Origin of the sequence: Gracilibacillus halotolerans (assembly GCF_014206945.1) — a bacterium.
In the GTDB taxonomy this organism is placed as follows: domain Bacteria; phylum Bacillota; class Bacilli; order Bacillales; family Amphibacillaceae; genus Gracilibacillus; species Gracilibacillus halotolerans.
Window position 1 is genome coordinate 1 of the sequence record NZ_JACHON010000011.1, and the last position, 57671, is coordinate 57671.

Here is a 57671-nt window from a genome sequence, read left to right on the forward strand (position 1 = left end):
ATTACCATTATACAAGATTTGGGGAGGTGCTTCTTTTTTTAACTCTCAGAACCGTTGGGAGACGTGTTATAAGAATTATGAAATTCATTCACATAGATGGATAATTAGATTTCTCATCTAATTATTATCCTTCATAATCTTATATATAAATATATAGAGCAAAAATAGATCCAGATCCATAAATTTTATTGTCTATTTTCTAGTATTATTTTCCTCCTATGTGATAATACCAAAAATGTTTTTTAAAAAAAGCGTAGATACCGAACGTATTCTAACAAATCGTTCGATATCTACTATGATAAAATACTTATATCCCGGTCTCATCGCTACAGCATACCATTATCTATTGTAAATTTATTATTAAAATAGCCTTATCTTGTTACCCATTTTGGGTCGTGTGCTGACTTTTTACAATTTCTATATAAAATGCATGTCCCCCCAAAAAACTATCCGATCTGTTTTGCATGCAATCTTGAAGCAGATACAACACACAACTTTTTTTAACAGCTTACTTCAATACTTTCACAGTGAAATTGACATTAGCTTCCCCTGAATATTGAACGTTATATTCGCCATTGTCACGTACTACTGTTACAGTATCTTCTTTAGATTGTGTTGGAAGTTTTACGTTACCTTCATATTTTTCTTCTTCTCCAACTACCCATAATTCTAATTGGCTCCAGTCCATTTCTTTCGTAGATAAAGCTGGCGCTATTGTTGGAATAACTGCCCCTTTTCTAACGAGCATGATGACTGGCATTTCTTTATATTCGATATATTGATACTTACCACCTGTATACATTTGTTTTGTTTGGAGGTCGTACCATTCTCCTTTAGGCAAGTACACTTCACGGCCAGCTTCTTCTTCTAATATTGGTGCAATTAACATGTCAGAACCAAAGAAGTACTGATCTTCTAAATACCAGTTAATCGTATCTTCAGGATTTTCTAAGAACATTGCTCTTAATAATGGCCACCCTTGTTGTGCTGACTGATACGATTGCGTATACAAATATGGCATTAACTGATAACGTAATGTCATCATATCACGATATAATTCTGTGAAAGATTCACTGTATTCCCATGGCTCTTTTGGTGGTTCTCCATGTGCACGAGCATGAGAGGTGAATGTTCCTAATCCTAACCAACGACGATATAAGTCTTCTGGACTTTCTCTCGTAAATCCACCAATATCGTGGCTCCAGAACGAGAATCCAGATAATCCTAGTGATAAGCCTGAACGTAAGGATGCTGCCATCGCATTATCCGTAATCTCTGCATCTCCACCCCAGTGAATTGGATAACGCTGAGATCCAGCCCATGCACTTCTCGCCCAAATAATCGAATCTCCGGTTACTTCTTCTGTAATCTCTGCAACGGCTTTATTGTAGCGTAGTGGATACAAGTTATGTTCCTTCAAGCCGCCTTCACCACTTGCATAAATTCCTTCTAATGGTGCACCTTCACCGAAGTCTACCTTAATCGCTGCTACACCTTGCTTTAATAGATCGGCAATCTTCTCTTGATACCATACAACCGCATCTGGATTAGAAAAGTCGAGAACTGCGTCTTCCGTTGGTACTCCACCACCTAGCTTTTTCACCGCTAAGCCTTTTTCTATGATTTCATCGTAAAATTCATTCTGTGGAGTGAAGTAAGGTATTTGCCAGAGACTTACTTTGAATCCATCATCGTCTAAGTCCTTGATCATTTTCGTTGCATCCTGGAAGCGACTTTCTGAGAATTTATAATTACAACGCCAATCCTCTTCAAACCATCCTGTATCTATATGGATAACATCTGTTGGGATTTTATGATCTCTAATTTTCTTCGCTACATCACGCACTTCTTCTTCACTAAAGTAAGAGATTCTACTCATCCAAAGTCCAAAGCTCCATAGTGGTGGTATCGATGCCTTACCAGTTAGGTTCGTGTACTCGGTTAAAACTTCTTTCGGGTTACCTAGGAAGAAGAATAAATCCATTGATTCGTCCGCTGAATAGATTGTTTGTGTGTCGTCCATTCGATGACCGAAATCATACGTGATTGGTGCAGTAGTATGGGTGAATACACCATAACCATTACTACTCAAATAAAATGGAACCGGCTTATACATATCTTGACTTAACGTACCCATCGCGTCTCTCGTATATAGAACGACCTTCTGTCCACGCTTATTTAAACGAGTAAAGGATTCTCCTGTACCAAAAATCTTCTCATTTGGAGATAGTGTAAAGCTCGCTGCTACTGCATGGCTCTTATTGGATGGCTTGTCCACAAATGAGAATGGATGAGGGTCATCATTTTTAAGACTTACACTATCATGAATTGTCTGTGTTTTTATTATTCGTTTCCCTTTATGATCTACTACCTCAATCGACCAAGGAGAACGCGTAATTTTTATTACTGCTCGTTCACCAGTGTATGTCACGACATCACCGTTATCTTCAACTTTCCAGTTATAGCTTTCAGGTGATTTTTCTTCTAACGTATCAATCATCAAGCTTTCATCTTTTGTTTGATCTTTACTTCTCGTATTGATTTTGAGACGGAAAGAATAAGGACTAATAAAGCTTATTTCAAAAGGAGTAGCCGGATCTGTTGGATACGCCTTCGGAAATTGCCAATGCTTTTCTAAGCGAGCAAATGGTGTCTCCACTTGGTTAAAGGAAAAACGCGTTTTACGCAAATAACTGTGCCATTTAAGCTGGCCTTTTCCTTCATTTGCATCGAAATTCTCTAATGATTCTGTTAAAAAATACGTGTTTTCGAAATTCTGAAACTCTTCCTCGATACGAATCTCATTATTTAAGAATTTAACCATTCTATTCAACCCTCTCTCTTTATTTATCAATCTAGCAAATGATTATTTTACTGAACCTGCTGTTAATCCCTTTACTAAATGTTGTTGTAAAGATAAGAATATAACGACAACTGGAATAACAGAGATGGTTGCGAAAGCCATTAAGAAATTATATTGCACTCCGTATTGACCAATAGCATTGTACATTCCTGCTGTTAATGGCCAGAGACTCTGGTCACGGATGAATGTTAAACTAAAGATCAAATCACCCCATGCGAACAGGAAGGATATTGCTCCCGCCACAAAAATACCAGGTCGAACGATTGGCAAGATTATTGTAAAGAACGCACGGAATTTTGAGGCTCCGTCAATTAATGCTGCTTCCTCGAGCGCAACAGGTGCACTTAAAAAGTAAGGTCTTAAAATCAATACCGAGAACGGTATACCTAACGTTGTTGTCGCAAGTATTGGTGCAATATACGTATTTAAGACATTCAACTGTTCAAATGAAATAAATAGCGGTGCAAGAACAACCGTTGCTGGAAGCATCTGTGTTACTAAGAAAAATAACATAATAATCCCAGTTAATTTCATACGATAGCGTGCTAATGCATAAGCCGCTGGTACAGCTGTCAGTAATACAATCACCATGGCAGAGAATGCAATAATAAAGCTGTTTCCTACCATGCCAAACAATTGAGCACCTAATTGTCCTGTATAACTTGCTAAACTAAAGTCTTTTGGAAATAGTGTAGGTGGTACTTGAAATATTTCAGACTGTGTCTTAAACGAGGTAATAACCATCCAATAGATTGGAAATAAATAGACAAGTGCGATGATTACACCAATAACGTTAAGCCAAAATGATTTTTTCGTGATGAATGTATGTTTCATGATGCCACCTCATCTTCGTCTGTCATCTTAATATAGATAATGGAGATGATTAATAGGATAACGAATAATATGTTAGCTACACTCGCACCTAGTCCAAAATCAAAGTTTTGGAAAGAGAATTGATATGATAGTGTAGAAAGCACTTGCGTAGAGTTTGCCGGTCCTCCACCAGTCATTACGTATACTAAATCAAACACTTTAAAGGTATAGATAAAGCCGAGCATCATAACGATCATTATTACCGGTTTTAACAATGGTAACGTAATATGGCGAAAACGTTGAATCCATGTTGCCCCATCAATGGCTGCTGCTTCATATACATCTTTCGGTAAATTATTAAGTCCCGTTGCAAGTAGAAGCATATTAAACGGAACACCTATCCAAATATTCGTAATAATAATTCCCCACATTGCGTACTCTGGAAGGCTTAACCAAGCAATTGGTTCTTCTATCCACCCAAAATAAATAGGAATATGATTGAGTAAGCCGACACTTGGGCTTAATAAGAATTGAAAGAGCATTGCTGTAACTGTTAATGGTACGAGCCAGCTGACCATCATTAAGCCTCGTAAGAAGTTTGCTAACTTGAAGTTCATGCTAAAGAATAAAGCTAAGGCAAAACCGATAATAAACTGAAAAGCAATACTTCCAATTGTAAATAAAAACGTATTCTTTAATGCTACTGGAAATAATTCATGATTAAATAATTCGATATAATTTTGAAATCCAACAAACGGCTGATCATTTCCCGCTAGGTTTGCTAATGTTACGTCTTTAAAACTAAGACTAATATTGTAAATAAGTGGATAACCAATTAGCAAAACCATAATTAAAACGGCAGGGAAAATATAAATATAACCGGGATTTAATTTTCGTTTCATGTTAAGTCCCCCTTATGTGTAAACAAGGCTCTTCTCTAAGAATGAGAAGAGCGCTTAGATTACTCAATAATTTCTATCACATCTTGGTGTGCTTGCTCAGTTGCCTCTTCTGGTGTAGAAATTCCTGTTATAGAATTATGGACTTGGTTTTGGATTGCTTCTGCAATTTCATTCCATGCTGGGTGTGGACCACGTGGCTGTGCATTATCAATAGCTTCTAAGAATACACTTAGATGTGGGTCACCTTCCCAACCTAGTTCATCAGATACGTCAACACGTGGCGAGAACTGGCCAGAACCTTCAGAGAATCTCATTGCTTGTTCTTTTGATGATAACCAGCTTAAGAATGTCCAAGCTTCTTCCACATGATCTCCCTTAGGAAGTGCTAGGTTTTCTCCACCTAATACGGACGCATATTCGCTATCCTTCGGTATAAGTGCAATACTAAAGTCCATATCTGGTGCATCATTACGCACTTGTGGTAACATCCACGGACCATTCACCATCATTGCTGCGTTTCCAGCTGTAAACTGACTTGCTACTTCACCTTGTCCCCAATTTAATGTTTCACGGCTCATATAGCCTTCGTCTACCATGTTTGTCACAAATTCCATTGCACGGTATGCGTTCGGATCATCTAACTGATCATAATTAGCTCCCGTAGAAAGTAAGAACGGTAGGAATTGGAACATACCTTCTGGACCACTAATCGCTGACATAGAAAATCCTAAAGTGTTTCCTTCTGTTAATTGCTGAGATGCTGTTGTAAGCTCGTCCCATGTAGTTGGCACTTCGATTCCTTTTTCGTTTAACATGTCGTTATTAACAAAAAGTGCTAAAGCATTTGTTGTGAACGGTACTCCATAGTTTTTTCCTTCATAAATTGTAGAAGCCCATGGACCTTCGAAGTATTGAGCTTCCTCGCCCCACTCTTGTACTTTATCTGTGATGTCTTCCAATACATTCATTGACGCATAACGCGCATGGTCAGGATTATCAATCATCAAAATATCTGGTAATCCTCCACCCGCTACAGCAACAGATACTTGTTGATCGATCTCGCCGTGCGGAATGTATTCATACGTAATTTCGATGTTTTCATTTGCTTCATTAAATTCGTCCACCATATCCATCAACAACTGTCCATCATGTTGATTTGGGTTTACATATGACCAGAAAGTTAATTCTGCTACCCCTTCTGCTGCTGATTCGTTATCCTCCGTTGAATCGTTTTCATTTGACCCATCGCCTGGATTACATGCTGCTAGTATAAGAATGCTAAATAGCGCTAATAATGACCAATGCCATTTTTTCATGCTGTATCTCTCCTTTAAATTAAGTTTGAGTAGATTGTTAAGGCTTACAATTAAATTATAAATGTAAGGGTTTACTTTATCGATGTGCATTTCTTTGTTTAAGATGTGTAATTTTACACTCATTTATGAAAATAGAAAGAAAGCACATCTTTTAAGCTTTTCGTACGAAAGAGAAAATAGTTCAAACCGTTATTGGTCTGAACTACTATTTGATGATTTGTGCTTCTTTTTCATTTCTTGTAAGCTTTGTCCATAATACTTTTTAAACACTTTACTAAAATGTTCTGGTGTCTCATAACCTACATAGTCTGCGATTTCATATGCTTTCTTATCCGTGTGTAGCCACAAATATTTACCTTCTTCCATTCGTAGCTTCACTACATAGTCCCAAATATTGTTTCCTGTTTCTTGCTTGAATAGATGACTTAAATAATTAGAACTTACGTGATTGGCTTCAGCGATTTCTCCTAGTGTTAAGCCATGCTTCTTAAAGTTCTCTTGAATATAGGCACGTACTTGCTTAATTAAATGATTCTGTGCATTTTCATAATCTTGTTTTGTTAGATTCTGTTGATAGATACTCCAATTATAATCACCGTAATAATATATACCGTTAATCTCATCTACCTCAAATAGTTCAATAGCTTGGTCCGTTTGTTGTTTTAGCTCTTCGATGTAATTGATACCCTTCAATATTTGACTATAACTAATATAAATATCTAAATCGAGAGCTTCTTTGACTTTATATTGCCACGTTCTCGCTATCATTCCTAAATAATCAAGCTTGGAGTAACTCTGATTGCGAAAAGCCTCATTGGACCATTCTACAAGTAGATAAATTCGTTCCCCAATAAAAAATGTGATGCTATCCTCTTCCGCCATTACAGAAATTCCGATACGGGTTATTTCGTCCATCCGCTGCTCACTTTGAGTGCTGCTAGTTGCAACTTGAAGAAACGCAAAATAGGGACCATAAAATTCGATTATTTCATCACCGTATGGAATGTGGCAGCTATCTTGAGTATTGTTTTGCGACTTTTTTATTAAAGTATCGAGTACGGCAATTGGATAAACCTGCATGTCACTCCCTGCCGCTAGTTTAGATGTATCAAAGACATCGTTTGCTTTTTCTTTATGATTCATTAAACAATTTCGTATCGTATTAATAATATGTTCCGGTTGTATCGGTTTGATGAGATAATCTTTTGCTCCTAATTGTATCGCCGTTTGGGCATATTTAAAGTCTTGATAGGCAGATATTACGATTGTTTCCATCCAGGGATATAATATTTTTGCTTGATGCATTAATTCTAGTCCCGTCATTCCGTCCATTTGAATATCTGTGATCAATAAATCGATTTCCTCTTCTTGTAAAACGTCTAATGCTTCTTGTCCACTATGCACTGCAAATGTTTTACTTACATCCATTCCTGCATAATTAATTAAATGCTTAATTCCTTTTGCTATATTCGGCTCATCATCTACGATTAGAATCTGATACATCTGTCTCCTCCACCCTCTCTACTTTTGGTAAGCGAATCGTAACTTCTGTCCACTTTTCCTCTGTTCGTCGATAGGTTAAGCCATACTCGTTACCAAAATGATGTTTTATTCGGCGGTTTACATTTAGTATACCGACACCTTGTCCTTCCGTCGCACGATCCATTCGTAAGGAGTCGTTAAGCTTGTCGACATCTATATCCTTAAAACCATTGTCTAACACTTTAAGAACGATTCGATCATTTTCTATTTCACCCGTAATTTTAATTATTCCTTCTTCCCCCATTTTCTTCACGCCATATTTGATGGAGTTCTCTACTAATGGTTGTAAACTAATCTTGGGAATAAGAAATTCGTATAGCTCTTCATCCAGTTGAATAGTTGTTGTAAATGGACTCTCAAATCTTTTCTGTTGAAGATTCATATAGGCGACTAAATGATCGCGCTCTTCTTTTATCGTAATGAGGTCTCGTCCTTGACTTAAACCTAACTTCATAAGTGCAGAAAGATCGTTCACCATTGAAGCTGTTTCAAAGTCCTCGTTCATAATGCTATTCCATTGAATACTTTCTAATGTGTTGTAAAGTAAATGTGGATTAATTTGCTCTTGAAGTCGATTTAATTCCATTTCTTTATATTTTATCTCAGATTGATAATTATCAATTATTAGCTTTTTCATTCTTTGTGTCATATCGCGGACCGAAGCCATTAGTTTAAATATTTCTCCTTTACCTTCTAGGCTACTATCATTCAATACATGACCAGGAAGATAGGAGCGGAAAAATATTGTAAGTTTCTGTAATGGTAATACATAGGTTTTGGCTAAATAAACAGCAATAAGAGCTGCAAAAATGAAATATAAAACAGTAATAAAAATTAAATTCGTTGTTAACTGACTCTGTCTCTCTGTTAATGTATCAATCGGAACCTGAAATAATAACGTATAATCGTATTTCTCATTATTTGCAGAAATATAGATATGATTGTCTACAACCGTTGAAACATTTGTATCTTTAAATAGAGCTGATTCAATAACGTCAGCTGTTAAATTCTCTTTATCACCATAAAGTATTTGATTTTCTTCATTAAGTAGATAAGGGCGTATATCAAAAGAATTTATTGTACCTTGATTCTCCATAATAATATTCTGAATATCTGATACGACAATCATCCCAAGTGTATTACCGTAGTAGAATATGTCATTAATAGAGCGAACAAATGCTAAAGATTCCTCATTATTATTTTCAATTAGTGTAAGAGTAGGTCTACCAAAATCCGCGGTAATTTTTTCATACCATTGTTGTATTTCTTCCCCATTTAAAAACTGTATTTGCTTTTCGCCAATCGTGTAGAAATCCATATTGCTTTCACTCGCATTTTTTTCTGGATAAATCATATGGTAGGTTAAATCAGAGGGATCAATAAAAGACTCATTTCTTAATAATGTGTTCAGCGTTCTATATTCGTTATGCATGAATACCTCATCCATATCAGATTCTTTCCCTATCGTTTGTGCGGATTCTTCTAATATTAACGATGTCGTCACTTGCATGATTCTATCTAATTCCGTTTCAATTAATTTATTGTTTTGTTTGATTAATTCTTCTAAAGTATCCGATACTTGGTGAGCTAAATTCTGTTCACTTTGTTTATTAAAATAACTCATCATTCCGATTATAGGTAGCAGTAATAAAATGAAAATGATACCTAAGCGAACTGGCATAGAAAGACGCTTCATTCCCTGTCCCTCCTCCATCTGTATTGTCACACAATGAATACGTACGTTTATATATTGAGGAATTATTATCATAACATAGCTTGTTTATTAATATATTTTTAATTCTGATTTGAAATTATTTTTTATTATAGCATCATTGTAGGAGATCAGCGTAATTCATCAAAAAAAGCAACTACCTATAAAGGTCGTTGCCCTAAAAGTATTATTTGCCCCCAACTTTATCCTGCTAATCCTGCATTGCATTAGGTTTGTCATATAGCTATTCTCTTTCTTTTAAAATTAACTCGGGTTGCCCACCATCAATAGGTACTCGATACCAATTTTGATCGCTACTTCTCTCACTTTTCATATAATAAATATGATCATGGAGGAGATATGGAAAAATTACTCTCCCTTCATCTACCTTTTCCGTCTCCTGCAAGCTTACATCCAACTTATAAAGGGAAGCATTGTCGGTAGCATTTATATAGAATATAAAATCATCGTTTCCATTAAATCCATTAAATCCATTTACCTCATCAACGGTTAGTTCCTCCATCTGATCGGTTTTCATATTTTTTCGATACAATTTATAGTTTGCATTTAGGTTCTCATAATATATCCAGTCATTTATAACGAGAAAGCCTCCAGCATATACTCCTTCTATAAGATTTTCAGGTTCTTGTGTAAACACATTTACATTAATATCTGTATAATATAGTTGATTATCTTGAGACTTCTTATAGAAAATCTTATCTTCATTAATAGTAAACTGACTAATGTTTTCTAATATCCGCTCACCGAATCCTAATTCAGACTCTACATTATATTTTTCGAGATGAGTCGAATAATCTGTTTCATCCTCACTACTAGTTATATAGTATAACCAATTGTCTCTCGCCATTAGGTTAGTAGCATACACATCTTGTATTAACTGACGATTTGTCCCATCTTTATTCATTTGATACATTCGTTCATCATCTAATAAATCTATATAGTAAATTTTATCATCTATAAGATTAAAATTTCTCCCGCTAGTATTATAAAGAAATTCACTATCACTACCATCTAGGCTCATACGATTTATACCATGTATAGAATTAGAATAGTATAACCACTCACTATCTGCAGCCCATAAACCGCCATTTAAATGGTTGCCCTGTAAATTTCCTAACTGGGCATCTTCCTTTTCATTTTTCTCTTCCGTTTCCTCTTCTGTCTCCTTTTTATCTACTAATTCATCTAAAGGACCTAAAAAATGTTCAATAAATGTAGTAGCTTCTTCTAACTGATTGTATGGGAGAGAAATCTCTTCTATTTTATTATGGTTGTTTAGGTCCATTGTTAATATATTTGAATATTGTGGAGGATTTTCTTTCATTACATTACTTTCTCCAGTATATTCTATATGAAGTTTAACTATATTTAGATTTTGCTGGCTAATTTCTATTTTGACATCTAGAATTATCGGATCATAGAAACTATTGGTTAAAATAAAGCCTAACCCTTGTTCTGGTGAGGAGGCATGAATAAACTCTGGATATATATCTTCAAGAAGGCTAATATTTTTGTCTTTTTTGTCACTTGTATATTCAAAAATATAAACCTCTTCTTCTGATTTAAATTCCAATTCTTGCTCTTCTTGAAATAAGGTATTAACAGCTTTCCTAATGTCTGTTTGTGCTACAACCTCTGTTTTTATTAGTTGTTCCATGCCTGGATATTCGTAATAAAGCATATTATCTCTATAGAAAGGAGTAGAATCTTCTTCAAGCCCTCCTAAAGGACTCTTTTTAACTTTAATACTAGCAACAAAAGGTTCATTCATTACTACTCCAGTAAGTTCTGCCTCTGCTTCATTACCCATGTCATCAACATTATATGCATTTAGTGCAAAAGCATAGCTCTCAAGCTCATTCAATTTCTCCAATGTTTGCTCAATAGCCTCTTCCTTTGTTAACTCCTTTTCACTACACCCTATTAAAAATATAATGATAATAATGCAAAAGAAACCATACCGTCTCTTGTGTACTTTCTTTCTATTTTCTAACGACATTCTTTGTTAAACCTCCCTTATTCTCCCTTCTAAAGCTTAACAGACTATGAAATAATTGTATAATGGTTTTAGTAGCTTAATTGGAGGCGATAAAATGAAACGTATAGCGGTTTTTTGTGGCTCAAGTAAAGGAGCTTCAGATGTGTATATTAAAGAGGGTATAAAACTCGGAAAAGAATTAGCCAAACAGAATATAACACTCATATACGGAGGAGCAAGTGTAGGATTAATGGGTGCAGTAGCGAATGCAGTATTAGAAAATGGCGGACAAGTTATTGGTGTCATGCCTAGATTCTTAGAGGAGCGAGAAATATCACATCAACAATTATCTAAGCTAATTATTGTGGAATCTATGCATGAAAGAAAAGCAAAGATGGAAGAACTTGCTGATGGATTTATTGCCTTGCCGGGAGGACCAGGTACTTTAGAGGAGTTCTTTGAAATTTTTACGTGGGCACAACTTGGTCTTCATCATAAACCCTTTGGTTTACTTAACATCAACGGATATTTTCAACCTCTGGTGAGTCTCTTCCAACATATGATTAGTGAACGATTTTTAGATGAAAAATATCAGGTAATGATTCATCTAAGTGATAATCCGAGGCAATTACTAGAGTCGTTTGACTCCTATCAACCTCCTGCTATTAAGACTTATGCGAATAAAAAACAGACTTGAGATTAGGTAGTATAAATTTCAGATTGAATTTTTAGCTAATCCTGCTCCTGCTATCATCCAAACATTTCATCAGTTGAATCGTTATTTATCAACAGTGGATAAGTTATCTATTTTTTCTCGCTTCTAAAGTCTTCTTATCCACATATTCATCCACAAGTGCTCTTTCGACGATTATACACAATTAACAGGACGGTTTTTCGTGTATATCCACAGAGTTATCAACATATTCACAACTCATACTCCATATATCGTATGGGAATTGTTGTTCCTTACGATATATGGAGAATCTTATCAACAAATTGTGGATAATTTAATAAAAATGTGGATAAAAGAAATCTTTTATCCACACTTGGTTAATACTCTAAGGAAGTTAGCTCCACTGTTGTTTCTAGCTTTTCTCCATCTCGATAATACGTAATCTGGAGAGTGTCTTCTACTTCTTTTTCGGAATATAAATGTTTACGCAAATCAATGATATTATAAATTGGTTGACCATCCAAATGTGTAATGACATCATATGGTTCCAATCCACCTGTATCTGCAGGAGACAAACCTTCTATACTTCGAATGTAAATACCGCCATCTACATCCCTTGGTAAATTTAATGTACTTCTCCACTCAGAGGATGGTATATCGTCCAATGAATAAGCTTCAATACCTAGGAACGGACGGGTAACGTATCCAGTCGCCTCTAGTTCTTCAATGATCGGTACAGCATCATCAACCGGAATCGAGAATCCAATTCCCTCAACCGCCGATTCAGCAATTTTCATCGAATTAATTCCGATAAGTTTACCTTCCATATTGATAAGCGCACCACCACTATTACCTGGGTTAATCGCTGCATCTGTTTGGATAACTTCTGCTTGCCAATCTGCTATTCCATCACCATTGAAGTCTTGAGGGATGGCACGTTGCTTTCCACTAACAATACCTTGGGTAACCGATCCTGATAAATACATTCCAAGTGGGTTACCAATCGCGATAACAGGTTCACCTACATGAACGTTATCTGAGTTGCCAATTTCAATTGCAAAGTCTACGTATTGACTATCCATTTCGATTACTGCTAAATCTGTGTACAAATCACTACCTAGTAATGTTGCCTCGACACGAGTATCATCACTAAGAACAATCTCTAAGGCGTCTGCTCCTTGGATAACATGATGGTTCGTTACAATATATGCCTTGTCACCATCAATTTTATAAATAACTCCGGAGCCTGAGCCTCCGACTGCGGATTCCTCCTGAAATAAGAAGGTACGTCCGTTTGCAATGGTAATCACGCCTACAACTGCAGGAGATGTCTCTCCAACAATCTCTGTTACACGTGTCGATATATCGACGTTCATATTTGTTGTAGAAAGGCCTCCATTGTTTGTTGTTTTACCATCATGCTGGTGAACAGCAGTTGGTTCCTTGCTCCCGACAATTACTTCATATGGAAGCCATTCATTCTTAACTAGGGTTGGTAGGAGAAAGGCAAACAAGAACGCTCCTGCTAAAATACCAAATATGAACGGGTACATCCACGAATAACTTTTCTTTTTCCTTGATCGATAATGATCATCATAGTACCCCATTTATTCACCTTCTTTAGCTGTAACATTAAACAACTTCATATATAGGTGTTGGTGCGTGTGGATCGGTATCATGAATAGATAGACGATTTCCTACGTCAAAACCGTATTCCCTCAAGCCAGATTCCACTGAAAGCTTCGCTAATTCCTTCATGTTATTATCTTTGCTTAAATGTGCTAAATAAATACGCTTTGTTTTATTATCAATTATATCTCTTAGCGCTAAAGCACAATCATCGTTCGAAACATGCCCTGTATCTCCTAGGATTCTTCTTTTTACACTCCAAGGATAACGACCCATCCGTAACATTTCAACGTCATGATTCGCTTCAAAAATAAGTGCATCTGCGTCGTGAACGGTTTTCTTGATTCGTTCTGATACATAACCTAAATCTGTGACGATGGCTACTTTTTTCCCATTATGATGAAATACATAAAACATTGGCTGTATGGCATCATGGGAAACTCCAAAGGACTCTACATCTAAATCGCCAAACGTTTTTGTTTCTTCCATATTAAAAACAAATTTTTGATCAACGGATAGTTTTCCTAATGAGGGCTCCATCGCCTTCCACGTTTTTTCATTTGCGTAAATTGGTAATTGGTACTTCCTCGCAAAAATACCTAAGCCCTTAATGTGATCACTGTGTTCATGGGTTACAAGTATTTTCGTTAATGTGGATGGATCAATATCGACTTCAGAGAATAAGCGGGTTAACTCTTTCCCGCTTAATCCTGCATCTACTAATATTTTTTCTTTCTCTGTTCCTATATAAAAAGCATTCCCTGTACTTCCTGATGCTAAAACACTAAAATGCAAACTCATGTTATTCCTCTCCATCTCCCTCGTCAATATCCTGCAATAATTCGCGCATAAACTCCTGCAGTTCCTCTTGCTCCCATTCATCATTAATCGGTTTAATAGGAACATTTTGTCTTTTTGTTAAATATGCCTTAATTTGCTCCATCATTTCACCAATAAAGGTTTCTGGATCACGCTGTGTATGATGACTCTCTATCGCATTTACGAGAAACACCTTTTCATTGTTTATCTCGATTTTCCAGGTTGGCGCTAATACTTGAACACCACTCGGCAGTGGGAGTAGGTTATGATAACCAAATAATACTTGATCCGTAATTTCATCCCCAGGATTGATTTGTCCACCATCATATAATAGAGAAATTAATTCTAGAGGCTTTCTCAAGGTTTCTTTCTCTGGCTGTTCATCTGTTTTTAGCAGGAGAGTTTGAATATAATGAGTCATTTCTCCTTTTTCGTTCAAATGAATCAGAAGAACACCACTCTGATTAAAGAAAATATGATCATCTAGTTTTTGGAAAAGAATCAGTGTATTGGACTCCTCGTCTTTATCATAATAGACATATTGATCATAATTCCAGATATACGGCTCAATCTCGCTCAAGTCCCCTTCAACATTAATAGTCAAAGGCTTGTCCAATTTTCCAACAATCATATGATTATCAATTACTAAACTTTTTTGACCTGATAGATTGTCAAGCTCCTCGATTTCATCTTCCGTGAATTCTTTACGTTTTGCGTGTAGCATCGGAGCTTCCTTCGGTTCTTCGGGTAAGTCAGAAAGTCCATTTAAGTTATTTCGTAGATTTTCTTCTGTTGTTACTTCTTCTAAAAATTCATAGCTATTTTGCTGAGTCATAACATGATGCAGTAAATAAATATCAAGGATGAGAAAACAGAAAATAAAGATGGTTTTAACTTGTCCCCATTTCATTTATTCTCCTCCTTGCTGTGTTATCGAGTAGATACCTTGCCAGCCTCTATATGTTTTAACAAACCATGTTGGGATAAGGTCAAATATTTGACCACCCGGCTGTTGCTGAATACGGTAGCCTACTTGAATATCTTGAATTTCATTTTCAGAAACATTCGTTTGCCCAGTAGTTATTGCTTGGAGAACTTCTTTACCTGTCATCAAATCTGTCGGCTCGCGATCATACGATTGAGTTAGGCGCATTAATGGACGACGATATTGGTACACCGTCATATTTTGAATCGTTAATTCCATCGTTGCCAAGCCTTCATATGAGAATACGGGATAATTCTGGTGAACCATCCGGTACTCGATACTGTTTGTCAGTCGATTTAATTCAGATAAATAAAATTGAATTCCTTCATCAATCAACCAGCCATCATGCGTGTTGATATAGTCTAAGGAGGTATTTAAAAGGTGTTCAATCGTGTTAGGTACCGTGTTTATTTGTTCATTCTGATTTTCTGAGGTTAAAAAGTTCGTATATTCCATATAATAACCTCGTACCGTTACCTCTCTTTGACTATCACTGTAAACTTGGCCGCCTTCTGGATTCGGTGAACTAACAATACTAGAAGGATTCGTGAAGAAAATACTTTGTATTGTGCTTGTATCAGGGTTGATTGCTGTATAACGGTATTTGCGCCCTACAATCTCAGGCTCGTTTGGAATATATACGGATGTACTTTGCTCTAATGAAGTAACATTCACATATTCGGTGAATTCTTCTGTTTGCTGCGTTCCATCAAGAAATTCCTGAATTTGCGCAATGTTTTGTACACTTGCCCGAAGGTTCATTTTAGTAGGGTCACCGCTAGCAAAGATAACTTGACCTTGCTGCAGTGTGCCATCGAGAATCATATAAATTCGTTTGAATTCACTGTCATATAAAAGGCTATCATCCGTTGGAAACAATTCATTTATAACAGACGTAGGAATTGCGGTTGGAAAAACAATTTCTACCCAACTTTCTGCGGTATCGGTTGGTATTTCTTCCCCTTCATCCATCATTCTAAAATTATAAAGTGACCATTCTCGCAAATTCGAATAAAATTCCGTCTCTTTTACCTTATTTTTATAACCGAATGTTTCATTTCCTTCGTGAAAGAGAATTTGAGACGGCTTGATAACATTTCGCTTTGTCTGTTTCGTGCCGTTTAGCTTTGCATCAATCGCTTGGTCTTCTTCTGCATATTCATAATTTCCTTGATAACTCCAAATATTTAAAGTCAATGTAACACTTAACGCAACTAAAAATAGGAGTAAGATGGTTTTAAATAATTCTAATTTCATCAGCCACTACCTCGCTTCCGTACTTTTAGCGGCAGTGTAAAGAAGATGGTTGTTCCTTGTCCTTCTTTACTAGAAGCCCAGATTTTCCCATGGTGTGCTTGTATAATTTCTTTTGATATAGCGAGTCCTAAACCTGTTCCTCCTAGATTACGCGCTCGTGCTTTATCCACACGATAGAAGCGTTCAAAAATTTTATCTACTTTTTCTCTTGCGATACCAAGCCCTTGATCGCTAATACTTAATCTAATTCGATTTGACTCTTTAATTAAAGTAACAACAATTTTACCGCCTTCTGGCGAGTATTTCATCGCATTGGACATAATATTATCAATAACTTGAATAATTTTGTCCTTATCTAACCAAATATAAATCTTTTCCTTTGGAATCCGTCGTTCTATTCCAATCTCTGTTGTTTTGTTCATATCAAAGCGATCAAGAATATGATGGATAAATGGCCCAATGTTCACTCGCTCCAAATTAACAACAGTCTCTTTATGATCCATTTTAGATAACTGGAGTAAGTCATTGACCAATCGAATCATCCGCTCTGTTTCCTGTTGTGTTACTTGTAGGAAGCGCGGGGCAATATCTTTGTCCTCCCAAGCGCCATCTGATAATGCCTCTAAATAGCTACGCATTGTCGTTAATGGCGTTCTTAGCTCATGAGAAACATTCGATACAAATTCTCGCCGCTCTCTTTCCACTTTTTCTTGTTCTGTAACATCACTGATTACCGTGATTAATCCCATAAAGTTCTCATTCTCATCCTGTACGACAGAGAAATTAGCTTTAATTAAGAACAGCTCATCCTCATCACTAAAGTCGATGGTTAACGAGCCCGTATCCTCGAGTTCTTGAATATCGATTAATTTGTCCTCTAATTGAAGAACTTCTATGATGCTTTTTCCTCTTGCTTCACTATGAGAAAGGCCGATAAGGTTCGATGCCGGGCCATTGATTAGATTGATAAAGCCTTTTTCATCTGTTGCTACAACGCCGTCTGACATATTTGTTAATACCGTACTTAATTTGCGTCGTTCTTCCTCTGTAAGTTGGTTTGCTGCTTTCAATCTATCATTCATATCGTTAAACGCCATCGCAAGCTGTCCTATTTCATCTGCCCCGTAGACATTAACTTTTTTAGAGAAATCACCACGTGCCATGACGAGTGCTTGTCTTCGCATTTCCATAATCGGTTTCGTGATTGTCCGCGCGATCAGTATACCTAATATAACCGAAACAATAATGGCTAGTACTGTACCATTTAGAAAGATTTGATTAATATCTTCAAGCTGATTGTAAACCTCTTCGATTGGTGCCTCTACATAGACGACTCCTATCGAAACATCGCCGTCCTTAATCGGCTCTGTCTTCACGAAAACTCGATCGGAAGTGAACTTGTTAATTCGTATATCTTCCTTCGCTTGTCCATGACGAAGAGCGATATTAATATCGCTCTTGCTAACCTTTTTACCAACTAAATCTTGTTCATTCTTTTCTCCTACTACTCGGAATTGTGGATCTACCACTTGTAAATCAGAGAATATATCTGTCGAATAACGACTTATAATATCCCGCACGTCATCTTCAATAGTAGGACCATCTTCTTCTCGTTCTTTCTTAAAAACTTCCTCTAAGCTTGCTACAAGTACTTGAGCCCTATCGTTTACATTATCCTTATAGTTTTCAACTAAGCTCGTTTCAAGCTGTTGATTAAAATATGTCCCGATAACTTGAACTGCTAGCAGTAAAAACAAAGCGAGAATAACGATAATTTTTAGACCGATGGACTGAAAAAAGCTAACACGATTCATTGTCTTTTACTCCTGTTCAGGATTTCGCAAATAATAACCTACACCTCTTCTTGTAACAATCCATAATGGATTACTTGGGTTCTCCTCGATTTTCTCACGTAACCGGCGTACCGTTACATCTACGGTTCGAACATCTCCGTAGTAATCGTATCCCCACACTGTCTCTAATAGATGCTCTCGTGTCATTACCTGTCCAATATGGCGTGCTAAGTAATGTAGTAACTCGAATTCACGGTGTGTTAATTCGATTTGATCCCCGTTACGAGTAACCGTATAGGCATCTGGATGAATGACTAACGAGCCTATCGTAATATCGGAATTTTCTCTCTTTTGGCTAGCTGGGTCTACTTGCTGGCGACGCAAGTTAGCTTTTACTCTAGCGATAAGCTCACGATTACTGAATGGCTTTGTTACATAATCATCGGCACCGAGTTCTAAGCCCAGCACCTTATCTATTTCTGTATCTTTAGCAGTTAACATAATAATTGGCATCATATGTGTTTTTCTTACTTCTCTACATACTTCATTACCGTCTTTATTAGGAAGCATTATATCTAATAAAATTAAGTCTGGTTCTTCCTTTGTTGCTAGCTCAATAGCAGTGTCGCCATCATGTGCGCACACCACTTCATATCCTTCTTTTTCTAAGTTGAATTTCAATATATCTGCAATTGGCTTTTCATCGTCTACAACAAGTATTTTCTGACTCATAAAAGCACGTCCTTTTTCATTTCAATTTTTTCCTTCTCTTCATTTTAACCGAAATAAGCAAAAATGTCTTGGGTTTCTAGGTCATATGCGCCTTTCGACTCTATTGCTCAAATCTTTAATAAAGATATAACAAATGACCTCGATAGTAACTAGCTTCCCGCAAAAGAAGATTTTTCATCTAACTTTTTGAGAATTTATTACCATTCGAGGTCATATCTATTTGATTTATTATAAAACTGTTAGCGGGTCGATGCGAGCACCGTTTTTATATACTTCAAAGTGTAAATGAATTCCAGTAGATCTTCCTGTAGAACCCATCACACCAATCTTTTGGCCTTTTTCTACTACTTGGCCTGCGGACACATTAAGAGAGCTTAAGTGCGCGTAGATTGTACGATAACCATTTCCATGATCGATGACAATTTTATTACCATAGCCACTACTATCCCATCCAGCAGAAACAACTCTTCCATTATCCGCTGCTAGGATATTACGGTTGCTAGGGCGAGCGATGTCAATCCCTTTATGGTAGGAACCCCATCTAGGTCCCATCTTACTGGAAATATAACCTCCAACTGCAGGCCATGCAAACTTTCCAGATCCTCGGGATGGTACAACCTTTGTTCCTTTAACAAGTATCTCTTTTACTGGTTCTTCTATTACTTCTTCACTAATGACTTCTTCTTTTACTGCTACACCATTTACTTTTGTAATCTGGTACTGTTTCTTCGCTGTTCCATTTTGACCTTCTTGAGTAATTTCTTCATCGCCTTTGTACATGGAATCAGATTCTTTTACTTCTTTTTCAAAAGGAATTTCTTCTTCTCGTAATGATTCTTCCACAACCACTACTGTTACATATGGTTTTGTTTCTGTTACTACGAGCTCGTCTCCGATGCGAATTACAGAATCTTCTGTAAGGTCATTATTTAATTCTAGTAAAGTTTTTAGTGATAGGTCATATTTGCTAGCGATAGAACCAAGTACATCGCCTTCTGCTACTACATGCTTTTTCTCTTCTAATGTTCCTTTTTCTAAAAGAGTAACCCCATCTTCTACAGAAATAATGGAGGATGGTGCAACATTTTGTTGAGCAATTGACGTTTCTTCGCTAAGTGTGACGTCCACAATTTGTGTGTCGCCTACTTCTAAAGCTTGTTTCTCTTCATTTTCTAAAGCTTCTAATACTTCCGGTTTAACAAATTTCTCTTTATATGATTGAAGTACTTGCTCTGCATCTTCCTCTGTTGCAAAGTAACCGACAACTTCTTCACCGATAGTAAGAGCATTACCTACTGCCTCTATCGTTAATTGTTCATCTAATGTATCAAGAACTTCTGTATTATCAACTTGTTTATTAAATACTTTTTCAGCAATAAAAGAAATTTCTTCATCCACTACATATGTAATGTCTTCCGAATCTTTTCCTTCATTTGCTATCGTGACGTTTATATAGTTCTGAACGATTGATTGATCGTCTACTATTCCTATATGTTCTCCATCTACGTATACGTGGTAGATCGTTTGTAATTCTATTTCATCTGCTTGTACAGTTCCTGCTGTTATACCAAATCCTAATAATCCAACTATTGCCGCGCGTTTCCAAGTCTTTTTCAAACTATGGAACATACCTTCTCGCATCTTACTTCCTCCTAAAATTCCCGCTAACTTGCTATCTATTTATTGAATTTCCTCTACTAATCTAACATACATTATAGGGAGAAGGAACGAATGTAAAGATAATGTAACATAACTGTATAATAGCTTCCATATTTTTCATAGGTTATTATTACTAGGAAATTAGTAAGGTAGGTAAGCGTTGTCTTGTATAAAATTGCCTGTAATCTAAGGATTAATTGGATATATAAGTCTTTAACGTTGGAATTGAGAGGAATTGTAGGAATGGGTCAAAATGCTTATTTCGCTGCAAATCTAGTAAATCTAGGAGAACATATACAAGAAGGTGCTGGAAAGAAATATGTAATCACACTACAAACCGAACGATTCTTCAGAATCAGTTCGGTTTGTATGCTTTTTATAATTACTTCGCTAAAACACTTCGCTTTCCGCAGGCAACGCCTCAACTAATTACAAAAGTTCAGATGAACTTTTGTAATGGATTTTCGTCTGTTGCTTTTCCTGCAGGAGTCTACGTGTTTTGTCTACGTAATTAATATCTTATTTTTTATTGTGGCAGGACGTAACTAAATTTTACAATGTTAAAGACAACTTTAGGCTGGTGGTATATCACTATCCTGGTATCGATGATCTAAGTCTACGAATTTATTAAACTCTTTTACGAATGCTAATTCGACTGTACCAACCGGACCATTACGTTGCTTGGCAATAATGATCTCTATAATATTCTGTTTCTCTGATTCTTTGTCATAATAATCATCACGGTATAAGAAACCGACAATATCTGCATCCTGCTCGATACTCCCCGATTCCCTTAAGTCAGACATCATAGGACGTTTATCTTGTCTAGACTCGACACCCCTAGAAAGCTGGGAAAGAGCAATGAGAGGTACATTGAGCTCTCGAGCTAGTCCTTTTAATGAACGGGAGATTTCCGATACTTCTTGTTGACGGTTGTCTTTTGAATTTGGACTACCTTGAATAAGTTGTAAATAATCAATTAAAATCATGCCTAAACCATGCTCTTGCTTTAATCGACGACATTTCGACCGGATTTCACTTACTCGAATCCCTGGAGTATCGTCAATATAAATACCTGCGTTGGATAAGCTACCCATGGCAAGAGAGAGACGATTCCAATCCTCTTCTTCTAAGGCGCCTGTACGTAATCGTTGTGCATCTATATTACCTTCCGCGCAAAGCATCCTGTTTACGAGTTGCTCTGCTCCCATCTCCAAACTAAAAATGGCGACATTTTCGTCTGTTTTTATTGCTACGTTTTGGGCAATATTCAGAGCGAAGGCTGTCTTACCTACGGATGGTCGAGCAGCAACGATAATAAGATCATTTCGCTGAAAACCCGACGTTATCTGGTCTAAATCACGAAACCCTGTAGGTATTCCCGTTACATCACCTTTTTGTTTATGCAATTGATCAATATTATCATAAACTTGCATCAATACATCTTTAATATTTTTAAATGCGGATGAATTTTTACGATTCGAAACTTCTAAAATTCTACGTTCCGCTTCATTTAATACATCTTCAACATTTTCTTCTTTTGAATAGCTCTCAGTAACAATATCTGTAGCTGTACGGATTAATCTTCTTAAAATAGACTTTTCTTCTACGATGCGACAATAATGACTAATATTAGCTGCTGTTGGAACAGCATTCGCTAAATCACTTAAGTAGGAGACACCACCAATATCCTCTAACAATTTATTATCCGCTAGATAGGAGGTTACGGTAACTAGATCTATTGGTTCCCCTTTATCTGCAAGATCAAGCATTGCACGGAAGATATGTTGATGGCTAGCACGATAATAATCCTCTGGCAATAAAATCTCCACTGCACTTGCAATGGAGTCTGGTTCCAAAAATATAGCACCTAAAATTGCTTGCTCTGCTTCGATATTATGAGGTGGCGTTTTCCCATGGATTGATTCACTCATCTATAGCACCTTCTCTCCTTATCCCCGAATGATCTATCTGTTTCATTAAAGAGGACAGGCTTACTGTTCTTCAACATGTACGCGAATCGTCCCTGTAACATTCGGATGTAATTTAACAGGTACATTCGTATACCCTAAAGAGCGAATAGGTTGTTCCAATTCTATTTTTCGCTTGTCCAATTTAATATCATGTGCTTTCTTTAACTGATCTGCAATCTGCTTGCTCGTAATGGAGCCGAATAAACGACCACCCTCACCTGCTTTAGCCTTAAGCTTAACTTCTATATTTTCTAATGTCGTTTTTAATTGAGTCGCTTTATCTTCTTCTGCTTGTTCTAATTGCTGTTCTTTCTTTTTCTGGGCTTCCAAGCCTTTTAAGTTCCCCGGTGTAGCTTCAATTGCTAAGTTATTTTTCAGCAAGTAATTACGTGCATAACCATCAGACACGTTTTTTACCTCGCCTTTTTTACCTTTGCCTTTTACATCTTGTGTAAAGATAACTTTCATTCTCCATCTCCTCCTTCAAAATATTCATCTATGATTTTCTTCAGCCATTCTTCGGTATCTTGTAATGTCGTTTCTTCTAATTGTGTAGCGGCGTTGGTTAAATGTCCTCCGCCATTCATTTTTTCCATCATAACTTGGACGTTTATTTTTCCTAGTGACCGCGCACTAATACCAATTCGACCGTCTTTTCGCTTAGAAATAACAAAGGATGCTTCAATGCCTGTCATCGTTAATAGCATATCTGCTGCTTGTGCGATTAAGACAGGACTGTATGTCTCGTTTTGATTACCGATAGAAATAGCAATGTTATCTCTGTACAGATTTGTATTTTCAATTAATCTACTTCTCTTTATAAAGAGGTTTAAATCTTGCTTCAAGAACTTCTGCACCAATACGGTGTCTGCTCCTTTGGATCGTAAGTACGAAGCAGCATCAAAGGTACGTGAGCCCGTTCTTAAGGTAAAGCTCTTTGTATCTACGATAATACCTGCCAACAAAGCGGTAGATTCTAACATGCTTAATGAGAGTGTAGATGGCTGGTATTCAAGTAGCTCTGTTACCAATTCTGCCGTTGATGACGCATATGGCTCCATATAGACAAGTGTTGGGTTTTCAATAAACTCTTCACTACGTCGGTGGTGGTCAATGATGACTAGGTGTCCTGTCTTCTGGAGTAATTTTTCCTCTTGCATTAGTGACGGTTTATGTGTGTCAACGACTACAAGCAACGTATTTTTTGATGCAAGGTCTAATGCTGTGTCCGGACTAATGAAATAAGGGGATAAATTTTCATCATTTTTAATTTCTTCCGCTAATCGCTGAACACTTTGGTCAATATCATTCTCATCCAATACGACATAGCCTTGCTTATCATTTGCTTGAGCAATTTTTAGGACTCCAATAGCCGCTCCAATTGCATCCATATCCGGGGATTTATGTCCCATTATTAAAACGTGCTCACTTTCCTTCACTAGCTCTTTCAACGCGTGAGATATGACACGAGCTCGAACCCTCGTACGCTTTTCCATTGGGTTTGTCTTTCCACCGTAAAAACGTACTTTTCCTGTTTCCTCATCTTTAATAACGACTTGGTCACCACCTCGACCAAGAGCTAAATCAAGACTAGATTGAGTAAGTGTTCCTAATAGTGGTAATTCTGTACTTCCAGAACCAATTCCAATACTTAATGTAAGTGGGACATTTTTATCTGTTATTAACTCTCTCACTTCATCTAAAATCTCAAATTTTGTCTCTTCTAATTTATTGAGTATTTCTCTGTTCATGACAGCTAGGAATCGTTCTTGAGACGTCCTTTTTAGAAAGAAATCATTCTTGTGTGACCAATCATTTAAAATAGACGTCACTTCTGAGTTGATTTGGCTTCGTGCTGTGTCATCCATGTTTTGGGTAATTTCATCATAGTTATCTAAATAAATCGTTCCGAGAACGGGATGTTGGTTATAGTAGAGAAGTTTAAACTGTTCCTTCTCTGTTCGATCGAAAAAGTATAATAAACGATCTTCCTTCTTGTGAAATACTTCAAATACATAGTCTTGAATTCGTACTAGAAAAGTATCTTTATCCTCTTTTATATATGTGGAAATGTCCTCCTGCAGAGAATCGATTTTGTCACCAACAAGGGTTTCTTCATCCGTTAAATCGTTCATAAAAGGATTTGCCCATTCGACTTCTAATTCTTCACTATATAGAAGAATACCAATCGGCATACCAAGAAGAGCTTCTTCTCCCACCTTTTTTACTCGATACGAGAGCGTTGAAATATATGCTTCTGTTTCATCTTGTCGCTCTCTCTCTTTCACCATACTGTAATAAAAGGATAAGCCAATCAATACAGCCAAAACAAGCCCAATAATCCAATTAAAATAGATAAGTAATCCAAGCATGAAAAAAGAAATAATATAGATAACGAGAATGTGCTTTCCATTTTCAAGCTTATTTAATAAATTTGGCACGATTGTCAGCTCCTAACTAAAACCTCGTTACTTTGCCATCCTTTTCTTCAAATCAAATCCTACATCAATTATACCTAAGATTCGCAGCAAATAAAGACCAAGGAAAGGGAAAAATAGAAGAATGATGATGGCAACTATTGGTAATGCTTTCGAGCCTTTCTTCAGATGATTATAGAAGAAAATAAACGATAGCCCTTGTATTGCTAATAATATTCCCGCTAAATTCGAAACGTTCACCAAAATAGTGGCCATTGAATGGTTTGGATCGTTCAAACCAAATAACCCTAGCACTAGGACAATGAAATAAATCCAAAGCACAATTTTTGGTAAACGGAAGTCTTTAAATGGTGGAAAGCGGTACGAATTTCCCGCTTCTCGGTTCATCCATTTATAGGATAGCCATTGTACGACTAATGCTATAACCATGGATATAACTACCATGCCTACTGGAATCAATTGAAGGAGTGCCATCATTTGTTCCTTGAGAGTTAGCATTTCTTCTGGTGAAAGACTACCAACACCGACACTATCCATAAATTGTCGTGTCATTTCTAACGATTCGTCTATCGTTCGTGTTATTTCCTCTGTTATAGAAAAAGGAAGCAATAACTCTAAAAATACATATGTCGCTACCATACTTAGAAACAGTCCAACAGTACCATTTGCCCATACTTCATATGGATGTCGCTCTTTCTTTAAGGGATAACCAATAAAACAGCCCGCTAATATTGCCATTAATGAAATTGGCAGAGCAGGAAAGATTACGAGAGATAAAAGGGTTATAATGGTGATACCAATCATCACCCATTTTGTCTCCCAATTTTTCCACCATAAAATGATCGGTATTGGTAAGAGAAATACCGTTATAATATGAAGAACAGGAATGAAAGCAGTTAACAGAAACATTCCTATATATGCAATTAAATAATAGATAAATGTTTTATCTATGGCTTGTCGCATTTTTCACCCACCTATCAGTTACGAAAATCGCCATTATCCATGAGATTCGGAAAGCACAGCTATGTTCGCTGTGCTTGTTCTATTTTCCTATCATTTATATTGGAGACTTTATAAAATTATTATAAACGATTGCTATAAGTGCTACAAATTAAATACTTTTTTCATAGCTATACCCTCTACCTTAAATTCTGTATAATGATAAGAGAGATGTATCGGGTTTCAAGAGGAGGAATAGTATGATAAAAACAATTATATTTGATTTAGACGACACCCTATTGTGGGACAAAAAAAGTGTAAAGGAAGCTTTTGCGGCTACTTGTCGTATTGCTGCTGAAAAATATAATCAGGTCGATCCTGAAAAGCTTGAGGAAGAAGTACGAAAAGCAGCTAGAGACTTATATGAAGGTTATGAAACCTATGAGTTTACGAAAATGATCGGCATCAACCCATTTGAAGGATTATGGGGTAATTTCTTAGATGATCATGAGAACTTTAAGAAAATGGCTGCCATCGTCCCTACCTATCGTCGTGAAGCTTGGACAAATGGCTTAAAGCAAGTTGGTATTAATGATGATGAATTGGGTGCATACTTAGCTGAGGAGTTTCCAAAGAAAAGAAAAGAAAGTCCGTTTGTTTATGAGGAAACATTCGCATTATTGGAAACATTACAATCCGATTTTCAATTAATTATGCTGACGAATGGTTCGCCTGATTTACAAAATACGAAGTTGACGATAACTCCAGAATTGCGACCATTCTTTGATCATATTGTAATTTCTGGTGACTTTGGTAAAGGGAAGCCGGATCCAAGTATCTTCCACCACGTATTAGAAACAGCTGATATAGAGGCTCATGAAGCAATTATGGTTGGAGATAACTTAATGACCGATATTCTAGGTGCTAACCGTACAGGCATTACGAGTGTATGGATTAACCGTGAAGGGCAGAAAGCTAGTGATGTTCAGCCTACATATGAAATTAACCATTTAGAACAATTATATGATTTATTAAAGGAATTAAATAATGCTTAAGATAGGAAACCCGCTCCTGATACAGTCTCAAGAGCGGGTTTAAATGTTTTATTATAGTTCAATTGCTACGACATTATTAATTTCTGTAATTTGATTTAATTGCTCTAGCTCTTCCTTCTCTAGTTGTTTATCTACTGAGATTATCATCATCGCATTGCCACCTACATCAGAACGTCCTACTTGCATGGATGCAATGTTAATATCATTTTCTGCAAACGCGTTACCAACTTTTCCAATTACACCTGGTCGGTCATTATGGCTAATAAACACAAGATAACCTTCTGGTACGACGTCTACACTGTAGTTGTCTACCTGTACGATACGTGCACCTAATCCATTTAATAGTGTACCCGCAACTGTACGTGTTCCATGTTTCGTTTTCACTTCTACCTTCAATAGATTCGTAAACCCTTTTGTAGAAGAAGTACGGTTTTCGTTAACATGAATTCCACGCTTTTCTGCTAAGTAAGAAGCATTTACATCATTCACGTGGTCGCCTAAGTGACGCTTTAATAGACCTTTAATCGTATTACGTGTAAGAGGAGCAACTTCTAATTCTGTCAATTCACCAGAATAAGAAATATTAATTTCCTCTGCGGTACCTTCCGTAACGTGGGTTAAGAATGTACCAAGTTTTTCGGATAAATGGAAATATGGTTCAATTTTATTCATTACATCTTTTGGTACAGAAGGCAGGTTAACTGGGTTTTTCACCACTCCTTCTGTTAGATAACGAACAACATCGTGACTCACATCAATTGCAACACTTTCTTGCGCCTCTACCGTACTTGCTCCTAGGTGAGGAGTAGCAATTACTTGTGGAAGCTCTAATAAACGGTGATCCGTAGCTGGCTCTTCTTCGAACACGTCTAAAGCTGCACCTGCTACTTTTCCAGATTGGATAGCATGATATAACGCATCTTCATCAATAATCCCACCACGTGCACAGTTAACGATACGTACGCCATCTTTCATCTTTTCAAAAGCTTCTTTATTAATCATGTGCTTTGTCTCTTTAATAAGTGGAGTATGGACTGTGATAAAATCAGAAGCGATAACTACATCCTCTACAGAACCATAATCGATACCTAGCTTATCTGCACGCTCTTTCGTTAAGAAAGGATCATATGCAATGACTTTCATACGTTGTCCCTTTGCTCGATACGCAACCTCTTGACCAATACGACCCATTCCGATTACACCGATTGTTTTACCTTTTAACTCGACACCTACATGCGTTTTGCGGTCCCATTTACCATCTTTTAAAGCTGAATATGCTTGAGGGATTTTACGAGCCAATGACATTAGCATAGCAATCGTATGTTCCGCAGCTGAATTCGTATTTCCGTCTGGAGCATTTACTACAATAACTCCATATTCCGTAGCAGCACTTAGATCGATGTTATCTACTCCGACCCCAGCACGTCCAATTATTTTTAACTTAGAAGCTTTACTAATAATATCTCTTGTCACTTTTGTCTGACTACGAACGAGTAATGCATCATAATCTCCAATGATGTCGGCAAGTTCGTCTGCGGATAAGTTCGTTTTCACATCTACCTCAAGATTCTCTGCTTCTCTTAACGGTTGAATTCCCTCTTCACTTAACGGATCACTTATTAGTACTTTATATGCCATGATTGTCCCTCCATATATTCTCTATTTTTATATATTGTTTTAATCTTTGTGAAACATTTCACTTATTTAAAACCTTTTACATTGATTATGTTGTTATTATAGCACTTTTCTTTTCAAGTAACAGCCATTTTATAAAAAATTCTGAAAGTTTCGTATTTACTCTTACCTAAGATGAACCATTTATAAATTTGATGATGATATTTTGCTTATACATTATAATAATCGATAATTTGTTCAGAAGTCAAGAACGTTTTGTTACCTCTAATCACTTATTAATCGTGTTTTAAGTTTATTAGTGATGTATTAACCCTATATATTGGTAATTTATATTATAAGATACGAACATTATTGTTTTCTAGCGAAGTTTGTATAGTGAACCTGTAGTTCTTAATACTGTCACGTATCGTGTATTATTCTAAATCGATTATATATAAAATGAAAAGAAAGCCCCCCACATAGTTTCATCACTGATAACCAAATCTTCTACTATGCTGTCTACAACCGTATTACGAGCTTAAATTGTGTATACAACCGTGTCGCCTACTTCAAACGTTTCTTTACCTTCTTCTACTAAAAACAATTAAAGTTTTTAGCAAAGTATGATAAATAGTAATTAAGTTATATTATTTTTAGTAATTATGTATAATATCACATCCATTAAATACCATGTTTTATATTAAAATCATTGGAAGAGTGATTAATATATAAGGTGTGGGTTACTACTATGTTTGAGGTTTAATGAGCGATAAGCTAAGTAGGTTTTAATATAGATGTCTAACTTGAATGAATTGGGTTGTCATAACAGGAAGAGTGTATAAAAGTCTTGTTATTGGGATGGATGAAAACTCTTTATATTAAGGGGATTATACAATGGAGCTAATTTTATTCGGCAAAACGGAACATTAGTCGGTTCTATCCTATTACGTTTAAATTTTTGAGTTACTTTTTATATAATAAGATATGTATCTGCGATTATAAAAAAACCTCAAAGTTATATGAGTATTAACTCGAAATAACTTTGAGGTGATTTTTATTATTCACTTACGTAAGGTAATAACGCCATTGTACGAGCGCGTTTGATAGCTTTTGTAAGTTTACGTTGGTATTTTGCAGAAGTTCCAGTTACACGACGAGGAAGAATTTTTCCACGCTCAGAAACGAAACGTCTTAGCAAATCAACATCTTTATAGTCGATATGTGTAATGCCATTCGCAGTAAAGAAACATACTTTACGACGTTTTGCACGGCCACGACGAGCTGCTGCCATTCGTATACCCTCCTTTATTTATATATTCCTATATAAAAATATCAATTTTAAATTTAGAATGGTAAATCATCATCTGAAATATCAATAGGTTCTCCACTATCTTGGAATGGATTATCCTGATTTCCTTGATTACTATTCCCTTGATTTTGATTACCTTGGTTCGAATAAGGTTGTTGGTTCTGATTTTGATTATACCCCTGTGCACCTTGAGAAGAAGGCTGTCCACCGCCACCGCTTGGTGAACCTTTTGATTCTAGGAATTGTACAGAATCTGCTACAACTTCCGTAATATATACTCGTTTACCTTCTGGATCATCGTAACTTCGTGTTTGAATACGACCATCTACACCAATTAAGCTACCTTTTTTCATAAAGTTCGCTAAATTTTCTGCTGGTCTTCTCCAAATAACACAGTTTATAAAATCCGCCTCTCGTTCTCCTTGTTGGTTTGAGAAAGGACGATTGACTGCAATATTAAAATTGGCTACTGCTACCCCGCTGGGTGTGTAGCGTAAGTCAGGATCTCTTGTTAATCTACCAACTAAAACAACTCGATTTAGCATCAGAACCACTCCCTACAATTATTGGTCATCTTCGCGAATTGCCATATGACGAATAACGTCTTTAGAGAATCCAGCTTGACGATTAAATTCGTTGATCGCTCGCTCATCTCCGGCAAAGTTAATTAATACGTAGTAACCATCACGATAGTCGTTAATTTCATAAGCAAGACGTTTCTTGCCAATCTCTTCGACTTTTTCGATTTCCGCACCATTATCTGTAAGGATATTATTGAATCGCTCCACTAAAGCAGTTTGAGCTTCTTCCTCCATATCTGGGCGGATGATGTACATAATTTCGTATTTATTCATCCGTATGCACCTCCTTTTGGTCTGTGGCCCTATTCTTTCAAATAGAGCAAGGAGTAATCATTTTCTATTACTCACAATAATTCATTATACTGTTTTCACTACATGAAATCAAATATTTTCTTAATAAATTATACATTAAAACGGAAATGCATGACATCTCCATCCTGCACGATGTACTCTTTACCTTCTAATCGTACTTTACCTTTCTCACGAGCAACTTGCATCGATCCTGCATCTAGCAAGTCGTCATAGGAAACCGTTTCTGCACGAATGAAGCCTTTTTCAAAATCGGTATGAATAATACCTGCTGCTTGAGGCGCCTTAATTCCCTTTTTGAATGTCCAAGCACGTACTTCTTGCTCACCAGCTGTAAAGTATGTAGCAAGACCTAACAATGTATAAGTAGCTTTAATAAGCTGATCTAATCCTGACTCTTTAATACCTAGCTCTTCTAGAAACATTGCTTTTTCTTCACCATCTAGTTCGGCGATTTCTGATTCAACTTTTGCACTTACTACAATTACCTCAGCTTCATCTTTAGAGGCAAATTCACGAACTAATTGTACGTATTCATTATCTTCTGTGTCTAATAGCTCGTCCTCTCCTACATTTGCCACATATAACACTTGTTTAGCGGTAAGTAAGTGAAGACCTTTTACTATTTTTTCTTCTTCTTTAGAGAAGGAAACGGCTCTTGCTGGTTGTTCTTCCTCAAACCCATCTCTAAGCTTTGTTAATACTTCTAATTCGGCCATTGCTTCCTTATCCTTTTGACGCGCCATTTTTTCAACACGTTGAATACGTTTCGTTACTGTTTCTAAGTCAGCTAATATTAGCTCTAAGTTAATAGTTTCAATATCCGAGATTGGATCTACTTTACCTGAAACGTGTGTTATATTATCATCACTAAAGCATCGAACAACATGGCAAATTGCGTCTACTTGTCGTATATGAGAAAGAAATTGGTTCCCCAAACCTTCCCCCTTACTAGCACCTTTTACAATTCCTGCAATATCTGTAAATTCAAAAGCCGTAGGAACTGTTTTCTTTGGTTTTACTAATTCCGTCAATTTTTGAAGACGCTCATCTGGCACTTCTACAATACCGACGTTGGGATCTATTGTACAAAATGGATAGTTTGCTGATTCCGCACCTGCTTGTGTAATTGCGTTAAATAATGTGGATTTACCTACGTTGGGTAAACCTACAATTCCTGCTGTTAAAGCCATATTTATCTTCCACTCCTTAAGGATTCCGTTCCTCTGAACGTTCAGTAATTCCAATTATAGATTTTGTTAAGACTATTGACAAGAGAGAACAATTCACTTTTCGATGTATATATATTGGTATTAAAGCAGAATTCTTAATCATTTCTTTAATAGTTGTCGTTATTTCTCTTTGAAAAATTAAAAATGTTTCACGTGGAACATTTTTGTGTAAAAAAATAATGATTCGCTTATAACCTATAGCGAATCTCATTTTTACCTATTCTTCATTTGCTGATACTAAAACCTTCTTCATCTTTTGTTCGAATCTTCGGCGCGGTAACATAACACTATGACCACAGCCTTCACACTTTATACGAATATCCGCACCCATACGAATAACTTTCCATCGATTTTCTCCACATGGATGCGGCTTTTTCATTTCAACAATATCGTTAAGCTGAAATTCTTTACGCTCCATCCGATCACCTGCTTTTCGTATTCTGCTCTATTCATTATAGCTAAATTTCGTGTAAAAAGGAAATAAGATGATAGCTGCTAGCAAGTATAGATTAAGAAAACCATATAGTGGATATAACCAGGCAATTAAAGTAGAGAAGCCTAGATTGGTTAATGGTATTAATAAGATTACGAGGATTGCAGCCAACTTACTTAATGTTAGCTTTACATAACTTTGTAATCGGGTAACAATACCAAGTGTGGATGAGATGGCTGTTGTAAAAATCGCAAACCATAAAAGAATCGACATAACTATATATGCGTAATTCGGATAATTTTTTAATATCGCAAATAAAGGAATTTCAAACAAAATAATTATTTCGGAAATTTGAATTAAGCTATTGTTATACAAAAGAGTTACTAATCCTAAGATTGATCCACTTCCAATACTAGCAATAAGAATTTCTTTCTTAGATTGTATCTTATCCCCTACTGCTCCTAACACTGCAAGTATAGATAATATGTTTAAAGCAGTAAACGTAAAAGCAGATGACCAATTACTTTGATGATCTAGACTCCAAATAAACGTTAATTGTTCATCTTTTATGAAAACAACTAAAATAGTAAGAAGCCCAGTAATTAATAGAGGTAAAATAAATGTATTTAAAGAAATTACTCCTTGTACACCTCTAATAAACAAGAGAACAATTATAACAGCAATAAATAAAATACCTACCCATTTAGAAAGTTTAAATACTTCAAATGTGGCACCACTTCCTGCAATCATAATGGTCGTAACTGAGATTAAGTAAAAAAAGATAAGGATATCATAAAATTTTGCAATCTTATCGCCTAATAACGCCTCTAATATCGTTGAATAGTTTGTAGATTGATATCGATAACTAATCGTCATAATTAGATAGATACAGTATGTAAAGAGGATCGAGAACAATACGATAGCTAGTCCACTTTCATGCCCAAAAAATTGCCATATCTCTCTTCCTGATGCATATCCTGCACCAATCATCGTACCAATGATTAAAAACATCCACTTGAAACCAGCTTTCCACATAACAATGCCTCCATGAGACCATTTATATTTATAAATCTTATGCTCACGGAGGACAAAGTATGTTTTTAGAATACATTCAGCTGTAAAAAGAACAAGAGGATAAATACCGGTATTGCAGGGAGAAAGTCACCAATTTTAATTTTAGTTAATCCTAAAATATTAGTCCCAATAGCTAAAATAAGAACCCCACCTAAGGCTGTCATTTCATTTGTAAAGCTATCTAATATACTGCTATTAATAAAATTATGAATGCCTTCAGCAAAAAGAGCAATTGACCCTTGATATAAAATAACTGGGATAATGGAGAAAATAACACCATATCCAAGCGTTGTTGTTAAAACTAATGACATAAAACCATCAAGAAACCCCTTCGTAATGAGAATCTCATGATCATTACTCAATCCACTATTTAGTGCGCCTATAATCGACATTGCACCTACTACATAAATGAGTGAGGACGTTATAAATGCTTCTGTTATACTTTTTTTATTACTCTTAGACCATTTCTTTTCAATACGGTGTCCTAATGCATTCATTTTATTCTCTAATTGAATGGCCGTCCCACATATAGCTCCTAAAAATAAGCTTAATAAAATTAAGATCGTATTATCCACTTGTATCGCCATTTTAATACCAATCACTATAACGATTAGACCAATAGCCTGCATCGTTGTATTTTTTATCGAATCCGGAATTCTATGTAACAACAACCCAACTAATGTTCCGATAACAATTAGCAAGGCGTTCATTAATGTGCCATATAGAACCATATAATCCCCTACTTTCTCTTTAACTTAGACTCTGTTAGAAGAGTGAACAATCTTTTGCTCATACGAAAACAAAAATGGCAAAGAGTCTCTCTCATCCATTTCCATAAAAGTAGACTATTAATCTATTTATGATGGATGATTAACTCTCTGCCAAAATAGTTTCAAGATTGTTACTCTTTATCTTGCTCTATCATACTTAAGATTCGGTTCAAATCATCATCAGAGAAAAATTCAATTTCAATTTTCCCTTTTTTCTTTCCTCGATTAATTGAAACATTCGTACCGAAGAACTCTGTTAAATGATTTTCCTTTTCTGTGATAAAGATATCTTTCTCTACTTTTTTCTGTTTTTGCTTTGGGGTGTTTTCATTCAACTGTTGGATTAACGCTTCTACTTGCCTTACATTCAGCTTTTCTTTCACTATTCTTCTAGCAGTTGGAACTACTTTCGTCTTATCCTTTAATCCTAATAGAGCTCGTCCATGTCCCATTGATAAGGAACCATTGTTGATCATTTGAATGGTTTCACTTGGGAGACTTAACAAACGGACTAGATTGGCAATGTGTGGTCGACTCTTTCCTAAACGTTTCGCCAATTGATCTTGAGTAACCCCTAACTCATTAATTAATTTATCATACGCATTCGCTTCTTCTATTGGCGTTAAGTCTTCTCGTTGTATGTTTTCCAATAAAGCTATTTCCATCATGTCTTCATCGGTCAATTCTTTAACAATAGCTGGTATCGTTTCTAAGTTAGCTTCTTTAGCAGCTCGGTAACGACGTTCTCCAACTACAATCTCATATCCACGAATACTCTTACGCACAATTAATGGCTGTAAAATACCATGTTGTTTAATTGATTGTTTCATTTCTTCGATTGCATCTGCCTCAAATACTTTTCTAGGTTGATACGGATTAGGCCTACATTGCTTTAAGTCAATATACTCTACTTGATCCATATTATCCTCTTCTACTTGCGGAAAATAGACATCAAGTCCTCTACCTAAACCACCTTTAGCCATTTGCCATCACTTCCTTTGCCAAATCCAGATAGACCTCTGCGCCTCTTGATTTAGGATCATAAGTAATTATAGGCTTCCCATAACTAGGTGCTTCCCCTAGGCGTACATTTCGAGGAATAATAGATTGATAAACTTTATCCTGAAAATACTTCTTAACTTCCTCTATAACTTGAATACCTAAATTTGTTCTAGCATCTAACATCGTTAATAATACGCCTTCTATCGCTAATGTTTTATTCAAATGCTTTTGTACTAAACGAATTGTGTTTAAGAGTTGGCTTAATCCTTCCAACGCATAGTATTCACATTGAACTGGAATAAGTACTGAATCTGCGGCAGTTAGAGAGTTTATCGTTAATAGACCTAATGATGGAGGACAATCAATGAAAATATAATCATATCGGTGTTTTACGCTATCAATCGCTTTTTTTAAGCGAACCTCTCTGGATATAGTAGAAACGAGTTCAATTTCTGCTCCTGCTAATTGGATGGTTGCCGGAACTACGTCTAGATTAGGGATATCCGTTCCTGTACATACCTTTTCCATTTCTATATCGTTAACTAATACGTCATAAACACAATAGGCAACATCCGCTTTATTTATACCAACCCCACTCGTTGAGTTCCCCTGTGGATCGATGTCAATGAGTAATACTTTCTTATTTAAATGTGCCATACAAGCACTTAAGTTTACTGCTGAGGTTGTTTTGCCGACGCCGCCTTTTTGGTTTGCAACGGCGATAACTTTTCCCATGGTGCCACCTACCTTTTATCTATTCACTATATCATTTTATCACTAAATGGAGTTAATCCACTACCTTTTTGTTATAAAAACTCGGAATCAATCAATATATGACGAAATTCTATCATTTCTTGGCAATAAAAGGTTTGTATTTTAATCTTTTCTTAATAATTACTACAGTTATTGTTAATAGACAAAAATAATCCCATCTTTTATGTTTAAAGATGGGTGCGTATTTCTCTATTTTTTCTTTGGAATTTTAATAGTAATTTGATAGTAGTCCTCATGATCTTGTTCATCTGATTCTAAATTGATTCCAGTCTCTGTCACCATGTTTAATGACTGACGTATTGTATTCATTGCGATTCGAATATCTTTATTGATTCCTTTTAGACGTGGCCTTTTCTTCTTTTGTGTAGGATTTGATAATTGCTCTATAAGTGCTTCTGTTTGTTTTACGTTAAGGTCACGTTCTAAAATCTGTTGTAATACGTGGACTTGCTTCTCTTCGTCTTTCAAAGAAATTAAAGCTCTTGCATGTCTCTCAGTGATTTTCTTTTCCATAATAGCCTGTTGAACTGGCTCAGGTAATTTTAGCAATCTCATTTTATTAGCAATGGTTGACTGACTTTTACCTAAGCGTTGAGCGAGGGCTTCTTGTGTTAATTGATGCATTTCAATTAACTTTTCATAAGCAATGGCTTCTTCTATTACGGTAAGCTCTTCACGTTGCAAGTTTTCAATTAGTGCGACAGAAGCTGTCTCTTTATCATTCATCTCTCGGATGATAACAGGTACAGTTTCCCATTCTAAACTAGTTGCAGCTCGCCAACGTCTTTCACCAGCGATAATCTCATAATTTTCTGATTCGTCAATTTTACGGACGACGATAGGTTGAATCATACCATGAGTATGTAAGGTTTGAGCTAATTCCTTTATTTTCTCTTCGTCAAAAATGTTCCTTGGCTGATATCTATTGGGCTCCAGAGCTTTAATAGGTACATGAATAATTTCATCTTGAATATTTTCTTTCTCTTCTATCAAAGTTTCATCGACCTTATCTCCCAAGCCAAAGATCCGACTTAATGGGTGTAACATGACAAACACCACCTTATATTACTTTTCCCTACGAGCTTATTATATATAATCGATAAAGAATAACTGGTTAACACCTTAACATAGCAAAGACATATGCCCTACTAATTTCACATCTATCCACTACCCTTTATCGTAGAAAATTAGTATTTTCTTAATGTATGAGAAAGACCGTTAACAAAAATGTTTCACGTGAAACATTTTCCTTCTATCTCTCTTTATTCTATCATAAATTAACTAAAAAGGTAGAACAAAAAAATTAAAGCGGATTTTTAGCTGGTACTCCTGGTTTTCGGGGATACTTTTTTGGAGTTTTTCTTTTCTTATCTATTATCACAATGTTTCGAGCTCCGCTGTCCTCTGGCAAAGAGAAAGTTTCAATTTTATTTACTTGGCCGCCTAGTAGTTCGATTGCATCTTGCGCATCTGTTAATTCTTCTTCTACATTGGATCCTTTCATCGCAATAAATGTTCCATTCGTACGGACTAATGGTAAACAAAACTCACTTAATACAGAGGTTCTCGCTACCGCTCTAGCTAATACAACATCAAAAGAATGGCGAAATTTCTCATTCTTTCCGAAGTTTTCAGCACGATCATGGTAAAATGCTACATCTGTTAATTCTAAAGAGGCCGCAAGCGTATTTAAGAAATTAATTCGCTTATTTAAAGAATCAACAATCGTTATTTTCAAATGAGGGAAGCAAATTTTCAGTGGTATACTTGGAAATCCTGCACCTGCACCGACGTCACATATTCTAAGTTCCTGGGTGAAATCAAAATAAGGAGCTGCAGTAATAGAATCATAAAAATGCTTTACATATACCTCTTCTTTTTCTGTAATAGAGGTTAAATTGATTTTTTCATTCCACTCGACTAATAGATCATAATAGAGTTCAAATTGGTTTAACTGACGCTCTGATAAATCAACACCGATTTCTTTCGCTTTCTGCTGAAAAGTTATTGGATTCATTTCATTGTACCTCTCTTTAAATAGGTTATTATGTAAAGAAATAGAGAGAAAAGCAAAATGCCACTCTCCCTACCCCTTGAAATACTTTATTATTAATCGTTTGCTACACGAGCTACCTTACCATGTTCGAGATAAACGAGTAATATAGATACGTCAGCTGGATTTACTCCTGAAACACGAGATGCTTGTGCTACGGTTAGTGGTCTAATTTTCTCTAGTCGTTGTCTTGCTTCTGTTGCAAGACCATTAATTGCAGAGTAATCAATATCCTCAGGAATTGATTTATTCTCCATCTTTTTCAATTTATCAACTTGCTGTAGCGCTTTTTTGATATAGCCTTCGTATTTAATTTGGATCTCAACCTGCTCTTTTACTTCAAATGGAATATCTATATCACTTGGACAAACTTTATCAATGACTTTATAACCTATTTCAGGCCTCTTTAACAAGTCATAAGCAAGAATACCATCTTTCAAGCGACTTGCTCCATGTTCGTCCATAAGTTGTTGTAATTCCTCTGTAGGTTTTAATCGTATTTCTGATAAACGCTGTTTTTCAGCAGCAATCTGTTCTTTTTTCTGTAAGAATCCTTGGTATCTCTCTTCTGAAATAAGACCAATTTCATACCCTATTTCCGTTAATCGAAGATCAGCGTTATCGTGTCGTAATAACAAGCGGTGCTCCGCTCTTGAAGTTAAAAGACGATAAGGTTCTCTTGTCCCCTTCGTTACCAAGTCATCAATTAGAACTCCTATATATGCTTGTGAACGATCTAAGATAAGACTTTCTTTGTTTAATGCTTTTGCTGCGGCATTAATTCCTGCCATGAGACCTTGGCCCGCTGCTTCTTCATAACCCGATGTTCCATTTATTTGTCCTGCAGTAAATAAACCACTAATATTTTTCACTTCTAATGTTGGCCATAGTTGAGTTGGAACTACTGCATCATACTCAATCGCATAACCTGCACGCATTATTTCAGCATTTTCTAGACCAGGTATAGTTTGTAACATTTCTTTTTGAATATACTCTGGTAAAGAAGTAGACAATCCTTGTACGTAAACCTCGTCCGTATTACGCCCTTCTGGTTCTAAAAAGATTTGGTGACGTGGTTTATCATTAAAGCGAACGATTTTATCCTCGATAGATGGACAATATCTTGGTCCAGTTCCTTTAATCATCCCAGAATACATCGGAGAAAGCTCCAGGTTATCATTAATAATTTGATGTGTATTCTGGTTCGTATGTGTTAGCCAACAAGGTATTTGATCCGTTAGTTCTTCCACTGTTTCATACGAAAAATGTTGTGGATTTTCATCACCCGGTTGAATCTCAGTCTTAGAGTAATCAATCGTGCGGTGATTTACTCTAGGTGGTGTCCCTGTCTTAAAACGTACAAGGTCAAATCCTAATTTTTCTAGGTTCTCCGAAAGCTTCACGCTTGCTCGTTGGTTATTCGGTCCACTTTCGTAAGAGATATCTCCCGTAATAACTCTTCCACGCATAAACGTACCTGTAGTGATAATAACTGTTTTTGCACGATATAGTGCCTTTGTTTCTGTAATAACACCTTTAACTTCCCCATCTTCTACGACAAGTTCTTCTACCATTCCTTGGCGGAGAGTTAAGTTTGGTTCTTTTTCTAATATTTTCTTCATTTCCATAATATATAAAGGTTTATCTGCTTGCGCTCGTAAAGCACGGACTGCAGGCCCTTTTGCTGTATTAAGCATACGCATTTGAATATATGTTTTATCAATAACTTTACCCATTAATCCACCTAGCGCGTCCACTTCGCGAACAACAATACCTTTTGCTGGACCACCTATGGATGGATTACATGGCATAAAGGCAATCATATCTAAATTAAGAGTTAAAACAAGGGTTTTTGCTCCTCTTTTTGCTGCGGCATAGGCTGCCTCTACTCCGGCATGACCTGCACCTATTACTATTACATCGTATTGACCAGCTTCATATGTTGCCATAGCCGATCCCTCCATCTATTTAAGATTTCACTTTTATTTACCAAGACAAAACTGAGAGAATAATTGATCGATAAGGCTTTCCTGAACCGTATCACCAATTATTTCGCCTAAAAGCTCCCATGCTCGTGTTACATCCATTTGGACTAGATCAATCGGCATCTGAGCTTCCATAGCTTGTTCGGCATCCTTCAGTGCTTGCATCGTTTGCTTCAATAATTGAATGTGACGGACATTAGATATATACGTTAAATCTCCACCATCAATATCTCCTTCAAAGAAGGTTTCTGCTATCGTTGCTTCCAATTGATCCATACCTATATCTTCTTTCATCGAAGCTGTTATAATCTTTTTACCATTTGCTAAACGTTCTACTTCTTCTAAATCAATGACTTGTTCTAAATCTGTCTTATTAACAATTACAATATATTCTAAACCGTCAACCGCTTCAAAAAGCTTGCGGTCTTCTTCGGTTAATTTTTCACCATAATTTAATACAAATAAGATTAAATCGGACTCTTTTAATGCTTGTCGGGATCGTTCTACCCCTATTCGTTCCACGATATCTTCTGTTTCTCGGATCCCTGCTGTGTCGATTAAGCGTAATGGAACGCCGCGTACGTTGACATACTCTTCAATAACGTCACGAGTCGTACCTGGAATATCCGTAACAATTGCTTTCGTTTCCTGTACGAATGCATTTAGTAAAGAAGATTTTCCAACGTTTGGACGTCCAATGATAGCCGTTTTGATACCTTCTCTTAATATTTTCCCCTGCTTTGCTGTTTCTAACAATTTTTCTACTTGGTCATATACTTTTTTTGTTCTTTCTAACAGCATTTGATGAGACATTTCTTCAACATCATCGTATTCAGGATAATCGATATTTACTTCAACATGGGCAACTGTTTCAATCAACTCTTGTCTTAGTTTTTCTACAAGTTTCGACAATTTTCCATCTAATTGCTTTAGTGCTACGTTCATTGCTTTATCTGTCTTTGCTCGGATTAAATCCATTACCGCTTCCGCTTGAGATAAATCAATTCTTCCGTTTAAGAAAGCTCGCTTCGTAAATTCACCTGGTTCAGCTATTCTTGCCCCATAACCTAATACCAGCTCTAATACTCGATTGACAGAAGCTAAACCTCCATGACAGTTAATCTCCACCACATTTTCTGTAGTAAAGGTTCTAGGTCCACGCATAACCGTAACCATTACCTCTTCCACCATTTCCTTTGTTTCTGGATCAATGATTTTACCATAATGAATCGTATGGGATGATACCTCGTTTAAATTTTTTCCTTCAAATACTTTGCTAGCAATTGGTATTGCCTCTTCTCCACTCAATCGCACAATCGCAATTGCTCCCTCTCCTAGTGGTGTCGATATAGCAGCAATTGTATCTGTGTCTATCATCCATCTCACCTCCTATATTTTTTGTTATCTATATTTATCCACATTTTTTAAAATTTTAGTACCACTAACTTATTAGAATAACACAAACCTATTCCTCTTGGGAAGATATCCACATGCATTTTTTTCACGTAACTTATTCACATGTGGATAAGCTTATCTATTATATAACTTCTTGTTCACTGTGGACAATAATATACGTCTGAAGTCTTAGGTAAAGTTTAGACTGTAGGTCCATGTATTCTCATATATCGATTGCTATACTTCCTTTAGTTACGCAAAGAAAGAAAATAAGGGGGATAAAATTGATTGAATTTATTGTAAAGAGAAAGATTTTAATAGGATTAGCTACTATCTTAATTATTTTGCTTGGTAGCTATGGATTATCTAAATTAGATGAAGAATTACTGCCTGAAGTAAATTTCGATGGTACCAATGTTATGATTTACGCAGGTGATATGCCTGCAGCTGAAGTAGAAAGGAAGATTACTACTCCTGTTGAACAAGCTATTCAAGGGATTGAATTGACAGAAGATATTTACTCCACGACTACAGCAGGTTTAAGTACTATTCAAGTTATGATTCAAAAAGGTCATGGAGAAGAAGTCTCCCAAGAAATTGCCTCAATTGTACATTCCATCACCTCTAACATCCCTGAAGTAAATGACGTTATAGCAGAGCAATTAAGCACAGGAGCTACCTATGAATTCTATATGGATGTCTCTGGTGGAACGATGGATGAAATGAACGCTTTTGCTACAGAGATATTAGAACCTCGTTTAGAGAGCCTCCCAGAGGTAAGAGATGTCATGCTAGTAGGTTTGCAAGAACATGAAGTAATTATAGAATTACATCGAGAATCTCTACAACAACACCAGCTTTCTCCTCAACAAATCATCTCGATTATCCAAGAAGCTAACACGGATAGCACATTAGGGCAATTTAGTGAGGAAGATGGTCAACCTGTTCTCCGCTGGCAAAGTGATTTGGAAAATGAAAGTGATATAGAGAACATTCAAATACCAACTGAAACTGGTTTTATCTCATTAGAAGAACTCGCGGATGTCTCTATAAAACCCGTTCAAAACTCTTCTTATGTATGGAAAAACGGGAGTCAAGATTTCGTACTTGCTCAAGTAGGACGTAACGGAGATTATACTCAAATAGATATGGCTGCTGCTGTACGTGAGGAATTAAGGAATATAAAAGAAGAAGGACTGCTAGGAGATCTAATCACAAATGAAATTGTAGCGCAAGCTGACTATGTGGAGGATTCTATAAATGGTGTTACAGACAATGTACTTATTGGAGGACTTTTAGCCATACTAGTACTCTTTATTTTCCTAAGAAACCTCCGAGCAACACTTATTATTGCCATTTCGATACCAACTTCTATATTACTAACATTTTTAACCATTTGGTTGCTTGATTATAGTTTTAATATTTTAAGCCTTATTTCTCTAGGATTAGGAATCGGAATGATGGTTGATGCTTCTATTGTGATACTTGAATCTATCTATAAGAAAAAGGAAGAAGGACTAGAAGCACTTGAAGCTGTTGTTCAGGGGACAAAGGAAGTTGCCTCTGCTGTTATTGCATCCATGTTAACTACGATTGTTGTGTTTGTTCCGATTGGTTTAATGGATGGTGAGAATGGCCAGTTCATGGTAATCATAAGTGTGATAATTGCTATTACTCTTATAAGCTCTGTCATTGTATCCTTTACTCTAATTCCAGCTTTATCTGAAAAATTCCTAAAACAGCGTAAAAAGAAAAAGGAAAGCCGCATCATTCAACATTACGGAAATTTCATTGGTACCATAGTAAAGAAAAAACGTTATAGTTTTGGTATTCTTGTTATATTCTTGCTGATGTTTATTGGTTCTCTCTTCCTTATTTCCCGAATTCCAACGAATATTATGCCAGATATGCTTAATCGTTATTCCGAATTATCGATTGATCTAGAAACAGGAGTATCTTCAGAAGAAAAGAAAGAAATGATCCAAGAAATCAGTCATACATTAGCAAATATAGAGGATATCGAGTCCAGCTATATGATGGATAATGGTTCTAATATATTCGCCATTATAAATATGACAAAAGGTGAAGAAATTACCCGTGACCAAAAGTTAGTTAATGAAGAGGTATTAAGAAGGCTTAGAGAGTTACAAGACCACTATCCAATGAAAGATGTTCAATCTCTTATGTCCGCTAATATGGGGTCTTCAGTCCAAGTTCAATTAGAAGGTGAAGAGTTTGATACGTTACAGGAAGTTGCAAGCAATTTTAGTGAACAACTAGCCGAACTAGATGGGGTTTCAGCAGTTTCTACATCGATAGACAGAACGTCAATCGAGAAAATAATAGAATTAAATAATGAGAAAATTAATGATGCAGGATTAAATCAAGAACAAGTGAAGTATTTTACCCAAGAAGCTTTTCTGGATATGCCACTTGGTGAAATCGGCTGGGAAGAAACAACTATGCCTCTTTCCATTCGATGGCAAGATCCTACTAGTGATGAACAATCGTTTTTTGACTTAGAGATTCCTACTGTAAATGGACCCGAATCATTATCTACTTTTGTTGAATGGAAGGACGTTCATATGCCGAACGAAATAACGCATTTTAACGGAGAAAGATACGTAACTATTTCAGCAGATGTAGAAAATATGGATTTAGGTACGATAAACAGAGAAATTCAACAACTTATCAAAGATTTTTCTACCCCTGCTGGTTATTCTTTATCCGTTGCGGGTGATTTAGAAGTTCAGCAAGAATTAATCATGGATTTACTCGTTATATTCTTTATTTCAATATTTTTGGTATACCTGGTAATGGCGGTTCAATTTAATCATTTAGCACATCCGCTTATCGTTATGTCGATTATTCCTATGACAGTTGTTGGTGTTATTTTAGGATTATTTATTACCCAACAAGAGCTAAATGTTATGAGCGGAATGGGTATCATTGTGCTTATTGGAATTGTACTTAATAATGCGATTCTCCTAATTGACCGTGCCAACCAGTTGCGACGACAAGGTATCTCTCCAAACGTAGCAATCGCTACTGCTGGTATGGATCGCATTCGACCTATCTTTATGACGACATTAACGACGATTGGTGGTATGCTACCTCTTGCTTTAGCTAATGGAACAGATGGTAATTATCAAGCACCGATGGCAATAGCAATCGTCTCAGGTCTTTTATTCTCGACGCTCATTACACTAGTGCTCATCCCTGCTGTCTATCGTGCATTTAATGCATTAGGGAATTTGTTGAGACGCGTTCTTAAAGATAAACGTACGAATAAAGCGGAAGAAAAAATTGCGGGATAATATAAAAATCAAAGAGCTATGATACTATAAATGGGTTCCGACTATTATGGAATAGTCGGAGCCTTATGTTTATCGTTTTTACCTCCAATCTAAGGAAGATGGAAAGATGGAGTCTAAAATTTTTTTCCTTTTCTTCGTATGCAGATTAATTATTTCAATATCTGACTGACTATAATGATATACATTAGCAATTAAATAATTACCATCAGGAGATGGTTTGAACAATCCAATTTGTTCATCTGTAACTATTTCGAATTTTGCTTTTTGATCACTATTTAACTCTTCCACATAAACAACATGATTGCTCCCATGTCCCTTATAAGCTAAAAATTCCTTGTTAATAGACATTGTTGGAGAAGATGCATTTTTTCTAAATATGTTTTCACTCTTATTCTTTAAATTAAATTTTACAATATGGGATAAACCACTACTCTCCTCTTTTATTGTAAATAAAAGTTCACTCTCATTAAGCCAATCATATGATAAATAGTCTACAATACGGCTAGAGATTAAAAAAATCTCTTCCGTATAAAGATTTAAATAGTATAACTCCTCATTCATTATGAAAGTAATGAATGTATTATTTGGTGATATTTTTGGATGTTTTATCTCTGAATTGGAGTAGAGTACCTTACTTAGTTGATATGTACCATTTTGCATTGTTAATTCCACTATTTCTTGATTTCCATTTCTTTTTAAAACAGCTATTAATTTATTCGAGTTTTTAGGATTATATTGCGGGAAATCAAACTCGACATACGATGTTTCTGTTTTGTTATTATCAGCATTAAATTTTATCAACTGATTTTGGTTACTACCTTTCATTACTAATATCTCCCCCTTCATTTCATTTGAAGATGGGAATATAAAATAGATAATAAAAGACAATGCTATAATGACTGAAAATAAAAAAGTCCAAATTACTACTCTATTCACAATCATTCCCCCTATATCGAGAAAGTCAAACTATATTTATTAGAGCTATTAAGTAATGAAAATTGCCGGATAGTAATTTTACAAAATCTTCTAGTAATTATAGATTTTTAGTAACTACTATATTATACTAAATGTAGTAGTTATTTCTAGGAGTGATGTGGTTGATAACTGGAGATATTATTTTATTGGTTGTATATGTTCTTATCTTGTTATTCGTAATTTCTTTTGCGTTGTTTATTCGGCGGTTATCTATAAATTCCGCCACCAGAAACCGACAGACCAGCCAAATAGATGCAAAGCTAGACAGGATCATAGAACTACTTGAAAAAGATAACAACGCCTAAGAACATGTTTAAAAAAGGCGAGAACTCCTAATTTGGAATTCTCGCCTCTTTACTAATCTATTATCTCAATGTTTTTAATGCGCCGCTCCAAGCATTTACTTGGTTAAGCATTTCATTCACATTTTCTAAATGTAATTCTGCTGGTTTGAAAGTTTGGAAGTTTTCAAAGTCTGTGAATAAAGATAAAGTTGGGTGTACACGAACGTCGGCTACCATTAACTCACCTAAAATTCCACGTAAGTGTTCAGCTGCACGTGCACCACCTGTTGAACCATAACTTACAATCCCTGCTGCTTTGTTATTCCATGGCTCACGTACAAAATCTAGTGCATTTTTAAGAGCTGCGGAAATACTATGGTTATATTCTTGAACAACAAACACAAATCCATCTAGGCTATCAACCTTTTCATTCCATTTTGCAATTCCTGGCTCTGTACCGTCTGTCGTCCCTAATAGTGGTAGTTCGTAATCTTTAATATCTACTATCTCATAGTTAGCATCATCACGTTGGTCAGCAATCCCTTTTACCCATTGTCCTACTTGTGGACTTAAACGACCGTCACGTGTACTTCCTAATATAATACCAATATTTAATTTCTCGTTTGACATGTTGTATATCCCCCTATTATTCTATATATTTTTAACTTGCATAATTAGTATAACAAATGACTTACTTTTTGTAAGTGATAATGCTCCATATATTTTGATTTTGAAACCTTCTGAAATACCATAAATAAAGCAGTTAATACTGGATGAATTCCAATACTAACTGCTTTTTAAATTTCTATTTTATTTTGGTTTTATTACTAGATATCGATTTGGTTCTGATCCATTCGATTCCGTTTCAATTCGATTGTCTTGATGTAAAACTGTATGGATAATTTTTCGTTCAAACGATGGCATTGGATCCAATTTGACATTTTTTCTTGTCTTTATTGCTCGGTCTGCAGCTCTTTTTGCTAATTGCTCCAATGTTTCCTTACGTCGTTCTCTATATCCCTCTGCATCTACGATTACTGTAAAATATTTATCAGCATATTGATGCATCGCTAATTGAGCTAAATATTGTATAGCATTTAGGGTTTGTCCCCTCTTACCAATGAGCATAGCAATTTTTTCACCACTTAAATCATATACAACAACATTACTTTCTACTTTCGTTGAAACCTTAATCTCTTTGTCAAAGGAACTAGTGATACTTCGAATGTAGGCTTCTACTTTTTCTACAGGATCAATCTTATCAAACGCCTTCGATTCACCGATAGTTGGCTCGATAACCTCTATTTCCTTATTAACTTGTTCAGATTCTTTTGGTGCTGTTTGTTGAGAAACCTTCACAATTGCAGGCTTTGCTCCAAAAAGGCCAAAAAGACCTCTTTTTCCTTCATCAATAATTTGAATTGTCGCTTGGTCCTCTGTGATGTTTAACTGCTTTAAAGCTGATTGGACCGCATCTTGGACGGATTCGCCAGTAGCAGTTACTGTTCTCACTTTTGAGTTCCTCCCGCTTCGTTATTCATCATTGGATTTCTTACTAGTAACGTTTGAAGCACCATAAAGATGTTACCTACAACCCAGTACAAGGCTAAAGCTGATGGTAAGAATAGTGCAAAGACACCAATCATAATTGGCATGATATAAAGCATCATTGTCATTTGTGGCATCATCGGATTACTTGCTTGTTGCGTGCTCATTCCAGCCATCATAATTTTTTGCTGTAGGAACGTAAAACCAGCTGTTAAGATAGGTAGTAAATAAATTGGATCTGGTTCACCTAATACAAACCATAAGAAATCATGATTTCTTAATTCTGCTGTTCTCATAATCGCATGGTAGAAAGCAAGTAAGATTGGCATTTGTACAATGATAGGTAAACAACCAGCTATTGGATTTGCTCCAGTTTTTTGGAACAATGCCATCGTCTCTTGTTGTAGCTTCGTTTGTGTTTGCTGGTCTTTAGAACTGTATTTTTCACGTAACTTCTGCAATTCAGGTTGTATTTGCTGCATTGCTTTTGAACTTCTGATTTGTTTAATATTTAACGGCAATAATACAAAACGAATTAATAGAGTTACGATTACAATCGCTAATCCATATCCAAACTCTGCATTGAAGAATTCTGCTACTTTAACTAGTAGCCAAGAAAGTGGATATACAAAGAATGAGTTCCAAATCCCTTCACTCTCCGATGTGATATCCTGATCAATCTGTGTACAGCCTGATAGTAAAACAATGACTCCTATTAAACCTATTATAAGCAGGAGTTTTTTCTTCATTATGATCCTCCTTTAAAGAACATACCGTCTATCTATATCTAACTCAGTATTTTAGCATTTATCTCTATGTATTTACCACCATTTTTACTATATATCACAAATATTTCATTTATATAGCTCTGTTTTATAAAACAAGTGTTGCATGCTTTTTTTAATCTCGTGGTAATCCATATCTTTCACTGGGTTTCTAGCAATAATAATAATATCATAATTATCTTTGATTCGATTCTCTAAGTCAATAAAAGCTTGTCTAATATATCGCTTCACTTGATTTCTTGTTACAGCGTTGCCAATTTTCTTGCTAACGGATAATCCAACTCGAAAATGCTGTTGATCTTTTTTCTCTAAATAATAGATAACTAATTGCCTATTGGCGAAAGAAGCGCCTTTTTGGAATACAAGTTGAAATTCTTTATCTTTTTTGATTCGATAGGCTTTTTTCATAGAACATTGCGCTCCTTCAATTATATAACCGTGTTCATTCATTGTACTTACTTAACTTCTATCTATTATATTAATGAAGACAAACGTTATACATGTCTGTTTTCAAATTAAATAACGTCCGTCTTCCTATTATTTTATTCATAACTTTTAGCTCTTCCATGGAAAAAGACCACTGATAAATTCAGTGGTCTATGCGGATAATACTTTTCTGCCTTTTTTACGGCGACGAGCTAGTACTCTTCGGCCATTTTTCGTGCTCATGCGTGCACGGAATCCGTGAACCTTTTTACGTTGACGATTTTTCGGTTGAAATGTACGTTTCATTATATATGCACCTCCCTGAGGATGTAAGAAAAAGTATTGCCTTCTTCAAGGGAGATAATCCCACACGAGACATTCTACTTTTTCATCAAATTTCTAAGACATTGTTGACAGTCTCAACTATTATACTGAAAGAGTATTAGCCATGTCAACTTACATTTTGCTATGTCTTTACTATTTTTGATCTTTAACTCGTCATTCTCCCTTCATTCCTACTAAATATTTCATTTAAATAATTATTTACTCATAATATTTCTATATCATTCATATACATTCTCTTAAATCCCTATTATTAGTATCTAGCTATATCTTAGTTCTCTTATTCTGTTATAGTACACAACTGTTATACAACAAGAAGAAGTTCATCCTGTGGATAATATATTTTAATCATTCGACAATCTCCACACATACCTGACAATTTATTCACATATTCTACATATGTTTATATCTTTTCCTCACATCTTGTCGCTATTGTGGATAACTACCTAAAAATCATTGCAATTCCTGACAATGTTTGTTATTATAATTGTGTTTAACTTGTAAAGATCTTAATTCAAACTTAAGATTATCCACAGACTGTGGATATAATGTGGACAATTGCTAACATACTGTATATTTTTTTATACACATACATGTGGAAAACTTAATTTCTTAGTTTTCCTCTTTTTTATCAATAAATTGTTATCCACAGGTAAGCCTTAGAGATTATCGAGAGAGGAGGCATGAAATGGAGAACGTGCAAGAACTTTGGGAGAATATATTAATTCAAATTGAACAAAAAGTTAGTAAACCTAGTTACGATACTTGGTTTAAAGGTACAGGGATAGATCAATTACAAGAAGACACGATTGTTATCTCTGCACCGAATGCATTTATTCGGGATTGGCTTGAAAATCGCTATATTTCGTTAATAACAGAAGCTTGTTATGAATTAACTGGGGTAAAACTAAACGTCAAATTTGTTATTCCTGATTCAGAAGAAGAAACGGATAATAAAGAAATGACAACAAAGAAAAAAAGTACAATTCCTACAGCTCAAAATCAACCATCTCCGAAATCGATGCTTAATGATAAATACACATTTGAAACATTTGTCATCGGTTCAGGTAACAGGTTCGCCCATGCTGCTTCCCTAGCAGTAGCAGAAGCACCAGCAAAAGCATATAACCCTTTATTTATTTATGGTGGGGTTGGATTAGGGAAAACCCATTTAATGCATGCGATAGGTCATTATGTTCTAGAAAATGATCCTAATATGGAAGTAGTCTATTTATCTTCTGAAAAATTTACTAATGAATTTATCAATTCTATTCGTGATAACAAAGCTGTTGATTTTCGAAATAAATATCGAAATGTCGATGTGCTATTAATAGATGATATTCAATTTTTAGCTGGAAAAGAACAAACACAAGAAGAATTTTTCCATACATTTAATGCACTTCATGAAGAGAATAAGCAAATTATAATTTCTAGCGATCGTCCACCTAAAGAAATACCTACATTAGAGGACAGATTACGTTCTCGATTTGAATGGGGTTTAATTACAGATATCACCCCGCCAGATTTAGAAACAAGAATTGCTATATTAAGAAAAAAGGCAAAAGCAGAGGGACTTGATATACCTAATGAAGTAATGCTCTATATCGCCAATCAAATAGATACAAATATTAGAGAATTAGAAGGAGCTCTCATTCGAGTAGTAGCCTATTCTTCTTTGATTAATCAAGATATTGATGCGTCATTAGCAGCAGATGCTTTAAAAGATATTATTCCATCTTCAAGACCTAAAGCTATTACAATACAAGGAATACAAGAAGTGGTTGGGGAAAAATATAATGTCCGACTAGAAGAATTTGCAGCAAAGAAAAGAACAAAATCAATTGCATTCCCTCGTCAAATTGCGATGTATCTATCAAGAGAATTGACGGACTTCTCTTTACCTAAAATTGGACAAGAATTTGGTGGTCGTGATCACACAACTGTTATTCATGCCCATGATAAGATTTCTAGACTAATTAGCACGGATCAACTATTAAGTAAAGAAATTGAAGAAATTAAAGAACAAATAAAAGCAAAATAATCTGTGAACAATGTGGATAAACGTTTCATATCTGTAAACAAGTTATGAACATCTGGATAACTTCGTACGATTACAGTTAATTGAGTTATCCACATATTCACAGGGCCTATTACTATTATTACTATCTTTTATTAATAATAATTAATATATATTCCTCAAGGAGGACAATTATGAAAGTTATCATTAACCGCAATAAATTACTAGAAAGTATTCAACATGTTACAAAAGCCATTTCATCAAAAACAGCTATTCCAATTTTAGAAGGCTTGAAAATCGATGTAACAACAAATGGAATTACTTTAACAGGTAGTGATTCAGATATTACCATCCAATCATTTATTCCTGTTGAAGAAGAAGGTATCCAATACATAGATGAATTAGAACCAGGAGCTATTGTAGCTCACGCAAAGTATTTTCCAGATGTTATTCGAAAATTACCTTCAGAAACAGTGGAAATAACTGTAGATGAAAATTTACTAATGACAATAAAATCTGGCTCTGCAGAATTTGATTTAAATGGACAAACTGCAGAGGAATATCCACATGTAGCTCAAATTAAAAGTGAAGTATCTTTTGAATTACCTAATGAACTAATAAAAACGATGATTCGCCAAACTGTATTTGCTGTTTCCACTTCTGAAACGAGACCTATTTTAACTGGTGTTAATATTAAAGCTGAAAATAACTATATTCAGTTCATTGCTACAGATAGTCATAGACTTGCAACAAGTAGGATTCCAGTTGAAAAGGGTTTGGAGGAATTCCCATTTGAACAAGTAGTTGTACCTGGTAAGAGTCTTAATGAATTAAACAAAATATTAGATGATTCGGAAAAGAAAGTAGAAGTTTCAATTGCGTCTAATCAAATTGCATTTCAAACAGAGAATCTTTATTTCTTATCAAGATTATTAGACGGAAGATATCCAGAAACATCGCGACTTATTCCAGAAGAAAGTAAAACTACTATCTTAGTTAACAAGAAAAATATCCAATCAGCAGTAGATCGTGCATCTTTATTAGCAAAAGATAATCACAATAATGTTATTCGACTTGAAACGTCCCCTAATTCAAAAATTGAAGTTTCAAGTAATTCTCCTGAAATTGGTAAGGTAGAGGAAGAAGTTACTGTTGAAAATATTGAAGGAGAAGACTTAAAGATTTCTTTCAGCTCTAAATATATGTTAGATGCATTAAAAATAATGGATTCTGAACAAGTGAAAATAGAATTTACTGGAGCAATGAGACCATTTATTATTAAGCCAATGGATTCTGACGATATTCTTCAATTAATTTTACCTGTTAGAACCTATTAGTGAATTGTCCACACTGTACATGATAGGCTGTAAAAAAAATAAGTTATCCACATGTGTATAAACTTTCAGAAGGTTTATGAAATTTCATTAACCTAGATTAGATAAGCTAGAGTAATGCTTTACTATTGCGAAGTTAAAGCATTACTTTAGCCTCTTTTTAAAGAAGGCGAAGAGATAGCGGCCTTTACCAAACTTTATAATTGTTACCACATTAAAAAGTCCGGACTGAGTCAAAGGTAGTGTTTGCTTTTGTATAATTGTTCGGTTTTTTTATTCCGCGCCTATTTTAAGTGAATTTATTCTCCTAAATGGCAACTATAATTTTAAAATATCCACTCTAAACGAATAAACTTTATCGTACCCAATCCTCACTCTGCTTTTCTAATTACAAAATGTTTAGTAAAATAGATAGAAGGGCTATACTGAGAATGAATCTATAGCAAAGGGTGACGTAATTGAAAGAAGAAGTTTCCATCCAAACAGAATTTATCCGACTTGGTCAATTTATTAAATTAGCTAATATCTTTGAATCTGGTGGAATGATCAAGAGCTTCTTGCAGGAGCAAGGAGTAATTGTAAACGGAGAACATGAGACAAGACGCGGACGCAAGCTTTATCCAGGAGATGAAGTTGTTATAGAAGATGTTGGGACCTTTATCGTAACAGAATCCCAATCATTCGATTAAATTCGAAAGGAAATTTGAATGTATGTACAACAATTAACATTAGAAAACTATCGAAACTATTCACAGCTTGATATATCGTTTGACGACAAAATTAATGTGATTATCGGAGAGAATGCACAAGGAAAAACGAATTTAATGGAATCCATCTATGTTTTAGCATTCTCTAAATCGCATCGAACGTCTAAAGATAAAGAATTAATCCAATGGGACAAAAACTATGGTAAAATAGAAGGTAGAGTGCAGAAAAAAAATGCCAGCTTACCTCTAGAAATCGTTATATCAAATAAAGGGAAGAGAGCGAAAGTAAATCACCTTGAACAAAGAAGATTGAGTGATTACATTGGAGCTCTTAATATTGTCATGTTTTCACCTGAGGATCTCAGCTTGGTAAAAGGGAGTCCTCAAACTCGTAGGCGATTTATAGATATGGAAATTGGCCAAATACAGCCAATTTACCTTTATCATTTGGCTCAATATGTAAAAATACTAAAACAACGAAATCATATGCTGAAACAGCTACAATTACGTAAAACCTCAGATCATACACTTCTACACGTACTCACGGATCAATTAATTGAACATGCTAGTATTATTGTAGAACGAAGGTTTACGTTTCTTGAGCGATTAAATAAATGGGCGAATGAAATTCATATAGGGATTAGTCGTAACCTTGAGCAGCTTGAAGTTCAGTACCAGTCTAGCATTGACGTATTAAATAGTGACAGTCAGGAAAAGATTGCTGCACAATATAGTGAAACGTTTCATCAATCGATGCAAAAAGAGATTGAAAGAGGTACAACTCTCTACGGACCGCATCGGGATGATTTATTGTTTTATGTAAATGGAAAAAATGTACAAACATATGGTTCACAAGGACAACAGCGTACTACAGCATTGTCTTTAAAGCTTGCAGAGATTGAATTAATCTACAAGGAAATTGGAGAATATCCTGTTTTGTTACTTGATGATGTATTAAGTGAATTAGACGATTATCGACAATCACAGTTACTTGATACGATTGAAGGGAAAGTTCAAACCTTTGTAACGACAACAAGTGTAGACGGGATTCGGCACCATACATTAGAAAAAGCAGAAATTCTCCAAGTAGATGATGGAAAAATAGTCAACTAAAAAGTAGGGATAACATGTTTATACACGTTGGAGAAGAACATGTAATTTCTTCTGACGAGGTAATAGCAATAATTGATTATAGTTTGGTAAGTTCCTCTACCATAAATGACGAGCTTTTATTAGCCTTAGATGAGAAAGAAAATGTCATTGTTACAGATGAATCATTAACCAAATCGGTCGTATTCACAGCAGATAGAGTATATTATAGTCCACTGTCTGTTTTAACATTACGTAAAAGATCAAGTGTCCTATCGACAATTAGTAGGTTAGATGATTATACAGAGCCAATAGATGAATAACTGGTTGTGTAGCATTGCAGTGTCTAATAATAGAATGTGTAGGTGATGAAGATGACATTGGAAGAGAAAATTCACGGTGAAGGATCATACGAAGCAGATCAAATACAAGTTTTAGAAGGTTTGGAAGCCGTAAGAAAAAGACCGGGAATGTATATTGGCTCAACAAGTGAAAGAGGATTACACCATCTAGTATGGGAAATTGTTGATAATAGTATTGATGAGGCATTAGCAGGTTATTGTGACCATATTAATGTCATTATTGAAGAAGATAACAGTATTACGGTTACAGATAACGGTCGAGGAATTCCAGTCGGTATGCACGAAAAAACTGGTCGTCCAGCAGTAGAAACAATTATGACTGTATTGCATGCTGGTGGTAAGTTTGGCGGCGGCGGATACAAAGTTTCTGGAGGACTACACGGTGTAGGTGCTTCTGTAGTAAATGCGTTGTCGAAGAAGATGGAAATTTATGTCCATCGTGATGGCAAAATTTATTACATTAGTTTTGAGAGAGGTGCCGTAACAACGGAATTAAAAGAAGCGGGAGAAACGGATATAACTGGTACGCGAATCCACTTCGTTCCGGATCCAGAAATTTTCACCGAGACAACAGAATATGATTACGAAACATTAGCGAACCGTTTACGTGAGCTGGCATTTTTAAACAGAGGCCTAGGGATTACTATCACAGATAAACGCGATGATAAGGAACCTGAAAAATTTTTCTATGAAGGTGGAATTAAGTCTTTTGTAGAGCATTTAAATCGAAACAAAGAAGTTCTTCATGAACCTTTTTATGCGGATAAAGAGCAAGACGGAATCCAGGTAGAAATAGCTCTTCAGTATAATGATGGATTTACTAGCAATATTTTATCTTACGCAAATAATATCCATACTCACGAGGGTGGTACCCATGAGTCTGGATTTAAAACAGGACTAACACGTGTAATCAATGACTATGCAAGAAAGATAAATTTAATTAGAGAAAATGACCAAAACCTTACTGGTGATGATGTGCGTGAAGGTTTAACGGTTATCGTCTCAGTTAAACACCCAGATCCTCAATTTGAGGGCCAAACGAAAACGAAATTAGGAAATAGTGAAGCACGTACCATTACAGATTCTGCTTTTAGTGAATCATTCATGCAGTTTCTTATGGAAAATCCTGATACAGCAAAGATTATTGTAAATAAAGGATTAATGGCTTCAAGAGCACGAATGGCAGCGAAAAAGGCCCGTGAGTTAACGAGAAGAAAAGGCGCTTTAGAAATATCTAATCTTCCGGGTAAGCTAGCAGATTGTTCCTCTAGAGATGCAAAAATTAGTGAGCTTTATATTGTGGAGGGTGACTCTGCAGGAGGATCTGCAAAGCAAGGAAGGGATCGACATTTTCAAGCGATTCTACCGTTACGAGGGAAAATATTAAACGTTGAAAAAGCACGTTTAGATCGTATCCTATCTAACCAAGAAATTCGTTCAATGATTACAGCGTTAGGGACTGGGATAGGAGAAGAATTTGATATTACGAAGGCTCGCTATCATAAAGTTGTGATTATGACAGACGCTGATGTCGATGGAGCACATATCCGAACTCTATTATTAACGTTCTTCTTCCGGTATATGCGCCCATTAATAGAATATGGCTATATTTACATTGCACAACCACCTTTATACCAGGTGAAGCAAGGAAAGGCGATTCATTATACGTATAGTGATGAGGAATTAGATGAAATATTAGAACAACTACCAAAACAACCTAAGCCAGGTATTCAGAGATATAAAGGTTTAGGGGAAATGAACGCAGACCAGCTTTGGGATACAACGATGGATCCTGATCAACGTACATTACTACAAGTACAATTAAAGGATGCAATAGAAGCAGATAATATTTTTGATATGCTTATGGGAGATAAAGTAGAGCCTAGACGTAATTTCATTCAAGAAAATGCTGTCTATGTAAAAAATCTTGATGTTTAATAATAGAAATGCCAATGGGAAAGAAATTGATAAGAGCAACTAAGATTATCACCAGCGCCAATCTTTTGGCGCTAGTTAACTTTTATATACTAATGGTGATAGTCTCATTAGTAGGTCTTTTTCCTTCATAGGATATAGGAGGTCATAATTTATGGCGGATAGTAAACGTCCACAAGTGAAAGAAATAAGTATAGGGAAAGAAATGCGAACTTCTTTTCTCGACTATGCGATGAGTGTAATTGTTTCTCGTGCTATACCTGATGTAAGAGATGGATTAAAGCCTGTACATCGCCGAATATTATTTGCACTGAATGAGCAAGGAATGACAGCGGACAAAGCATATAAGAAATCTGCACGTATCGTTGGGGATGTAATTGGTAAGTATCACCCACATGGTGACTCTGCAGTTTATGAGGCGATGGTCCGTATGGCGCAAGATTTCAGTTTTCGCTATATGCTTGTTGATGGACATGGTAACTTTGGATCGGTTGATGGGGATCCGCCTGCTGCGATGCGTTATACCGAAGCGAGAATGTCCAAAATAGCAATGGAGCTTTTAAGGGATATTCAAAAAAATACAATCGATTATACGGATAACTACGATGGGTCGGAACGAGAACCACGTGTGCTTCCCGCACGTTTTCCTAATCTACTTGTAAACGGGGCTTCAGGTATTGCGGTTGGGATGGCAACAAATATCCCGCCACATCATTTAGGAGAAACGATTGACGCGATTCAAGCTATTGCTCGAGATCCAGAAATTACAATTACAGAGTTGATGGAAGATTATATTCAAGGCCCAGATTTTCCAACTGCAGGACTTATTTTAGGTAAAAGTGGCATCCGTCGTGCTTATGAAACTGGAAGAGGCTCAATTACCATCCGTGCAAAAACGGAAATTGAAGAGATGGCGAACGG

At 35.8% G+C, this 57671-nt stretch carries 49 protein-coding genes (1 of these 49 running past the window's edge); 11 read left to right on the top strand and 38 right to left on the bottom strand.

The window, feature by feature from the left end; translation table 11 throughout:
- Nucleotides 1-508 precede the first annotated feature (508 nt).
- From GGQ92_RS10660 to GGQ92_RS10690, 7 genes are all read right to left on the bottom strand, one after another.
- A complete protein-coding gene (locus tag GGQ92_RS10660) occupies nt 509-2824 on the bottom strand; it encodes a glycoside hydrolase family 31 protein (RefSeq protein WP_184248371.1) in 2316 nt (771 codons plus the stop codon).
- A gap of 42 nt (nt 2825-2866) precedes the next feature.
- The gene (locus GGQ92_RS10665) at nt 2867-3697 is read right to left on the bottom strand and encodes a carbohydrate ABC transporter permease (protein ID WP_184248374.1); all 831 of its coding nucleotides are present in this window, start codon (nt 3695-3697) and stop codon (nt 2867-2869) included.
- Nucleotides 3694-4578: a carbohydrate ABC transporter permease gene (locus GGQ92_RS10670; protein ID WP_184248376.1), complete on the bottom strand. Its 885-nt coding sequence runs from the start codon at nt 4576-4578 to the stop codon at nt 3694-3696. The genes GGQ92_RS10665 and GGQ92_RS10670 overlap by 4 nt, the downstream gene beginning before the upstream one ends.
- 59 nt (nt 4579-4637) lie before the next feature.
- Entirely contained in the window at nt 4638-5894 is a 1257-nt protein-coding gene (locus tag GGQ92_RS10675; protein ID WP_184248379.1) for an ABC transporter substrate-binding protein, read from the bottom strand.
- Nucleotides 5895-6083: 189 nt separating this feature from the next.
- Nucleotides 6084-7397 (bottom strand): response regulator transcription factor, encoded by a 1314-nt coding sequence (locus GGQ92_RS10680; RefSeq protein WP_184248381.1) that lies wholly within the window; start codon nt 7395-7397, stop codon nt 6084-6086.
- Nucleotides 7372-9132 carry a sensor histidine kinase gene (locus GGQ92_RS10685; protein ID WP_184248384.1) on the bottom strand — a complete coding sequence of 587 codons (1761 nt, stop codon included), beginning with the start codon at nt 9130-9132 and terminating at the stop codon, nt 7372-7374. The genes GGQ92_RS10680 and GGQ92_RS10685 overlap by 26 nt, the downstream gene beginning before the upstream one ends.
- A gap of 259 nt (nt 9133-9391) precedes the next feature.
- Nucleotides 9392-11167 carry a DUF5050 domain-containing protein gene (locus GGQ92_RS10690; protein ID WP_184248387.1) on the bottom strand — a complete coding sequence of 592 codons (1776 nt, stop codon included), beginning with the start codon at nt 11165-11167 and terminating at the stop codon, nt 9392-9394.
- Between the two features lie 94 nt (nt 11168-11261).
- Between GGQ92_RS10690 and GGQ92_RS10695 the strand changes: the two genes are divergently transcribed.
- The gene (locus tag GGQ92_RS10695; protein WP_184248390.1) at nt 11262-11843 is read left to right on the top strand and encodes an LOG family protein; all 582 of its coding nucleotides are present in this window, start codon (nt 11262-11264) and stop codon (nt 11841-11843) included.
- A 353-nt stretch (nt 11844-12196) separates the two neighbouring features.
- Here the strand turns inward: GGQ92_RS10695 and GGQ92_RS10700 are convergent, their stop codons facing one another.
- The 11 genes from GGQ92_RS10700 to GGQ92_RS10750 form a co-directional block, all read right to left on the bottom strand.
- The gene (locus GGQ92_RS10700; protein ID WP_184248393.1) at nt 12197-13426 is read right to left on the bottom strand and encodes a S1C family serine protease; all 1230 of its coding nucleotides are present in this window, start codon (nt 13424-13426) and stop codon (nt 12197-12199) included.
- A gap of 25 nt (nt 13427-13451) precedes the next feature.
- A complete protein-coding gene (locus GGQ92_RS10705) occupies nt 13452-14249 on the bottom strand; it encodes an MBL fold metallo-hydrolase (RefSeq protein ID WP_184248396.1) in 798 nt (265 codons plus the stop codon).
- Between the two features lies 1 nt (nt 14250).
- A complete protein-coding gene (locus GGQ92_RS10710; RefSeq protein WP_184248399.1) occupies nt 14251-15177 on the bottom strand; it encodes a two-component system regulatory protein YycI in 927 nt (308 codons plus the stop codon).
- Complete coding sequence (locus GGQ92_RS10715) at nt 15178-16509, bottom strand: YycH family regulatory protein (protein WP_184248402.1); 1332 nt, start codon at nt 16507-16509, stop codon at nt 15178-15180.
- A complete protein-coding gene (walK, locus tag GGQ92_RS10720) occupies nt 16509-18323 on the bottom strand; it encodes a cell wall metabolism sensor histidine kinase WalK (RefSeq protein WP_184248405.1) in 1815 nt (604 codons plus the stop codon). Before walK ends, GGQ92_RS10715 begins: the two co-directional genes overlap by 1 nt.
- A gap of 6 nt (nt 18324-18329) precedes the next feature.
- Nucleotides 18330-19034 (bottom strand): response regulator YycF, encoded by a 705-nt coding sequence (gene yycF / locus GGQ92_RS10725; protein ID WP_184248407.1) that lies wholly within the window; start codon nt 19032-19034, stop codon nt 18330-18332.
- Nucleotides 19035-19262: 228 nt separating this feature from the next.
- A complete protein-coding gene (locus tag GGQ92_RS10730) occupies nt 19263-20675 on the bottom strand; it encodes a peptidoglycan DD-metalloendopeptidase family protein (protein WP_246384377.1) in 1413 nt (470 codons plus the stop codon).
- Nucleotides 20676-21265: 590 nt separating this feature from the next.
- The gene (gene dnaB, locus GGQ92_RS10735; protein WP_184248410.1) at nt 21266-22627 is read right to left on the bottom strand and encodes a replicative DNA helicase; all 1362 of its coding nucleotides are present in this window, start codon (nt 22625-22627) and stop codon (nt 21266-21268) included.
- A gap of 60 nt (nt 22628-22687) precedes the next feature.
- Nucleotides 22688-23134, bottom strand: a complete 447-nt coding sequence (gene rplI / locus GGQ92_RS10740; RefSeq protein ID WP_184248413.1) for a 50S ribosomal protein L9 — start codon at nt 23132-23134, stop codon at nt 22688-22690.
- A complete protein-coding gene (locus GGQ92_RS10745; protein ID WP_343068814.1) occupies nt 23131-25107 on the bottom strand; it encodes a DHH family phosphoesterase in 1977 nt (658 codons plus the stop codon). Before GGQ92_RS10745 ends, rplI begins: the two co-directional genes overlap by 4 nt.
- Nucleotides 25108-25134: 27 nt before the next feature.
- Nucleotides 25135-26067: a YybS family protein gene (locus GGQ92_RS10750; protein ID WP_184248415.1), complete on the bottom strand. Its 933-nt coding sequence runs from the start codon at nt 26065-26067 to the stop codon at nt 25135-25137.
- A gap of 236 nt (nt 26068-26303) precedes the next feature.
- Here GGQ92_RS10750 and GGQ92_RS10755 point away from each other — a divergent pair, with 236 nt between their 5' ends.
- Entirely contained in the window at nt 26304-27098 is a 795-nt protein-coding gene (locus GGQ92_RS10755) for an HAD family hydrolase (protein ID WP_184248418.1), read from the top strand.
- Between the two features lie 51 nt (nt 27099-27149).
- On the opposite strand, the gene serA is transcribed toward GGQ92_RS10755, so the two are convergent.
- From serA to mnmE, 14 genes are all read right to left on the bottom strand, one after another.
- Entirely contained in the window at nt 27150-28736 is a 1587-nt protein-coding gene (serA, locus tag GGQ92_RS10760) for a phosphoglycerate dehydrogenase (RefSeq protein ID WP_184248421.1), read from the bottom strand.
- 1033 nt (nt 28737-29769) lie between these two features.
- The gene (gene rpsR, locus GGQ92_RS10765) at nt 29770-30003 is read right to left on the bottom strand and encodes a 30S ribosomal protein S18 (RefSeq protein ID WP_184248424.1); all 234 of its coding nucleotides are present in this window, start codon (nt 30001-30003) and stop codon (nt 29770-29772) included.
- 53 nt (nt 30004-30056) lie between these two features.
- Nucleotides 30057-30566 carry a single-stranded DNA-binding protein gene (gene ssb, locus GGQ92_RS10770; RefSeq protein WP_184248426.1) on the bottom strand — a complete coding sequence of 170 codons (510 nt, stop codon included), beginning with the start codon at nt 30564-30566 and terminating at the stop codon, nt 30057-30059.
- 18 nt (nt 30567-30584) lie between these two features.
- A complete protein-coding gene (gene rpsF, locus GGQ92_RS10775) occupies nt 30585-30875 on the bottom strand; it encodes a 30S ribosomal protein S6 (RefSeq protein WP_184248429.1) in 291 nt (96 codons plus the stop codon).
- 128 nt (nt 30876-31003) lie between these two features.
- Nucleotides 31004-32104 carry a redox-regulated ATPase YchF gene (gene ychF / locus GGQ92_RS10780; protein WP_184248432.1) on the bottom strand — a complete coding sequence of 367 codons (1101 nt, stop codon included), beginning with the start codon at nt 32102-32104 and terminating at the stop codon, nt 31004-31006.
- 256 nt (nt 32105-32360) lie between these two features.
- Complete coding sequence (locus GGQ92_RS10785; protein WP_184248435.1) at nt 32361-32561, bottom strand: DUF951 domain-containing protein; 201 nt, start codon at nt 32559-32561, stop codon at nt 32361-32363.
- Between the two features lie 27 nt (nt 32562-32588).
- Nucleotides 32589-33611, bottom strand: a complete 1023-nt coding sequence (locus GGQ92_RS10790) for a YkvI family membrane protein (protein ID WP_184248438.1) — start codon at nt 33609-33611, stop codon at nt 32589-32591.
- A 65-nt stretch (nt 33612-33676) separates the two neighbouring features.
- Nucleotides 33677-34381 carry a DUF554 domain-containing protein gene (locus tag GGQ92_RS10795; protein WP_184248440.1) on the bottom strand — a complete coding sequence of 235 codons (705 nt, stop codon included), beginning with the start codon at nt 34379-34381 and terminating at the stop codon, nt 33677-33679.
- 170 nt (nt 34382-34551) lie between these two features.
- The gene (locus GGQ92_RS10800) at nt 34552-35403 is read right to left on the bottom strand and encodes a ParB/RepB/Spo0J family partition protein (protein ID WP_184248443.1); all 852 of its coding nucleotides are present in this window, start codon (nt 35401-35403) and stop codon (nt 34552-34554) included.
- Nucleotides 35396-36157 (bottom strand): ParA family protein, encoded by a 762-nt coding sequence (locus GGQ92_RS10805; protein ID WP_184248446.1) that lies wholly within the window; start codon nt 36155-36157, stop codon nt 35396-35398. The genes GGQ92_RS10800 and GGQ92_RS10805 overlap by 8 nt, the downstream gene beginning before the upstream one ends.
- Nucleotides 36158-36385: 228 nt before the next feature.
- Nucleotides 36386-37243, bottom strand: coding sequence for a nucleoid occlusion protein (gene noc, locus GGQ92_RS10810; RefSeq protein ID WP_184248449.1), 858 nt, complete (start codon nt 37241-37243; stop codon nt 36386-36388).
- Between the two features lie 256 nt (nt 37244-37499).
- Nucleotides 37500-38213, bottom strand: coding sequence for a 16S rRNA (guanine(527)-N(7))-methyltransferase RsmG (rsmG, locus tag GGQ92_RS10815; RefSeq protein ID WP_184248452.1), 714 nt, complete (start codon nt 38211-38213; stop codon nt 37500-37502).
- 92 nt (nt 38214-38305) lie between these two features.
- Nucleotides 38306-40198, bottom strand: coding sequence for a tRNA uridine-5-carboxymethylaminomethyl(34) synthesis enzyme MnmG (mnmG, locus tag GGQ92_RS10820; protein WP_184248455.1), 1893 nt, complete (start codon nt 40196-40198; stop codon nt 38306-38308).
- A 33-nt stretch (nt 40199-40231) separates the two neighbouring features.
- Nucleotides 40232-41608, bottom strand: coding sequence for a tRNA uridine-5-carboxymethylaminomethyl(34) synthesis GTPase MnmE (gene mnmE / locus GGQ92_RS10825; RefSeq protein WP_184248568.1), 1377 nt, complete (start codon nt 41606-41608; stop codon nt 40232-40234).
- A gap of 305 nt (nt 41609-41913) precedes the next feature.
- Here mnmE and GGQ92_RS10830 point away from each other — a divergent pair, with 305 nt between their 5' ends.
- On the top strand, nt 41914-44946 hold the full coding sequence (locus tag GGQ92_RS10830) for an efflux RND transporter permease subunit (protein WP_246384379.1): 3033 nt from the start codon (nt 41914-41916) through the stop codon (nt 44944-44946).
- Nucleotides 44947-45024: 78 nt separating this feature from the next.
- On the opposite strand, the gene GGQ92_RS10835 is transcribed toward GGQ92_RS10830, so the two are convergent.
- Complete coding sequence (locus GGQ92_RS10835; RefSeq protein WP_184248458.1) at nt 45025-45882, bottom strand: hypothetical protein; 858 nt, start codon at nt 45880-45882, stop codon at nt 45025-45027.
- 155 nt (nt 45883-46037) lie between these two features.
- On the opposite strand from GGQ92_RS10835, the gene GGQ92_RS10840 reads away from it, so the two are divergent.
- Nucleotides 46038-46226 carry a DUF4083 domain-containing protein gene (locus GGQ92_RS10840; RefSeq protein WP_184248461.1) on the top strand — a complete coding sequence of 63 codons (189 nt, stop codon included), beginning with the start codon at nt 46038-46040 and terminating at the stop codon, nt 46224-46226.
- A gap of 60 nt (nt 46227-46286) precedes the next feature.
- Here GGQ92_RS10840 and GGQ92_RS10845 read toward each other — a convergent pair whose 3' ends face one another.
- The 5 genes from GGQ92_RS10845 to rpmH form a co-directional block, all read right to left on the bottom strand.
- Nucleotides 46287-46835, bottom strand: coding sequence for an NADPH-dependent FMN reductase (locus GGQ92_RS10845; RefSeq protein ID WP_184248464.1), 549 nt, complete (start codon nt 46833-46835; stop codon nt 46287-46289).
- A 180-nt stretch (nt 46836-47015) separates the two neighbouring features.
- Nucleotides 47016-47717, bottom strand: a complete 702-nt coding sequence (gene jag / locus GGQ92_RS10850; RefSeq protein ID WP_184248467.1) for an RNA-binding cell elongation regulator Jag/EloR — start codon at nt 47715-47717, stop codon at nt 47016-47018.
- Nucleotides 47714-48502: a YidC family membrane integrase SpoIIIJ gene (spoIIIJ, locus tag GGQ92_RS10855; protein WP_184248470.1), complete on the bottom strand. Its 789-nt coding sequence runs from the start codon at nt 48500-48502 to the stop codon at nt 47714-47716. Before spoIIIJ ends, jag begins: the two co-directional genes overlap by 4 nt.
- 105 nt (nt 48503-48607) lie before the next feature.
- The gene (rnpA, locus tag GGQ92_RS10860) at nt 48608-48946 is read right to left on the bottom strand and encodes a ribonuclease P protein component (RefSeq protein WP_184248473.1); all 339 of its coding nucleotides are present in this window, start codon (nt 48944-48946) and stop codon (nt 48608-48610) included.
- Between the two features lie 189 nt (nt 48947-49135).
- Nucleotides 49136-49270 carry a 50S ribosomal protein L34 gene (rpmH, locus tag GGQ92_RS10865; protein WP_184248476.1) on the bottom strand — a complete coding sequence of 45 codons (135 nt, stop codon included), beginning with the start codon at nt 49268-49270 and terminating at the stop codon, nt 49136-49138.
- Between the two features lie 724 nt (nt 49271-49994).
- Here rpmH and dnaA point away from each other — a divergent pair.
- The 7 genes from dnaA to gyrA form a co-directional block, all read left to right on the top strand.
- The gene (gene dnaA / locus GGQ92_RS10870) at nt 49995-51347 is read left to right on the top strand and encodes a chromosomal replication initiator protein DnaA (protein ID WP_184248479.1); all 1353 of its coding nucleotides are present in this window, start codon (nt 49995-49997) and stop codon (nt 51345-51347) included.
- A gap of 170 nt (nt 51348-51517) precedes the next feature.
- Nucleotides 51518-52660, top strand: a complete 1143-nt coding sequence (gene dnaN / locus GGQ92_RS10875) for a DNA polymerase III subunit beta (protein WP_184248481.1) — start codon at nt 51518-51520, stop codon at nt 52658-52660.
- A 455-nt stretch (nt 52661-53115) separates the two neighbouring features.
- Complete coding sequence (gene yaaA / locus GGQ92_RS10880) at nt 53116-53346, top strand: S4 domain-containing protein YaaA (RefSeq protein WP_184248483.1); 231 nt, start codon at nt 53116-53118, stop codon at nt 53344-53346.
- A gap of 18 nt (nt 53347-53364) precedes the next feature.
- Nucleotides 53365-54477 (top strand): DNA replication/repair protein RecF, encoded by a 1113-nt coding sequence (recF, locus tag GGQ92_RS10885; RefSeq protein WP_184248486.1) that lies wholly within the window; start codon nt 53365-53367, stop codon nt 54475-54477.
- Nucleotides 54478-54491: 14 nt separating this feature from the next.
- Nucleotides 54492-54776, top strand: coding sequence for an extracellular matrix regulator RemB (gene remB, locus GGQ92_RS10890; RefSeq protein ID WP_184248489.1), 285 nt, complete (start codon nt 54492-54494; stop codon nt 54774-54776).
- A 51-nt stretch (nt 54777-54827) separates the two neighbouring features.
- Entirely contained in the window at nt 54828-56753 is a 1926-nt protein-coding gene (gene gyrB / locus GGQ92_RS10895) for a DNA topoisomerase (ATP-hydrolyzing) subunit B (RefSeq protein ID WP_184248574.1), read from the top strand.
- Nucleotides 56754-56904: 151 nt separating this feature from the next.
- Nucleotides 56905-57671, top strand: partial view of a DNA gyrase subunit A gene (gene gyrA, locus GGQ92_RS10900; RefSeq protein WP_184248492.1) — the start only. 1735 nt of this gene lie beyond the right edge of the window; only the first 767 of its 2502 coding nucleotides appear in the window; the start codon lies at nt 56905-56907; the stop codon falls past the right edge of the window.

Bases quoted from the DNA above. Each gene is read 5' to 3' on its own strand.
- GGQ92_RS10660 (WP_184248371.1), bottom strand. From the start codon at position 2,824: ATGGTTAAATTCTTAAATAATGAGATTCGTATCGAGGAAGAGTTTCAG.
- GGQ92_RS10665 (WP_184248374.1), bottom strand. From the start codon at position 3,697: ATGAAACATACATTCATCACGAAAAAATCATTTTGGCTTAACGTTATT.
- GGQ92_RS10670 (WP_184248376.1), bottom strand. From the start codon at position 4,578: ATGAAACGAAAATTAAATCCCGGTTATATTTATATTTTCCCTGCCGTT.
- GGQ92_RS10675 (WP_184248379.1), bottom strand. From the start codon at position 5,894: ATGAAAAAATGGCATTGGTCATTATTAGCGCTATTTAGCATTCTTATA.
- GGQ92_RS10680 (WP_184248381.1), bottom strand. From the start codon at position 7,397: ATGTATCAGATTCTAATCGTAGATGATGAGCCGAATATAGCAAAAGGA.
- GGQ92_RS10685 (WP_184248384.1), bottom strand. From the start codon at position 9,132: ATGAAGCGTCTTTCTATGCCAGTTCGCTTAGGTATCATTTTCATTTTA.
- GGQ92_RS10690 (WP_184248387.1), bottom strand. From the start codon at position 11,167: ATGTCGTTAGAAAATAGAAAGAAAGTACACAAGAGACGGTATGGTTTC.
- GGQ92_RS10695 (WP_184248390.1), top strand. From the start codon at position 11,262: ATGAAACGTATAGCGGTTTTTTGTGGCTCAAGTAAAGGAGCTTCAGAT.
- GGQ92_RS10700 (WP_184248393.1), bottom strand. From the start codon at position 13,426: ATGGGGTACTATGATGATCATTATCGATCAAGGAAAAAGAAAAGTTAT.
- GGQ92_RS10705 (WP_184248396.1), bottom strand. From the start codon at position 14,249: ATGAGTTTGCATTTTAGTGTTTTAGCATCAGGAAGTACAGGGAATGCT.
- GGQ92_RS10710 (WP_184248399.1), bottom strand. From the start codon at position 15,177: ATGAAATGGGGACAAGTTAAAACCATCTTTATTTTCTGTTTTCTCATC.
- GGQ92_RS10715 (WP_184248402.1), bottom strand. From the start codon at position 16,509: ATGAAATTAGAATTATTTAAAACCATCTTACTCCTATTTTTAGTTGCG.
- walK (WP_184248405.1), bottom strand. From the start codon at position 18,323: ATGAATCGTGTTAGCTTTTTTCAGTCCATCGGTCTAAAAATTATCGTT.
- yycF (WP_184248407.1), bottom strand. From the start codon at position 19,034: ATGAGTCAGAAAATACTTGTTGTAGACGATGAAAAGCCAATTGCAGAT.
- GGQ92_RS10730 (WP_246384377.1), bottom strand. From the start codon at position 20,675: ATGCGAGAAGGTATGTTCCATAGTTTGAAAAAGACTTGGAAACGCGCG.
- dnaB (WP_184248410.1), bottom strand. From the start codon at position 22,627: ATGAGTGAATCAATCCATGGGAAAACGCCACCTCATAATATCGAAGCA.
- rplI (WP_184248413.1), bottom strand. From the start codon at position 23,134: ATGAAAGTTATCTTTACACAAGATGTAAAAGGCAAAGGTAAAAAAGGC.
- GGQ92_RS10750 (WP_184248415.1), bottom strand. From the start codon at position 26,067: ATGCGACAAGCCATAGATAAAACATTTATCTATTATTTAATTGCATAT.
- GGQ92_RS10755 (WP_184248418.1), top strand. From the start codon at position 26,304: ATGATAAAAACAATTATATTTGATTTAGACGACACCCTATTGTGGGAC.
- serA (WP_184248421.1), bottom strand. From the start codon at position 28,736: ATGGCATATAAAGTACTAATAAGTGATCCGTTAAGTGAAGAGGGAATT.
- rpsR (WP_184248424.1), bottom strand. From the start codon at position 30,003: ATGGCAGCAGCTCGTCGTGGCCGTGCAAAACGTCGTAAAGTATGTTTC.
- ssb (WP_184248426.1), bottom strand. From the start codon at position 30,566: ATGCTAAATCGAGTTGTTTTAGTTGGTAGATTAACAAGAGATCCTGAC.
- rpsF (WP_184248429.1), bottom strand. From the start codon at position 30,875: ATGAATAAATACGAAATTATGTACATCATCCGCCCAGATATGGAGGAA.
- ychF (WP_184248432.1), bottom strand. From the start codon at position 32,104: ATGGCTTTAACAGCAGGAATTGTAGGTTTACCCAACGTAGGTAAATCC.
- GGQ92_RS10785 (WP_184248435.1), bottom strand. From the start codon at position 32,561: ATGGAGCGTAAAGAATTTCAGCTTAACGATATTGTTGAAATGAAAAAG.
- GGQ92_RS10790 (WP_184248438.1), bottom strand. From the start codon at position 33,611: ATGTGGAAAGCTGGTTTCAAGTGGATGTTTTTAATCATTGGTACGATG.
- GGQ92_RS10795 (WP_184248440.1), bottom strand. From the start codon at position 34,381: ATGGTTCTATATGGCACATTAATGAACGCCTTGCTAATTGTTATCGGA.
- GGQ92_RS10800 (WP_184248443.1), bottom strand. From the start codon at position 35,403: ATGGCTAAAGGTGGTTTAGGTAGAGGACTTGATGTCTATTTTCCGCAA.
- GGQ92_RS10805 (WP_184248446.1), bottom strand. From the start codon at position 36,157: ATGGGAAAAGTTATCGCCGTTGCAAACCAAAAAGGCGGCGTCGGCAAA.
- noc (WP_184248449.1), bottom strand. From the start codon at position 37,243: ATGTTACACCCATTAAGTCGGATCTTTGGCTTGGGAGATAAGGTCGAT.
- rsmG (WP_184248452.1), bottom strand. From the start codon at position 38,213: ATGAATCCAATAACTTTTCAGCAGAAAGCGAAAGAAATCGGTGTTGAT.
- mnmG (WP_184248455.1), bottom strand. From the start codon at position 40,198: ATGGCAACATATGAAGCTGGTCAATACGATGTAATAGTAATAGGTGCA.
- GGQ92_RS10840 (WP_184248461.1), top strand. From the start codon at position 46,038: ATGTGGTTGATAACTGGAGATATTATTTTATTGGTTGTATATGTTCTT.
- GGQ92_RS10845 (WP_184248464.1), bottom strand. From the start codon at position 46,835: ATGTCAAACGAGAAATTAAATATTGGTATTATATTAGGAAGTACACGT.
- spoIIIJ (WP_184248470.1), bottom strand. From the start codon at position 48,502: ATGAAGAAAAAACTCCTGCTTATAATAGGTTTAATAGGAGTCATTGTT.
- rnpA (WP_184248473.1), bottom strand. From the start codon at position 48,946: ATGAAAAAAGCCTATCGAATCAAAAAAGATAAAGAATTTCAACTTGTA.
- rpmH (WP_184248476.1), bottom strand. From the start codon at position 49,270: ATGAAACGTACATTTCAACCGAAAAATCGTCAACGTAAAAAGGTTCAC.
- dnaA (WP_184248479.1), top strand. From the start codon at position 49,995: ATGGAGAACGTGCAAGAACTTTGGGAGAATATATTAATTCAAATTGAA.
- dnaN (WP_184248481.1), top strand. From the start codon at position 51,518: ATGAAAGTTATCATTAACCGCAATAAATTACTAGAAAGTATTCAACAT.
- recF (WP_184248486.1), top strand. From the start codon at position 53,365: ATGTATGTACAACAATTAACATTAGAAAACTATCGAAACTATTCACAG.
- remB (WP_184248489.1), top strand. From the start codon at position 54,492: ATGTTTATACACGTTGGAGAAGAACATGTAATTTCTTCTGACGAGGTA.
- gyrB (WP_184248574.1), top strand. From the start codon at position 54,828: ATGACATTGGAAGAGAAAATTCACGGTGAAGGATCATACGAAGCAGAT.